The 56,284-nt window shown below is 63.1% G+C and carries 54 protein-coding genes (2 of these 54 cut by a window edge); 15 read left to right on the top strand and 39 right to left on the bottom strand.

Features of this window, described 5'->3' with window-relative positions; translation table 11 throughout:
* The 4 genes from ASE26_RS01595 to ASE26_RS01580 form a co-directional block, all read right to left on the bottom strand.
* Positions 1-468, bottom strand: the beginning of a protein-coding gene (locus ASE26_RS01595) for a ShlB/FhaC/HecB family hemolysin secretion/activation protein (protein WP_055931277.1). 1,116 nt of this gene lie to the left of the window's left edge; only the first 468 of its 1,584 coding nucleotides appear in the window; it begins with the start codon at positions 466-468; its stop codon lies beyond the left edge, outside the window.
* 132 nt (positions 469-600) lie between these two features.
* Positions 601-1,224 (bottom strand): hypothetical protein, encoded by a 624-nt coding sequence (locus ASE26_RS01590; protein ID WP_055931275.1) that lies wholly within the window; start codon positions 1,222-1,224, stop codon positions 601-603.
* Positions 1,225-1,352: 128 nt separating this feature from the next.
* Positions 1,353-3,608 carry a CHASE2 domain-containing protein gene (locus ASE26_RS01585; protein ID WP_200953806.1) on the bottom strand — a complete coding sequence of 752 codons (2,256 nt, stop codon included), beginning with the start codon at positions 3,606-3,608 and terminating at the stop codon, positions 1,353-1,355.
* Positions 3,608-5,212 carry an HD family phosphohydrolase gene (locus tag ASE26_RS01580; RefSeq protein ID WP_055931270.1) on the bottom strand — a complete coding sequence of 535 codons (1,605 nt, stop codon included), beginning with the start codon at positions 5,210-5,212 and terminating at the stop codon, positions 3,608-3,610. Before ASE26_RS01580 ends, ASE26_RS01585 begins: the two co-directional genes overlap by 1 nt.
* A 134-nt stretch (positions 5,213-5,346) precedes the next feature.
* Here ASE26_RS01580 and ASE26_RS01575 point away from each other — a divergent pair, with 134 nt between their 5' ends.
* From ASE26_RS01575 to ASE26_RS01565, 3 genes are read left to right on the top strand one after another with little or no spacing between them, the layout of a single operon-like run.
* Entirely contained in the window at positions 5,347-6,192 is an 846-nt protein-coding gene (locus ASE26_RS01575) for an MBL fold metallo-hydrolase (protein ID WP_055931267.1), read from the top strand.
* A gap of 7 nt (positions 6,193-6,199) precedes the next feature.
* Entirely contained in the window at positions 6,200-8,557 is a 2,358-nt protein-coding gene (locus ASE26_RS01570) for a GspE/PulE family protein (protein WP_055931264.1), read from the top strand.
* The gene (locus tag ASE26_RS01565; protein WP_055931261.1) at positions 8,554-8,946 is read left to right on the top strand and encodes a VOC family protein; all 393 of its coding nucleotides are present in this window, start codon (positions 8,554-8,556) and stop codon (positions 8,944-8,946) included. The genes ASE26_RS01570 and ASE26_RS01565 overlap by 4 nt, the downstream gene beginning before the upstream one ends.
* Here the strand turns inward: ASE26_RS01565 and ASE26_RS29640 are convergent.
* The 9 genes from ASE26_RS29640 to rpsF all read right to left on the bottom strand — a co-directional run bounded on the left by ASE26_RS29640 (position 8,943) and on the right by rpsF (position 15,233).
* Positions 8,943-9,905 (bottom strand): GNAT family N-acetyltransferase, encoded by a 963-nt coding sequence (locus tag ASE26_RS29640; RefSeq protein WP_082507314.1) that lies wholly within the window; start codon positions 9,903-9,905, stop codon positions 8,943-8,945. The two genes, ASE26_RS01565 and ASE26_RS29640, sit on opposite strands and share 4 nt — an antisense overlap.
* Complete coding sequence (locus ASE26_RS01550; protein ID WP_055931257.1) at positions 9,893-10,453, bottom strand: helix-turn-helix domain-containing protein; 561 nt, start codon at positions 10,451-10,453, stop codon at positions 9,893-9,895. The genes ASE26_RS29640 and ASE26_RS01550 overlap by 13 nt, the downstream gene beginning before the upstream one ends.
* Positions 10,454-10,524: 71 nt before the next feature.
* A complete protein-coding gene (locus ASE26_RS01545) occupies positions 10,525-11,535 on the bottom strand; it encodes an inorganic phosphate transporter (RefSeq protein ID WP_055931254.1) in 1,011 nt (336 codons plus the stop codon).
* A 16-nt stretch (positions 11,536-11,551) separates the two neighbouring features.
* Positions 11,552-12,178 carry a DUF47 domain-containing protein gene (locus ASE26_RS01540; RefSeq protein ID WP_055931252.1) on the bottom strand — a complete coding sequence of 209 codons (627 nt, stop codon included), beginning with the start codon at positions 12,176-12,178 and terminating at the stop codon, positions 11,552-11,554.
* Between the two features lie 66 nt (positions 12,179-12,244).
* Positions 12,245-13,636 (bottom strand): replicative DNA helicase, encoded by a 1,392-nt coding sequence (locus ASE26_RS01535; protein WP_055931884.1) that lies wholly within the window; start codon positions 13,634-13,636, stop codon positions 12,245-12,247.
* A gap of 96 nt (positions 13,637-13,732) precedes the next feature.
* Positions 13,733-14,185: a 50S ribosomal protein L9 gene (gene rplI, locus ASE26_RS01530; RefSeq protein ID WP_055931250.1), complete on the bottom strand. Its 453-nt coding sequence runs from the start codon at positions 14,183-14,185 to the stop codon at positions 13,733-13,735.
* A 34-nt stretch (positions 14,186-14,219) separates the two neighbouring features.
* A complete protein-coding gene (rpsR, locus tag ASE26_RS01525; RefSeq protein ID WP_028104935.1) occupies positions 14,220-14,510 on the bottom strand; it encodes a 30S ribosomal protein S18 in 291 nt (96 codons plus the stop codon).
* Positions 14,511-14,525: 15 nt separating this feature from the next.
* Entirely contained in the window at positions 14,526-14,834 is a 309-nt protein-coding gene (priB, locus tag ASE26_RS01520; RefSeq protein WP_055931247.1) for a primosomal replication protein N, read from the bottom strand.
* An 18-nt stretch (positions 14,835-14,852) separates the two neighbouring features.
* Positions 14,853-15,233, bottom strand: coding sequence for a 30S ribosomal protein S6 (gene rpsF, locus ASE26_RS01515; protein ID WP_028104933.1), 381 nt, complete (start codon positions 15,231-15,233; stop codon positions 14,853-14,855).
* 155 nt (positions 15,234-15,388) lie between these two features.
* Between rpsF and ASE26_RS30390 the strand changes: the two genes are divergently transcribed.
* Entirely contained in the window at positions 15,389-16,537 is a 1,149-nt protein-coding gene (locus tag ASE26_RS30390) for a DUF4351 domain-containing protein (protein WP_057245488.1), read from the top strand.
* Here the strand turns inward: ASE26_RS30390 and ASE26_RS01505 are convergent.
* Complete coding sequence (locus tag ASE26_RS01505; RefSeq protein WP_057245487.1) at positions 16,526-16,987, bottom strand: hypothetical protein; 462 nt, start codon at positions 16,985-16,987, stop codon at positions 16,526-16,528. The genes ASE26_RS30390 and ASE26_RS01505 overlap by 12 nt on opposite strands.
* Before the next feature lie 131 nt (positions 16,988-17,118).
* Here ASE26_RS01505 and lexA point away from each other — a divergent pair, with 131 nt between their 5' ends.
* From lexA to ASE26_RS01490, 3 genes are all read left to right on the top strand, one after another.
* Entirely contained in the window at positions 17,119-17,808 is a 690-nt protein-coding gene (lexA, locus tag ASE26_RS01500) for a transcriptional repressor LexA (protein ID WP_055931238.1), read from the top strand.
* 246 nt (positions 17,809-18,054) lie between these two features.
* A complete protein-coding gene (locus ASE26_RS01495) occupies positions 18,055-19,083 on the top strand; it encodes an alpha/beta fold hydrolase (RefSeq protein WP_055931235.1) in 1,029 nt (342 codons plus the stop codon).
* 105 nt (positions 19,084-19,188) lie between these two features.
* Positions 19,189-20,652 carry a hypothetical protein gene (locus ASE26_RS01490; RefSeq protein WP_057245486.1) on the top strand — a complete coding sequence of 488 codons (1,464 nt, stop codon included), beginning with the start codon at positions 19,189-19,191 and terminating at the stop codon, positions 20,650-20,652.
* Here ASE26_RS01490 and ASE26_RS01485 read toward each other — a convergent pair.
* Complete coding sequence (locus tag ASE26_RS01485; RefSeq protein WP_057245485.1) at positions 20,646-21,287, bottom strand: TetR/AcrR family transcriptional regulator; 642 nt, start codon at positions 21,285-21,287, stop codon at positions 20,646-20,648. The two genes, ASE26_RS01490 and ASE26_RS01485, sit on opposite strands and share 7 nt — an antisense overlap.
* 92 nt (positions 21,288-21,379) lie before the next feature.
* Between ASE26_RS01485 and ASE26_RS01480 the strand changes: the two genes are divergently transcribed.
* Complete coding sequence (locus ASE26_RS01480) at positions 21,380-22,129, top strand: CPBP family intramembrane glutamic endopeptidase (RefSeq protein WP_057245484.1); 750 nt, start codon at positions 21,380-21,382, stop codon at positions 22,127-22,129.
* Here the strand turns inward: ASE26_RS01480 and ASE26_RS01475 are convergent.
* The 18 genes from ASE26_RS01475 to ASE26_RS01395 all read right to left on the bottom strand — a co-directional run bounded on the left by ASE26_RS01475 (position 22,070) and on the right by ASE26_RS01395 (position 42,834).
* A complete protein-coding gene (locus ASE26_RS01475; protein ID WP_057245483.1) occupies positions 22,070-23,299 on the bottom strand; it encodes a cystathionine gamma-synthase family protein in 1,230 nt (409 codons plus the stop codon). The genes ASE26_RS01480 and ASE26_RS01475 overlap by 60 nt on opposite strands.
* Positions 23,299-24,822 (bottom strand): amidophosphoribosyltransferase, encoded by a 1,524-nt coding sequence (purF, locus tag ASE26_RS01470; protein WP_055931217.1) that lies wholly within the window; start codon positions 24,820-24,822, stop codon positions 23,299-23,301. The genes ASE26_RS01475 and purF overlap by 1 nt, the downstream gene beginning before the upstream one ends.
* Before the next feature lie 39 nt (positions 24,823-24,861).
* Entirely contained in the window at positions 24,862-25,350 is a 489-nt protein-coding gene (locus ASE26_RS01465) for a CvpA family protein (protein WP_055931214.1), read from the bottom strand.
* 24 nt (positions 25,351-25,374) lie between these two features.
* Positions 25,375-26,307 (bottom strand): SPOR domain-containing protein, encoded by a 933-nt coding sequence (locus ASE26_RS01460; RefSeq protein WP_057245482.1) that lies wholly within the window; start codon positions 26,305-26,307, stop codon positions 25,375-25,377.
* Positions 26,308-26,318: 11 nt separating this feature from the next.
* Complete coding sequence (gene folC, locus ASE26_RS01455) at positions 26,319-27,608, bottom strand: bifunctional tetrahydrofolate synthase/dihydrofolate synthase (protein ID WP_057245481.1); 1,290 nt, start codon at positions 27,606-27,608, stop codon at positions 26,319-26,321.
* A 67-nt stretch (positions 27,609-27,675) separates the two neighbouring features.
* Positions 27,676-28,548, bottom strand: coding sequence for an acetyl-CoA carboxylase, carboxyltransferase subunit beta (accD, locus tag ASE26_RS01450; protein WP_028104921.1), 873 nt, complete (start codon positions 28,546-28,548; stop codon positions 27,676-27,678).
* Positions 28,549-28,637: 89 nt separating this feature from the next.
* Positions 28,638-29,441: a tryptophan synthase subunit alpha gene (gene trpA, locus ASE26_RS01445; protein WP_055931205.1), complete on the bottom strand. Its 804-nt coding sequence runs from the start codon at positions 29,439-29,441 to the stop codon at positions 28,638-28,640.
* A 13-nt stretch (positions 29,442-29,454) separates the two neighbouring features.
* The gene (trpB, locus tag ASE26_RS01440) at positions 29,455-30,696 is read right to left on the bottom strand and encodes a tryptophan synthase subunit beta (RefSeq protein ID WP_057245480.1); all 1,242 of its coding nucleotides are present in this window, start codon (positions 30,694-30,696) and stop codon (positions 29,455-29,457) included.
* Complete coding sequence (locus ASE26_RS01435; protein ID WP_055931199.1) at positions 30,680-31,372, bottom strand: phosphoribosylanthranilate isomerase; 693 nt, start codon at positions 31,370-31,372, stop codon at positions 30,680-30,682. Before ASE26_RS01435 ends, trpB begins: the two co-directional genes overlap by 17 nt.
* Positions 31,373-31,383: 11 nt before the next feature.
* Entirely contained in the window at positions 31,384-32,187 is an 804-nt protein-coding gene (truA, locus tag ASE26_RS01430) for a tRNA pseudouridine(38-40) synthase TruA (RefSeq protein WP_055931197.1), read from the bottom strand.
* A 58-nt stretch (positions 32,188-32,245) separates the two neighbouring features.
* On the bottom strand, positions 32,246-35,161 hold the full coding sequence (locus ASE26_RS01425; protein WP_082591273.1) for a FimV/HubP family polar landmark protein: 2,916 nt from the start codon (positions 35,159-35,161) through the stop codon (positions 32,246-32,248).
* A 249-nt stretch (positions 35,162-35,410) separates the two neighbouring features.
* Positions 35,411-36,538 (bottom strand): aspartate-semialdehyde dehydrogenase, encoded by a 1,128-nt coding sequence (gene asd / locus ASE26_RS01420; RefSeq protein WP_082591272.1) that lies wholly within the window; start codon positions 36,536-36,538, stop codon positions 35,411-35,413.
* Positions 36,539-36,564: 26 nt separating this feature from the next.
* Positions 36,565-37,632: a 3-isopropylmalate dehydrogenase gene (leuB, locus tag ASE26_RS01415; RefSeq protein ID WP_057245477.1), complete on the bottom strand. Its 1,068-nt coding sequence runs from the start codon at positions 37,630-37,632 to the stop codon at positions 36,565-36,567.
* A 14-nt stretch (positions 37,633-37,646) separates the two neighbouring features.
* Positions 37,647-38,294: a 3-isopropylmalate dehydratase small subunit gene (gene leuD, locus ASE26_RS01410; RefSeq protein WP_055931184.1), complete on the bottom strand. Its 648-nt coding sequence runs from the start codon at positions 38,292-38,294 to the stop codon at positions 37,647-37,649.
* A 57-nt stretch (positions 38,295-38,351) separates the two neighbouring features.
* Positions 38,352-38,471, bottom strand: a complete 120-nt coding sequence (locus tag ASE26_RS29630) for an entericidin A/B family lipoprotein (RefSeq protein ID WP_082507346.1) — start codon at positions 38,469-38,471, stop codon at positions 38,352-38,354.
* A 22-nt stretch (positions 38,472-38,493) separates the two neighbouring features.
* Entirely contained in the window at positions 38,494-39,897 is a 1,404-nt protein-coding gene (gene leuC / locus ASE26_RS01405; RefSeq protein ID WP_057245559.1) for a 3-isopropylmalate dehydratase large subunit, read from the bottom strand.
* 223 nt (positions 39,898-40,120) lie between these two features.
* The gene (locus ASE26_RS01400) at positions 40,121-41,989 is read right to left on the bottom strand and encodes a chemotaxis protein CheA (RefSeq protein ID WP_055931181.1); all 1,869 of its coding nucleotides are present in this window, start codon (positions 41,987-41,989) and stop codon (positions 40,121-40,123) included.
* Entirely contained in the window at positions 41,989-42,834 is an 846-nt protein-coding gene (locus ASE26_RS01395) for a protein phosphatase CheZ (RefSeq protein WP_057245476.1), read from the bottom strand. The genes ASE26_RS01400 and ASE26_RS01395 overlap by 1 nt, the downstream gene beginning before the upstream one ends.
* Positions 42,835-43,176: 342 nt before the next feature.
* On the opposite strand from ASE26_RS01395, the gene ASE26_RS01390 reads away from it, so the two are divergent.
* From ASE26_RS01390 to ASE26_RS01365, 6 genes are all read left to right on the top strand, one after another.
* Positions 43,177-43,644 (top strand): universal stress protein, encoded by a 468-nt coding sequence (locus ASE26_RS01390; protein WP_055931170.1) that lies wholly within the window; start codon positions 43,177-43,179, stop codon positions 43,642-43,644.
* A gap of 77 nt (positions 43,645-43,721) precedes the next feature.
* Positions 43,722-44,366, top strand: a complete 645-nt coding sequence (locus tag ASE26_RS01385) for a response regulator transcription factor (RefSeq protein WP_055931169.1) — start codon at positions 43,722-43,724, stop codon at positions 44,364-44,366.
* 136 nt (positions 44,367-44,502) lie between these two features.
* Positions 44,503-45,315: a Crp/Fnr family transcriptional regulator gene (locus ASE26_RS01380; protein ID WP_055931166.1), complete on the top strand. Its 813-nt coding sequence runs from the start codon at positions 44,503-44,505 to the stop codon at positions 45,313-45,315.
* A gap of 128 nt (positions 45,316-45,443) precedes the next feature.
* Positions 45,444-45,641: a hemin uptake protein HemP gene (gene hemP, locus ASE26_RS31130; protein ID WP_055931162.1), complete on the top strand. Its 198-nt coding sequence runs from the start codon at positions 45,444-45,446 to the stop codon at positions 45,639-45,641.
* Between the two features lie 71 nt (positions 45,642-45,712).
* Entirely contained in the window at positions 45,713-46,042 is a 330-nt protein-coding gene (locus ASE26_RS01370) for a hypothetical protein (protein WP_055931159.1), read from the top strand.
* Between the two features lie 8 nt (positions 46,043-46,050).
* Entirely contained in the window at positions 46,051-47,289 is a 1,239-nt protein-coding gene (locus ASE26_RS01365) for a DUF2325 domain-containing protein (RefSeq protein WP_057245475.1), read from the top strand.
* 109 nt (positions 47,290-47,398) lie between these two features.
* Here ASE26_RS01365 and ASE26_RS01360 read toward each other — a convergent pair whose 3' ends face one another.
* The 6 genes from ASE26_RS01360 to ASE26_RS01335 all read right to left on the bottom strand — a co-directional run bounded on the left by ASE26_RS01360 (position 47,399) and on the right by ASE26_RS01335 (position 54,988).
* Positions 47,399-50,167, bottom strand: coding sequence for a TonB-dependent receptor (locus ASE26_RS01360; protein WP_055931150.1), 2,769 nt, complete (start codon positions 50,165-50,167; stop codon positions 47,399-47,401).
* A gap of 401 nt (positions 50,168-50,568) precedes the next feature.
* Positions 50,569-51,936 carry a sulfite reductase subunit alpha gene (locus tag ASE26_RS01355; RefSeq protein WP_055931147.1) on the bottom strand — a complete coding sequence of 456 codons (1,368 nt, stop codon included), beginning with the start codon at positions 51,934-51,936 and terminating at the stop codon, positions 50,569-50,571.
* Positions 51,933-52,973 (bottom strand): FAD:protein FMN transferase, encoded by a 1,041-nt coding sequence (locus tag ASE26_RS01350; protein ID WP_055931146.1) that lies wholly within the window; start codon positions 52,971-52,973, stop codon positions 51,933-51,935. Before ASE26_RS01350 ends, ASE26_RS01355 begins: the two co-directional genes overlap by 4 nt.
* Positions 52,974-52,977: 4 nt before the next feature.
* Positions 52,978-53,805, bottom strand: a complete 828-nt coding sequence (locus ASE26_RS01345; RefSeq protein WP_055931142.1) for a DUF4198 domain-containing protein — start codon at positions 53,803-53,805, stop codon at positions 52,978-52,980.
* Positions 53,806-53,814: 9 nt separating this feature from the next.
* Complete coding sequence (locus ASE26_RS01340) at positions 53,815-54,330, bottom strand: DUF2271 domain-containing protein (RefSeq protein WP_055931139.1); 516 nt, start codon at positions 54,328-54,330, stop codon at positions 53,815-53,817.
* A gap of 10 nt (positions 54,331-54,340) precedes the next feature.
* Positions 54,341-54,988, bottom strand: coding sequence for a PepSY-associated TM helix domain-containing protein (locus tag ASE26_RS01335; RefSeq protein WP_055931136.1), 648 nt, complete (start codon positions 54,986-54,988; stop codon positions 54,341-54,343).
* A gap of 170 nt (positions 54,989-55,158) precedes the next feature.
* On the opposite strand from ASE26_RS01335, the gene ASE26_RS01330 reads away from it, so the two are divergent.
* Positions 55,159-56,284, top strand: the 5' end (the start) of a protein-coding gene (locus ASE26_RS01330; protein ID WP_057245474.1) for a catecholate siderophore receptor Fiu. 1,166 nt of this gene lie beyond the right edge of the window; 1,126 of the gene's 2,292 nt are visible here — the first part of the coding sequence; its start codon is at positions 55,159-55,161; the stop codon falls past the right edge of the window.

Raw genomic sequence — 56,284 nt, 5'->3', positions numbered from 1 at the left:
ATGCTCATTGGCCAGCTTGAGCGCTGCCGAAATTTCTTCCAGGTTCGGCACTTCGCCGGCGCGCAGCGGCGGCAGCGCACGCCGCACATTGGCCTCGTCCACATGGCGCTGGCCGCGCACCAGGACCTGCCCGATACGGGTCTGCACCACCTCCAGCCGCACCGCCCCGCGCGCCAGTTCCTGTTCCGGCAGCGTGACCGCAACCAGGCGGTAGCCGGCTGCCTGGTAGGCCGCCGTCAGCGCCTCCAGCGCCTGCTGTACGTCGCCGAAGTCGCGCCCTGGGCCCGTGTATGGCGCCAGCACCCGCGCCACCTGGTCCGGCGGCAGCAAGGTGTTGCCCCGCACATCGTAGCGCTCGATGTCGAAACGTACGATGCCAGGATCGGGGCCGGGATCGCTGGCGGCATGGGCCGTAGCGGCCAATGTGACGGCAACAAGAAACGCAAGGCGCTGTTGAATTTTTTTCATATCAGGGGAAGGGAATGAACAACAGCCCCGGCCCAGCGCGCAGGCGCAAAGGTCGAGGCTTGCAAATGCCAAGGAAGTTCGGGAGACGCGGGAATGTGGTGTTTTGCCTGCAGTGGAGCGATGTCGGCCCGTTCACCATGCATAGCCATAACGCAGCGTCACGCGGCTTCGCGCATCGTCCGGCATGATGTCCGAACGTACCACGCGGCCAAGGTCAAGCTGCATGCTGGAATTCCTGTCGATCTTCATGCGTACGCCGATACCGGCGCTGCCCACGTTACGGCTGCGTAACTGGCCATTTGTGGCACGGTTGTAGCGCAGGGCATTGCGGTCGTAATACAGCAACGCACGGCAATGGCGGCCGGCCCCCAGGCAGATATCCGGGGAATACAGCTCGACGTTGCTGCCCAGGCCGCCGTCCCGCAGCGCATCGCGGTGGGCCATCAGGCGCAAGGCCGTCGACGCGGCGGGCGCCAGGCTGTCCTGCAGCGACACTTCGCCTGGGGTGTAATGGGTATTGACGCTGGCGCGCACCATCCAATCGCGCGGCAGGGTCTGTGTCAGCGTGGCCGCCAGGCGCGTGGTCGGGGTGGTGCCGGGCAGGCCGGGCAGGTTCGACTGCGGATAAGCGGTGGCGGAAAAATCAAAGGCAGGCGCATTTCGGTCGCGGTCGCGGTCACGGTCGTGGCTGGGCGGCGCGGCAAGCGCTCCGGTGCAGGCTGCAAGGGCCAGGATCGGCACAAGGCTAGGCTTCATGATCGTTCTCCCGGGCATGCGATTGCCTGGCAAAGGAGCAATTCTTGTTACCTTCAGTTTAGGCCATAAAAGCCCCAACCACAGCTTCATTCTACGCCTGCGCGCGGGCGCGCACCGTTGAGTGTTGCTTATTTGCTGTCGAAATTTGTGACCCCGTCCCAGCCTGGTCCGGGCGGCTGTTCCCGGTAGCGGGCGATGCGTTCCAGGTACAGCGCATACAGCATGTTTTGCGGCGATGCGGCAGCCAGTGGCGCCAGCAATGCCTCGGCCGCCAGCCATTGCTGCGCGCGCAGCAGGGCCAGCGCCTGCTGCCATTGCTGCAGTGCAGCCTGGCCCGCCGCATCGAGCTCGCCTTGCAGGCCCAGCGGCTCGAAGATGGCCACCGGCTCCAGCTTGCCCTTGACCCGTACCAGGTCCAGTTCGCGCCAGGCAAATTCAGGCGCCGCCGCCCGCGTCGCAGCGCCCGCCACGATGCCCGCCCCGTACACCTTGGTGATGCCCTCCAGCCGCGAAGCCAGGTTCACCGCGTCGCCCATCACCGTATAGGCGCGGCGGATGCGCGAACCCATGTCGCCCACGTGCATCGGGCCGCTATTGATGCCGATGCCGATGCGCAGCGCAGGCCAGCCGCGCTGCTCGAATTCCAGGCTCAGGCGCGCCGCCGTGGCTTGCATCGCCAACGCCGTCGCCACTGCCCGCCCGGCATGGTCGCTGCAGGCCAGCGGCGCACCCCAGAACGCCATCACGGCATCGCCGATGTATTTGTCCAGGGTGCCGCGGTGGCGGTCCCGGATTTCTTCCGACATGGCAGTCAGGTAGCGGTTGATGTACTCGCGCAGCTCCTGCGGCGACAGGCCCTCGGCAATGGTGGTGAAGCCGCGCACGTCGACGAACATCACGCTCAGCTCGCGGCTCGCGCCCTCCATGCTGTATTGGGACGGGTCTTCCGCCATCTCCGCCACCAGCTCCGGCGCCACGTATTCGCCGAAGCGCGACACCAGGGCGCGCCCGCGCCGCACTTCGAAGAAATAACCCCAGGCCAGGTTCAGCACGAACAGCGCCATTGCCAGCAGCAGCAAGGTGGCCAGGTTCAGCACCGCGTCATAGCGGCGGTACAACAGGAAGTTCAGGGCCACCGTACCGGCCAGCGCCGCCAGCGACAGCAGGATGCCCCAGGCCGGCGCCAGTACCGGCAACGCCAGCGCCAGCACGCCGCCCAGCACCAGCGCCTGCAGCACTTCGATCTGCGTGGCCACGTCGGGCCGCTGCTTGAAGCTGTCGTCCAGAATCGACTTGACCAGGTTGGCGTGGATTTCCACCCCCGGGTATTCGGCGTTGACCGGGGTCGCGCGCAAATCGTTCAAGCCAGGGGCGCTGGTGCCGACCAGCACGATGGTGCCGGCCAGCAGTTCCGGTTTGGCGCGCCCTGCCAGCACGTCGGCCGCCGCCACATAGCGGAAAGCGCCGCCGGCCGGGCCGCCGCGTCCGCGGAACTGCACGGTATTGGTCAAGCCTTCACCGACCGGGATGCGCAGCTTCCCTTCGCTATGGAACAGGGCAATCGCATCCAGCCCGCCGCCCTGGCGCTCGGCCGCGCTCAAGGTATCGACACTACCCTGCCACAACGGCGCAATGGCGCGCCCACCCAGTGCTGCCGACACCGTGGCCAGCGCCAGCGTCGGGTAGTAACCGTCGCCGATGCGCTGCAGCAGGGCCGAGGAACGCACCAGGCCATCGCTGTCGACCAGCGCGGTAAAGATGCCGGCGCCTGCCGCTGCCGCTTGCAAGGGCGCGATATTGGCTTCATAGCCTTGCGCCGTGTAGGCGTCCAGCGTGCGCCCGTTCAGGCTCTCAACCGTGAACGCAGGCGCCGGCAGCACGCCCTTGCGCTGGCTGCCCGACAGGCTGTAACCCAGCACCACCGGCTGGCCGCGCATGGCAGCGGCCAGCCGGCCGTCGTAATCGAGCTGCGGCTGCAGCCCGGCCAGCGCGCGCGCCAGTCCCGGCACCTGGCGCAATTCGCCCTGCGCCAATTGTTCCAGTACGCCGTAGCCGGAGCTGGTGTCGGGCTCGGGGAAGGAGATGTCGAAGCCCACCGCCGCCACCTGGTAAGGACCGGTCAGTTGTTCGACCAGGCGCGCCACCTTGTCGCGGCTCCAGGGAAAGCGCCCCACTTCGGCCAGGCTGCGCTCGTCGATGTCGACGATGACGATGCGCGGATCGAGCTCTGGCACTTCGAGCCGCATGCGCAGGCCGGCGAAAAAGCTGTCCATGCGCGCCAGCGATTCCGACGGCAGCAACTGCACCAGCTGCAGCAGCGCCAGGGCCGTGAGCGCAAGCCCCAGCAGCCAGCGCGCACCGTAGCGTCGCAGCAGGCGGCGCATCACGGCGTGTATCCGGGGATGCGCGACTCGTCGACCGCGTCGACCTGGCGCGGGTCCATGTATTGCCGTGCGAATTCCAGGTAGACCTTGCGGCGGATGAAGATATCGAACAGGTCGGGATCGATATGCCCGTTCAGGCTGAACTTGCCCAGGATGTCGAGCGATTCGGACAGCATCTTGCCCTTCTTGTATGGCCGGTCGCGCGCAGTCAGGGCCTCGAAGATGTCGGCGATCGCCATCACGCGCGCCGGCACCGACATCTGTTCGCGCACCAGCCCGCGCGGATAGCCCTTGCCGTCCATCCGCTCGTGGTGCCCGCCGGCGTATTCCGGCACGTGCTGCAGGTGCTGCGGCCAGGGCAGCGATTCGAGCATGCGCACCGTGACCACGATATGGTTGTTGATCACTTTGCGCTCGGCCTCGGTCAGGGTGCCGAAACGGATGGTCAGGTTTTCCACCTCTTCCTCGCTGAGCAGGGCTTGCTCCTGACCGTCCGGGCCGCGCCAGCGCCGCCGGGCGATCCGGCTGACGCGCTGCTGCGCTTCGGGCGCCATGCCCTCGCCGCCGATATTGGCCTGGCGCAGGAACTCACGCTCGGCGCGCAACTGCTCCTGCTCCGCCGCCAGCGCCGCCTGCAGCGCCGGGCCGTCGCCGCCATCGAGCTCGGCGCGCAAGGCGCGCAATTCGGCGTCGCGCAGCAGCACCTCATAGCGCGTGTCGAGCAAGCCGATACGGTCGTAGATGGTCTGCAGCTTGGTCGCCTTGTCCACGACGTGCACCGGCGTGGTGATCTTGCCGCAATCGTGCAGCAGCCCGGCCAGCCATAGCTGCTTGCGCTCGCCTTCCGACAGGCGGAAAGCGGCCAGAGGCCCGCTCTCGGCAGCATGCGCAGCATCGGCCAGCATCATGGTCAATACCGGCACCAGCTGGCAGTGGCGGCCGGTATACGGAGACTTTTCGTCGATGCCGATGTTGATCAGGTTGACCAGCGCTTCCAGCAGTTGCTCGAGCTGGGCCACCAGTTGCTGCTTGGTCAGCGCCACCGCCGCCTGCGCTGCCAGCGCCTCGATGAAGCGCTGGTCGGTGGCGCTGAACACGCCGTCCGCATTGCCCGCGTTGACCAGCTGCAGCACGCCCAATAGCTGTCCTTCGTGGTCGCGCAGGGGCACCGTCAGGATCGAGCGCGTGCGGTAGCCAAAGCGCTGGTCGAACTGGCGCATGCCGGAGAAATTGAATTCGCCGGCCTGGTAGACATCGTCGATGTTTACCGCGCGGCCCTGGTTGGCCGCGTAGGCGGCTACCGAATCGAGCTTGGGCATGCCGGCCCCGTCCACCAGCGGCACCGGCGCTATGTCGATGGCGCCGCCGCTGCCGCCGCCCAGGTGCAGGCCCAGCGTATCGTTGACGGCGATATGGAACAAGAGCTTGGTGCGCCCGGCATCCGGGCGGTACAGGGTGCCGCCATCGGCATGGGTCAAGTGCTTGGCCGCCAGCAGGATGCGCTCGAGCAGTACCCCGGTATCCTGCCCGTCGCCCAGGGCGACGCTCAGTTCGGTGAGCTGTTCCAGCCGCGCCGCAAGCTGGGTCGGGGTCAAGTCTTCCATGCTTGAAGTGTATCCCTGCCGCGCCGGCGCACACAAGAATCTGCCTGTAACGGGCAAAAAAACGCTATGATCACTCTTGCCAATTCGACTAGCTTTTTAACAGGCAATCAAGTCAACAACACCAGGGGCCTTCGATGAAATTCAAGTTCTGGGGGGTGCGCGGTTCCATTCCCTCCCCCGGGCCGCGAACCGTGCGCTACGGCGGCAATACCACTTGCATTGAAGTACGCAGCGACGACGGCACCTTGATCGTGCTCGATGCCGGCACCGGCCTGTTCCCGCTGGCGCAAGCCCTGCTGGCCGCCCCCCAGCGTCCGATCGAAGCCAACCTGTTCATCAGCCACAGCCACTGGGACCATATCCACGGCCTGCCCTTTTTCTCGCCCTTGTTCGTGAAAGGCAGCCGCTTGCGCATTCACGGCGCCGGCGACCCCGCCATCGGCAAGGGCATCGAGCACGTGATGGGAGTGCAGCTCCAATTCAGCTATTTCCCGGTCGGCGAAGCGCAGATGGATGCCACCATCGAGTACCGCACGCTGGCGCCGGACGAAGCGGTGGAAGTCGGCGATGCCCGCGTGCGCCACGTGCTGATGAACCACCCGGTCACCGACCTCGGCTACCGCATCGACTGCAACGGCAAATCGCTGTTCTTCACCGGCGACCATGAACCGCCCGCCGACGCCGGGCACGCAGCCGCCATCGACGCCCTGGTGCAAGGCGTCGATGTCCTGGTCGCGGATTGTTCCTACACGCGCGACGAATACCCGGCCAAGGTGGGCTGGGGCCACGGCAGCTTCGACAGCGCGCTGGCGCTGGCGCTGCGCTGCGGCGCCGGCAGCCTGTATTGCACCCATCACGAACCGACCCGCAGCGACGACGAGCTGGAAGCGGTGTTCGCCGAAGTCATGGCGCGCCACGCCGGCCAGCTGGGCGGCCTGCAAGTATTCCTCGCCTACGAGGGACTGGAAGTCAACCTATGAGCAAAGCATGAGCGAATACGATCAACAGCCCGCCTCCGGCGCCGAGACGGAGCGCCGCCTGGCCTTCTTCCGCAAGCTGCAGGCCGTCACCACCAAAATCCACGCCACCAGCAACCTGGACGAGATCATGCTCGACCTGGGCATGGAGTTCTGCGACCTGTTCGAATGCGACCGCTTCACGCTGTATGCCATGGACCACGAGAAGAACTACATCGTGTCGAAGGTGAAAACCGGCATGACCAGCTTCCGCGACCTGAAGCTGGCGCTCAATCCCTCCAGCATTGCCGGCTATGTGGCCTTGTCGCGCCAGACCCTGAACATCCGCGACGTCTACGACGCCGACGAACTGCGCAGCATCTCGCCCGAGCTGCATTTCCAGCAGGGCGTGGACCAGCGCACCGGCTACCGTACGCGCCAGATGCTGGTGGCGCCGCTGGTGTCGCTGGCGCACGACAGCCTGCTGGGCGTGGTCCAGTTCATCAACACGCGCGACGGCGCGCCGTTCTCCTCGATCGCGCTGGAAGGCGTGCGCCAGTTGGGCGACACCCTGGCCGTGGCCTTCAGCCAGCGCCTGAAAGCGACACCGCTGCCGCGTACCCGCTACGATGCGCTGGTGGCCGACAGCGTGCTGTCGCCGCAGGAGCTGGAGCAGGCCCTGCGCAGCGCACGCGAAAAAGAAACCGATGTCGAAGCCGTGCTGGTGCAGGACTTCCACGTCAAGCCCGCCGTGCTCGGCGCCGCCCTGGCCAAGTACTACACCATCCCCTACGAGCCGGCGCGTCCCGACCGCGTGCGCCCGGCCGACCTGCTGAAGAAACTGCCGCTGCAGTACCTCGAAGAATCGGGCTGGGTGCCGCTGGAGGAAAACCGCGACGGCCTGCTGGTGCTGACCATCGATCCCGACCGCATTACGCAGTCGCACATCGTCAACCAGGTCTTCCCGCGCCTGCACGTCAACTATCGCGTCACCACGCGCGCCGAATTTGCCCAGACCCTGGCGCAGTTCTTCGGCGCCGGCGGCTCGGCCAGCGTGGATGAACTGCTGTCGGGCATGGGCAACGATGGCGAAGACGAAGGCGATGCGCCGCAGGAAGTGTCGGAGGCGGTGGAGAACGAGCTGGTCAAGCTGCTCAACAAGATCATCATCGATGCCCACCGCCAGGGCGTCTCGGACATCCACATCGAACCCTTGCCGGGCAAGGGCAAGACCGGCATCCGCTTCCGCAAGGACGGCGTGCTGGTGCCGTATATCGAGGTGCCCGCCTCTTTCCGCGCCGCGATGGTGGCGCGCATCAAGATCATGTGCGACCTCGATATTTCCGAGCGCCGCAAGCCGCAGGACGGCAAGATCAAATTCAAGAAATACGGGCCGCTCGACATTGAACTGCGCGTGGCCACCATCCCTTCCGCCGGCGGCGTGGAGGACGTGGTGATGCGCATCCTGGCGGCCGGCGAACCGATCCCCCTCGAGAAGCTGGGCGTGCTGCCGGCCAACCTGGACCGCTTGCGCGCCACGGTGGAAAAGCCGTATGGCCTGTTCTTCGTCTGCGGCCCGACCGGCTCGGGCAAGACCACCACGCTGCACTCGGTATTGAATTACCTGAACACGCCGGAAACCAAGATCTGGACCGCCGAAGATCCGGTGGAGATCACGCAGAAAGGTTTGCGCCAGGTGCAGGTCAACCGCAAGGCCGGGCTGGAATTCGCCACCGTGATGCGGGCTTTCCTGCGCGCCGACCCCGACATCATCATGGTCGGCGAGATGCGCGACAAGGAAACCGTAAGCATGGGCATCGAAGCTTCGCTGACCGGCCACCTGGTGTTCTCCACCCTGCACACCAACAGCGCACCGGAGTCGGTGGTGCGCCTGCTGGACATGGGCATGGACCCGTTCAATTTTGCCGATGCCCTGCTCGGCATCCTGGCGCAGCGCCTGGCCAAGCGCCTGTGCGTCAACTGCAAGCAGTCCTGCCATCCCGGCGAAGCGGAACTGGACCTGCTGCTGTCGGAATATTGCGAAGAGCTGCAAAACACCAGCGCCTTCCAGGGCAACGCCCTGTCCGCGCGCCAGCAGGTGCTGGCCGGCTGGCGCGAGCGCTACGCCGACGCCGAAGGGCGCTTCACGCTGTACCGGCCAGTCGGCTGCGAGCAGTGCAACAAGGGCTACCGCGGCCGCGTCGGCCTGCACGAACTGATGATCGGCACCGACCGCGTCAAGAAGCTGCTGCAGGAACATGCGCGGGTGGCGCAGTTGCTGGCCGCCGCGCTGGAGGATGGCATGCTGACGCTTAAAATGGACGGGATCGAAAAGATCCTGCTCGGGATTACCGATATCAAGGCCGTGCGCCAGGTGTGCATCAAATGATTTCCCATACTTTCCTGGGCGTCGCCGACTTCGACGCAGCCTTCCGTTTTCATGGCGCCGTGATGGCGGCGCTGGGCAACAGCCTGCGTTTTCGCGACGAGACACGGCCCTGGGCCGGCTGGCAGCCTGCCGCAGGCGGCCGCCCGCTGTTCCTGATCGGCAGCCCTTACGACGGCGCCCCCGCCGCGATCGGCAATGGCCAGATGGTGGCCTTGCTGGCGCCCTCGCGCGCCGCGGTCGATGCGGCCTACGCCGCCGCACTGGCAAACGGCGGTGCGTGCGAAGGTCCGCCCAGCCTGCGCCCGCACTACCACGCCAACTACTACGGCGCCTACTTCCGCGATCCCGACGGGAACAAGCTGGGCGTGGTCTGCCACGATCCGGCTTAAAGGGCTTTCTCGAAGCAGGCCGCGGCGGGATTGCCGGCGTAGCGTCCGAAATTCTCCGTGCGCCGGTAGCCGTGCGCCAGGTAAAACCGCACGGCGCGCGTGTTCACCAGCCGCGTTTCCAGCCGCAGCGCGCGATAGCCGATCAGGCGCGCTTCCGCTTCCAGCCACGCCAGTACGGCACTGCCGATGCCCTTGCTGCCGGGCCGCGCATACATGCGCTTGATCTCCGCCACGTTGTCGTCCAGCGGCCGCAACGCACCGCAGCCGACTGCCCGGCCTTGCGCGTCGCGCGCCAGCGCGAAGCGGCCGGCCGCGCCGCGTGCGTCTTGCGCGCTGAACCGGGTGCGGCCGCTGTCGCCGGTCAGCGCCCGCAGCGTGCCGTCCAGCTCCGCCATCAGCGCGACTGATTCCGGGGCGCCCGGATCGGCCGCCGCCACGCGCGGCAGCAGCTTGTACATGAAGGTTGCTGCGCCCAGGCGGCCATCGGGCATGGTGGCGAACTGGGGGATCTCGCCGCAGCGTTGGTAGCCCAGCTTCAGGTACATGCCTTCGGCCGGTTCGCCGCTGCAGGTATCGAGGACCAGCAGCGTGCGGCCCTGTTCGCGCGCGACCGCTTCGGCGTGCAGGACCAGTGCCTGCGCCAGGCCTTGGCGCCGTGCACGCGGGTGCACCAGCATCTTCGACAGTTCGGCGCGATGGCGGCCATTCGGCATGCCGGCCAATACCAGCTGCAGCGTCCCGTCGATCCGGCCGTCATCGCCGCGCACGATGAACAGGCGGCGCTCGCCGCGCTCTGTCGCGCTGTGCAGGCCCTGCCAGAACGCGCGCGTCTCTTCATGCGGGCATGGCAGCTCGAAGCCGACACTGGCGCCGGCCAGCACGCAGGCCCGCAGTACTTCCGCCAGTTGGTCGGCGTGCGCCAGCAGGCCGGCGCCATCCAGTTCTTCTATGGTTCGCATATCGCAATCAGGTAATGGGCCGATTCGGGGCCGGGACAGGAAAAGCGCGTCGCGCCGTACAGGTGAAAGCGCAGGCAATCGCCCGGCTGCAGCCGGTGCGTGCTGCCGTCGATGGTGTAATCGAGCGCGCCGGACAGCATCCACATATGCTGCTCCAGGCCGCGCACCGGCGGTTGCGCGTAATCGATCACTGCGCCGGGCGGCAGCCGCCCCTCGATCATCTCCGCCTTGAAGCCGCGCGCCGGCGGCGATACCATGCGGCGCACGAAGCCGGTGGCAGGATCGTGCCATTGCGCCTGTTCCTGGCGCCGGATCAATTGCACCGGCGCCAGCTCGACTTCCGCGATCAGGCGCGACATCGGCATGCCATATACGGCGCACAGCTTGCCCAGCATTTCCGCCGTCGGGCTGGTTTCGCCGCGCTCCAGGCGCGACAAGGTGGCGCGGCTGATGCCGCTGTGCGTGGCCAGTTCTTCCAGCGACAGCGCACGCTCTTCGCGCAAACCGGCCAGGCGCCGCACCAGGCGGTCTTCAAATGAATTTCCCATAACTGGGAATATATCCCAATTCTGAGACACTGTCGACAAAATAAAGGGGCGCCGCAGCGCCCCTTCCGGAATTACATGATGTGCTTACCGACCCACCAGGCCACCGCCGCAACAAACGCGGAAGCCGGAATGGTGAAGATCCACGCCCACACGATATTGCCCGCCACGCCCCAGCGCACGGCCGACATCTTCTGCGCCGAGCCGACGCCGACGATCGCGCCGGTGATGGTGTGGGTGGTGGAGACAGGCACGCCCCAGAAGGACGCCATCAGCAGGGTGATCGCACCGCCGGTTTCGGCGCAGAAGCCGCCCACCGGTTTCAGCTTGGTGATCTTCTGGCCCATGGTCTTGACGATACGCCAGCCGCCGAACAGGGTGCCGAACGAGATCGCGCCGTAGCAGGACACGATGACCCACACCGGCGGCGCCGTGTCGCCGGCAGCCACGTGGCCGGAAGCGATCAGCAGCATCCAGATGATGCCCATGGTTTTCTGCGCGTCGTTGCCGCCGTGACCCAGCGAATAGCCGGCCGCGGACACCAGCTGCAGGCGGCGGAACCAGCCGTCAACCTTGCGCGGCGTCGACTTCACGAAGACCCACGACACGATCAGCATGATCAGCGAACCAAGCACAAAGCCCAGCAGCGGCGCCACGACGATGAACACCACCGTCTTGATCAAGCCGCCGGAGATCAGCGCGCCGGTGCCGGACTTGGCCACCGCCGCACCCACCAGGCCGCCGATCAGCGCGTGCGAGGACGAAGACGGAATGCCGTAGTACCAGGTGATCACGTTCCAGACAATCGCCCCGATCAGCGCCCCGAAGATCACATAGTGGTCGATCACCGTGGGTTCGATCGTACCCTTGCCGATGGTGGTGGCCACTTTCAGGCCGACCACGAAGATCGCGACGAAGTTGAAGAAGGCAGCCATCATCACGGCGGTCTGCGGTTTCAGCACACCGGTGGATACCACCGTGGCGATCGCATTGGCGGCATCGTGGAAGCCGTTCATGAAGTCGAACACCAGTGCGAGGAAGACCAGTGCCCCCAGCGCCCAGATGCTAATTTCGAGGTTGCTCATGAAATGATCTTTTTAATTATGCGTTTTCGACGATGATGCCTTCGATGATGTTGGCAACATCTTCGCAGCGGTCGGTGACGGTTTCCAGGATCTCGTAGATCGCCTTCATCTTGATCAGGTTGCGCACATCCGGTTCATCGCGGAACAGCTTGGACATGGCAGCGCGCATCACGTGGTCGGCATCCGATTCCAGGCGGTCGATTTCTTCGCAGATGCTGACGATCTTGGAGGCGTTGTCCATGTTCGACAGCAGGGCCACGGCATCCTTCACCTTCTCGCAGCAAGCCAGCACCAGTTCGGCCAGGCGCTTGGCTTCCGGGGTCACGGAATGCAGGTCGTACAGCGATACGGTCTGGGCGGCGTCTTCCATCAGGTCCAGGATGTCGTCCATGCGGGTGATCAGCTTGTGGATGTCATCGCGGTCGAGCGGGGTGATGAAGGTTTTGTGCAGCAGGTCTACCGCCTGGTAGGTGATCTTGTCAGCCTGTTTTTCAATGCTTTCGATGGCGTGGACACGGTTTTCCAGGTCGTCGAAGTTGGCCATCAGGCCCAGCATTTCTTTGGCGCCCTTGACGCAAAGTTCGGCATGCTGGTTAAACATGTCAAAGAATTTGCCCTCCGAGGGCATCAAGCGTCCAAACATTTTTGTTCTCCGTTGGTTGATTCGTTGGTACTGCAGCATGGCCACCCAGCGTGGCCCGCCTGGTAATCAGTCGCCTTGGTAGATCGACAGGTTACCGGTGTAATTGCCAAACTTGGTGTACGCACCGATCCAGGTCAGGCGGATCGCCCCGATTGGACCGTTACGCTGCTTGCCGATAATGATTTCGGCGGTGCCTTTATCCGGCGAGTCCGGGTTATAGACTTCGTCGCGATACAGGAAAATGATCACGTCGGCGTCCTGCTCGATAGCGCCGGATTCGCGCAGGTCGGACATGACGGGACGTTTATTGGGACGTTGTTCCAGCGATCGGTTCAGCTGGGAGAGCGCAATGACGGGGCAATGCAGCTCTTTGGCCAGGCCCTTCAGGGAGCGCGAGATCTCGGAGATCTCGGCCGAGCGGTTGTCGCCCGGCTGGCTGCCCTGCATCAGCTGCAGGTAGTCGACCACGATCAGGCCCAGCTTGCCGCATTGGCGGGCCAGGCGGCGCGCACGGGCGCGCATCTCGATCGGGTTCAGTGCCGGGGTCTCGTCGATATAGACCTGGGCGTCATTCATCTTCTGGATGGCGTGCGTCAGGCGCGGCCAATCCTCGTCGATCAGCTTGCCGGTACGCAGGCGGTGCTGGTCCAGCATGCCTACCGAACCGAGCATACGCATGGCCAGCTGCACGCCGCCCATCTCCATCGAGAACACGGCGACCGGCAGGCCGGCCTCCACCGCCACGTTTTCGGCGATGTTCATCGAGAAAGCGGTCTTGCCCATGGATGGACGCCCCGCCACGACCACCATGTCGCCCGGCTGCAGGCCGGAAGTCATCCTGTCCAGGTCGGTCCAGCCGGTCGGCACGCCGGTGATTTCGGAGCCGCTATCGCGCGAATACAGTTCATCGATGCGCTCCACCACCTGGGTCAGCAGGGGCTGCACCGGCAGCCAGCCGGCGGCGCCGCGCGAGCCGGCTTCGGCGATGGCAAAGATCTTCGATTCCGCCTCGTCCAGGATCTGCTTCACTTCCTTGCCTTGCGGGCTGAAGGCATTGCCCGACACTTCGTCGGCTACCGTGATCAGCTTGCGCAGCACGCCGCGGTCGCGCACGATTTCGGCATAGCGGCGGATATTCGCGGCCGAGGGCGTGTTTTGCGCCATGGCGTTCAGGTAGGCCATGCCGCCCACCTCTTCCGCCTTGCCCAGCATGCTGAGCGCTTCGAACACGGTTACCACGTCAGCCGGCTTGCCCGAGTTAATCAGGCGCACCATCTGCTCGAAGATGATGCGGTGGTCGTAGCGGTAGAAGTCTTCCGCATTCATGAAGTCCGCAATACGGTCCCACGCCGCGTTGTCGCGCAACAAACCACCGATGACAGATTGCTCTGCCTCGATCGAGTGCGGCGGGATGCGGAGGGAATCGACTTGTGGGTCGGACTGGGGTGCGGCGTTCATGGCGCGCATTATACCTGCTTCGGCAACGCCGTAAGAATCCCTGGAAATAAAAAAAGCCGGGCGAACCCGGCTTTTTTGCTGTATTTACGACGCTGATTAAGCAGCTTCGCCAACAACAGCTACGGTCACTTCCGCCACGACGTCGGTGTGCAGGGCCACGGCCACTGGGAACTCGCCGGTGGTCTTCAGAGGACCGGTTGGCAGGCGCACAGCGGACTTTTCCACTGCGAAGCCAGCTTTGGTCAGGGCTTCAGCGATGTCGAAGTTGGTCACGGAACCGAACAGACGGCCGTCAACGCCGGCTTTCTGCGATACGGTCACGGTCATGCCGTTCAGCTTTTCGCCTTGGGCTTGGGCAGCAGCCAGCTTGGCGGCAGCAGCTTTTTCCAGTTCAGCGCGCTTGGCTTCGAATTCAGCAACAGCAGCAGCGGTAGCGCGGCGTGCCAGTTTCTGAGGGATCAGGAAGTTACGGGCGTAGCCGTCTTTCACTTTCACCACGTCGCCCAGGTTGCCGACGTTAACAACTTTTTCCAAAAGGATGATTTGCATATTATTTCTCCAGGATCTCTGATCTGATCGCTAATTAAGCGTGGTGCAGATCGGTGTACGGCAGCAGGGCCAGGTAGCGGGCGCGCTTGATCGCGGTGTCAACTTGACGCTGGTAGTGCGCCTTGGTGCCGGTCAGGCGTGCTGGCATGATCTTGCCGTTTTCCTGGACGAAATCTTTCAGGGTGTCTACGTCTTTGTAGTCCACTTGCTCAACGTGAGCTGCGGTGAAGCGGCAGAACTTCTTGCGCTTGAACAGTGGATTTTGTTGCTTGCGCTTTTCTTTCAGCTTGAGCTTGTTTTTGTCGAACTTTTTACCGAATGCCATTTTAGGCTCCTGTATTTAAATGTGCGCTGCTTGGGCAGCACGAAAATCAATGATGTGAAACACCAGGGTTCTGCTATTGCGGTTCTTCTTGGCCAGGAAACCGGTGAACTCGTACAAGCCTCCAAGGGGCGCCTGACTGAAGCGTTTTGACAACTCGCCTGCCGCAACGGCAGGGATCTCAAACTCGCTCAGTCGGGCAATGCCTGCCTCTGTCTGCTGCGAACTGTGCTGCAAGCTTGCATTCACAATCGGCAGGCCGGCCGGGGTGTAACGAATTTCATCCCGTTCGGCAATCAGGGCGGTAACCCGGAGCTGGTTGTACAGACCGTCTCCTGTCAGGAATTAGGCCGCTGCAGGAGCTGCTGGGGCTTCGGCGCGATGGCTCTTGGCCGCGTCTTCACGCTGGACCGACTTCATCATTGGGGAAGGAGCGGTTTCCGCTTTCTTCATCTTGACGGTCAGGTGACGCAGCACGGCATCATTGAATTTGAATGCGGTTTCCAGCTCAACCAGGGTCTCGTTGTCGCACTCGATGTTCAGGCAGATGTAGTGTGCCTTGGCCAGTTTCTGGATCGAGTAAGCCATTTGACGGCGGCCCCAATCTTCAACACGGTGCACGTTACCGCCGCGCGAGGTCACGCTGGCTTTGTAACGTTCGATCATCGCGGGCACTTGCTCGCTCTGGTCCGGATGGACGATAAATACGATTTCGTAGTGACGCATTAATAACTCCCTTAAGGACTGTGAATATAGCCCACCCCGGCGTCAAGACGGGTGTGGGAAGAGGTAAGCCCGCAAGCATAGCAGACTTTGCCGGCCGGCTCAAGCTTTACTGATGGCGCGCAAGGCCCCTTTCCCCCGGGCTGGCATGCTGGGCCATGGACCGCCCCGACCTCGCATGGAAGCTGATCGCCAGCCGTTATCCGGCCGATTTCCTGCGGCTGTTCTTTCCTGATGTCGCCGCGAGCATCGATTGGGGCCACGGTTATCGCCTTCCCGACCACGAACTGGCGCCAGCCAGCGATAGCGCGGCAGCGGCCCCGCGCCATCCCGATGTGATCATTCTTACCACAAATCGGGATGGACGCGACCTTTGCCTCCATATCGAAATCCAATGCTGCCGCCAAGCAGGATTCGACCGGCGCATGGCGGAATACCACACTGCCTTACGTGCGCGTTTTGGGCTGCCGGTCATCAGCTTGGCCTTGCTCGCCGACCCCGGCCTCCACTGGCGCCCCGAACGGTTCGACAGCAACGAGGCCGGGAGCGGATTTTCCGTTCAGTTCCGCGTCGCCAAGTTGATGGATTTCCGCGACCGGCTCGAAGAACTTGCGGCCACCGACAACCCGGCAGGATTCACCGCCCTTGTCCACTTAAAGCTGCGCCAGACGCGCCACAATCCAGCGCGACGCGAGCCAACCAAAGAATTACTGGTGGGACTGATGCACGAAAAAGTATGGCTCGTCGATGAACTTTTCGTGTTGCAGGCAGTCTTAGACTACATGATCCCGTTACCGTCGAAGTGGCAAAGGAGATTACCCATGGATATCGACGATCTGCTCAGGCTGCAGCCCACGCTGCCCAAGAACAGCCTGAATTACATGCTAGCCGAAAACATCCGCAAGACGCTTGCCAGGGAGGGCGACAGGGTGCGCAAATCAGCTGCGGCGGAAGGCCATGCCGAGGGTCACGCAGAAGGTCTGGCTGAAGGTATGGCTGAAGGTAAGGCTGAAGGTAAGGCTGAAGGTATGGCTGAAGGTAAGGCTGAAGGTAAGGCTGAAGGTAAGGCTGAAGGTAAGGCTGAAGGTAAGGCTGAAGGTATGGCCGAAGGCGAACAGCTCGGATTGAGACGCGGCAAGGTAGAGTTGCTGGCGGCGCAACTTGCCAGCCGTTTCACGCCGCTGCCTTCATCCGTACTCTCCCGCCTGCGCCAGGCGAGCCCGGAACAGTTGGACGCCCTTGGGCTGGCCGTGTTCGAGGCCGAATCCCTTGCCGAAGCGCTGGCCAAAGCCAGGCTAAGCCCCTGACGCGTCGCCAGGCGCCGCGATCACGGCCCGCCGCGCATTGGTCGATTGCAGGATTCCGACCAGGAATCCAAGCCCCGCAGCGAACCAGACTGCGGAAGCCATGGCATCGAATGTCCATACGCGTTCAGGAAATCTGTACAAATAAGGCAACACCAGCAAGCCACGCAGCAGGCAAACAGCAGCCACCGTCCCTTGCACCATCTGCGCAAAAGGCAGCCAGCGCAGCAGGCCGGCCCCCGCCAACGCATACAAGGCGCAAACCAGCATCAGCACGCCAATTGCCATCGCACCAGTCGGTGCCAGCAACCCGCCGGCTTGTGCCGAAGCCACTACCTTGGGCGGCGCCTGCAGGAACGCATACCATTCGGGGCCGAGCAAAGGGGCCACGAAATGGATCAGGGCACCGAACAAAGAAATCCCCGCCGCCAGCAAGAAAGCAAATCGTCCCATCCCTGCCCTCCAATGGTTGTCGAATCGACATTAAGCCGAATATTTTCTGCCGATGCAACAAATTTGCTTGCAATTCGATCCACACTGTACAAAAATACAGACTGTCTATATTCACAGTTCACCATAGCGCCATGATCAAGCTCACAGCACGACAAGAACAGATTCTCAACCTGATCAAGGATGCGATCGACAACACCGGCTTCCCGCCCACTCGCGCCGAGATCGCGGCGGAACTTGGCTTCAAATCCGCCAACGCCGCGGAAGAACACTTGAAAGCCCTGCAGCGCAAGGGGGCTATTGAAATCACCGCCGGCACCTCGCGCGGCATCCGCCTGACCGGCAACTTCGGCGGCGCCTCGACCGGCACCGCCGCCCCACGCCAGTCAGCGCGCGCCAAAATCGAATTTGACGACATGCCAGCCGTACCGGCCGGCATGCTGGTCTCCCTGCCGCTGATCGGCCGCGTGGCCGCCGGCTCGCCTATCCTGGCGCAGGAAAACCTGGAAACCACCTACAACGTCGACCCCAAGCTGTTCTCGGCGAAGCCGGACTTCTTGCTGAAGGTGCGCGGCGAATCGATGCGCGACATCGGCATCATGGACGGCGATCTGCTGGCGGTGAAAAAGACTGACACTGCCCGCAATGGCCAGGTCGTCGTGGCCCGCATCGGCAACGATGTCACGGTCAAGACCTACCGCAAGACCGGCAGCAAGATCGAACTGCTGCCTGAAAATCCGGACTTCAAGATCATCACAGTCAGTCCGGAAGACGACTTCGCGCTGGAAGGCCTGGCCGTCGGCCTGATGCGGACCTGGCACTGATGCCATCCTTCAAGGCGCGGCTGATACCCCAAGTAGCAGCACTGCCATAGGCCCGATGCCGCCATGGCTGTTCTGCGCAACCAACCGCATTCGCGCCCTGCCCGGCTGGCGCCATCCTTACGGCATGCCCGGCGCCGTGACGTTTTAAGCCAGCCTGCTCCCCGATTCCTGCAGCCTGTCGCACTCGGCTGCCACGGCATGGCCCGCCCGAGTTATCCTTCTTGTATCGAAAAAAGAGGAGATAACATGCACTTCCGCCGTATCAGCTCGATCGTGTGCGCCTTCGCATTGTCGGCTTCCACCGCATACGCCGCCGCCCCGCAACAACAATTCGCCAATATGGGCGACCTGCAGCTTGAAAACAAGGCCACCATCAGCGACTGTTCGATCGGCTACCGCACCTTCGGCACCCTGAATGCCGACAAATCCAACGTCATCCTGTTCACAACCTGGCACACCGGCACCAGCCGCGATGCGGCCGGCATGCTGCAAAGCGGCGCCCTGTTCGATCCCGCACCGTGGTACGTGATCGTGGTCGATGCCCTGGGTAACGGCGTGTCTTGCTCACCATCCAACAGCAAGGCGCAGCCCGGCCCCTCCTTCCCGCAATTCACGGTACGTGACATGGTCGCCAGCCAGTACAAGCTGCTGACCGAAAAGCTGGGCATCAAGCACGTGCACGCAGTGATGGGCTATTCGATGGGCGGCATGCAGGCTTTCCAGTGGGCCGCCAGCTACCCTGGCTTCATGGACGTTGCGATCCCGATCGCAGGCACCCCGCGCCTGACATCTTCCGACATGCTGTTCCTGCGCATCGTGGAGAAATCGGTTCTCGACGAGCCGGCATATGCCGGCGGCCGCTACGCCAGGAACCCGCCGCTGCCGATGTATAACCTGCTGTTCGCGATGAACTTCGACAGCCCGGCACATCGCAGCGCGCGCACCGCGCCGAAGGACTTCGAAAGATTCTTCCGCGAGAGCCAGGCCTCCGAGCCTGACAGCACGGACGCCAACAACTCCCTGTGGCAGATCCGCGCCGTACTGGGCCACGATATCTCCCAGGGCGGCAAGCTGGAAGAAGCGGCGCCACGCATCAAGGCGCGGCTGGTCCCGATCAACGCCGCGCAAGACCACCTGGTGAACCCTGGCCCTGCGATTGCTTTCGCCAAGTTGCGCAAGGAAGAAGCCACCGTGCTGGACACCGACTGCGGCCACGCGGCACTGCGCTGCGCCATGCCAGCCATGAAGGCGGTTGTGGAAAAAGCGCTACGCTAGCCCTGCCGCCTGTCCCGCCAATCCTGCATTTCGTCGCAGCCACGCTCCCCGGGTGGCTGCGCTGACTTACAGTCATCAAAAACACACCACCACCGGGGAGATTTCATGTTCAAGCCTTTGTGCATCGCAGCCGCGATGCTGGCAGCGCGATCCGCGTTCGCCTTCGACAACCAGACCAACCACTACCGCCTGAGCATCGACAAGGATGCCCAGCGCGCCCACGTCGAAGCCGACGTCTGGGTCGAGGGCCGTGAACTGGTGCTGTTCAATTGCATGCCGATCCCGCAACTGAAGAATGGCCAGGCCGACCTGATCGAAAAGCTGGCCGTGCGCGACATGGCCGGCAGCGCCGTCGCGCTCAACGATAAAGGCGAAGGCGAATACGAGGTCGATGGCGACCGCCGCCTGCGCTTGTCCTACGACATCCGGCTGGAACACGACAAATACCAGTGGCCGGGCGGGAACGAAGAAGTGTCCTATCACACCGACGAAGGGCTGATGTCGGTCGGCTACCCGCTGTTCATTGTGCCGGGCGTGAAAATGCACGGTGAAACCGAAGTCGCCTTCGACCTGCCAGCGGGCTGGAAAGCCAATACCCCGTGGCGCAGCGCCGGCAAGGCGGCTACCTTCGTCGTGGATTCGCGCCGCGAACTGGTAAACAACGCCTTCTTCTTCGGCACGGCGCGCTCGGAAACCTTCAAGGCCGGCGGCGTCGAAATGACGCTGGTGATGGGCAAGCAATACTGGAAGCGCCGCGACGCCTTCATCTCCATGATCGACAAACAGATGAACAGCTACCGGAAGCTGTACGGCCGCGGCCCGGTCGCAGACCGCTTCCTGATCGTGGTCAACCAGGGTGATAGCGGCGACGGCGGCGCTTTCGCCGGCTCCTTCAGCCAATACCTGAAAGACGATGGCAGCGAAGTGGCGCGCCCGATCTGGGGCAAGGTGATGGCGCACGAATTGGCCCACTTCTGGGACGGCCACTCGCTGGTGCCGAAAAACGAAAGCGAAGAGTGGTTCAAGGAAGGCGTAAACGACTACGTCACCGTGGTCACCATGGCGCGCAACAAGCTGATGGACCGCACTATGCTGATCCAGCAGCTGGAGAACCTGGCGCGCGGCCAGAACGTGGCGCGCAATGTGCAGGGGCTGACCGTCACGGTGCGCGAAGCGGTAAAGGACAAACACCGCAACTGGCTGCTGGTTTACGGCGGTGGCACCATTGCAGGCCTGGCGATGGACGTGGAACTGCGCAAGGCAAGCAAGGGGAAGGTCAGCCTGGACACGCTGCTGCACGAGATGTACAAGGAATTCGGCCAGAAGGGCAAGGTGTACGAGCAGGCCGACATCGTGCGCATCGGCAAGGTGATCGGCGGCGTCGATCTCGACCCGCTGTTGAACAACATCGTCGCCACCAGCAAGGCGCCCGACCTCGCGTCCCTGTTCAAGGACATCGGCCTGCGCCTCGAGCAGTTCGGCATGCTGGAAACCTACCTGCTGCGCGATCCGGCAGCTAGCGCCGAGCAGAAGGCCCGCTTCAGCGCCATCTTCGGCACGCCTTACTGAAGCGGCGTCGCCAGGTAAGCGTATGCACAGTGCGCCGCGCGCGCCGCCATCTCCTCATCGGTCATGGCGGCTGCGCCGTGCCAAAGCGACTCCTGGTCCAGGGTATAGCTCTGGATCGTACATGCCATTCCCGTGACGGCGAAATGCACAGCGCTGCGCTTTGGCGTATGTCGAACCTCGGTGCGGTGCCGCATCAGCAAATCGACCATCAGTTCCACGTTCATGCGCATGATCTCACGCGCATCCTGGACGAAACCGGTATCGGAATCGCTTTCCATGAAGCGCATCAGCGCCCGCAATAAGTGAGGATATGCGCGGTACTGCTCCAACAGCTGCGTAGCCATCTGCCCCAGGCTTTCCGCCAGGCTGGTACGCGAGATCTTTTGCGCAGCCTGGGCCTGGTTTGACTCGTTGCTGCTTCTCAGGACCTTGAGGAAGGCCGCTCGCAGCAGGGCTGATTTATCCGCAAATCGGCGATAGACGCTGGCCGGTGCCACTTGTGCCAGCTCGGCGATGCGCGGAATGAGCGCGGCATCCAGCCCCTCCTCTTCCAGTATCTGCAACGCCGCATTCAGCAGGCGCTCCTCCGTATCGCGGCTGCGCTGCTGGCGCGCCGGGGGCATTTGCTTGTCCATGCCGCAAAGTATAGACATTTTCGGCGAAAAATGTAAAAGTGAATTCGCATTCACATTCACATTCACATTCATATTTTTAGCAAGGAAATCCCATGTCCGTGCTGTCCACCATCTACTCCTTCGCAATCTGCATCCTCCTGCCGCTGGTCGAAGCCGCCTCATCGCGCCGGCTGAAGGCCGACAGCGATAGCGCAAGCCGGCGCGCAAGCTATCGCAAGGACCTCGCCATGCTTTGGCTGATGGCCGGTGCAGCAGCATGGCTCAGTGCCCCGGCCAGCCTGTTCGAGGCCCCGGGCAGCGTGGATGGCATGGCGTGGCTCACGACTGGTGGCGCCATTGCACGCTGGCTGGTGCTGGGCAGCGCACTGTTGCTGGCCGCCGTGATGACTGCGCAGGCCGTGTATTGCCTGTTCAATGCCCGGTTCCAGCGGCAATGCGAGGCCGCCGCACAGTCCTTGAAATTCATGCTGCCGGTCGGAACGCGCGAACGGCGCTGGTGGATCGTTCTCGCAGTGTCGGCGGGGGTCTGCGAAGAACTGGTGTACCGGGGCTTCCTGCTCACCTGCTTTGGAGAACTGGGGCTGGCTTGGGCATGGCTGCTCAGTTCTGCTGCTTTCGGGCTGGCGCATGCCTACCAGGGCGCCATTGCGGCCCTGCGCGCGGCTGTCGTCGGTGGGATATTGGGTTTGGTGGCGATCGCCAACGGCCATCTGGCGCTGGCGATCGTATTGCACATTATGCTGGACTTGCTACCGCTGGCCTACTACCGGCCGGCCGCGGAATCAGTCGAGGGCGCTGCGGAAGTCAGCGATCAGGTCGTCGGTGTCTTCGATGCCGACTGACACGCGGATCAGGGAATCGGCAATGCCCATGGAGGCGCGGCGCTCCGGGCCCATCTCGTAGAAGATGGTGTGCGAGACCGGAATGACCAGGGTGCGGGTGTCGCCCAGGTTGGAAGTCGGGATCGCCAGCTTCAATTTGTTCAGGTAATCGAAGCAGTCGATGCCGTCTTTCAGCTCGAAACTCAGCAGCGAACCAAAGTCTTTGAACAGCTCCGCTGCAATGCCATGCTGCGGATGCGATTTCAGGCCCGGGTAATACACGGCCGCCACGCGCTGGTCGGCTTCCAGCATCGCGGCCAGCGCACGCGCGTTGGCCGAAGTGCGGTCCATGCGCAGCGCCAGCGTCTCGGCGCCGACCGCAATATGGTGCGCCGCTTCCGGCGCCAGCGAGGCGCCGAAATCACGCAGCGCCTTGGCGCGGATCTGCACCAGGCCCCACTGCACTGAAGGGTTCTTCTTGTAGTTTTCGAAGATGTTCGGGAACCGGGTCCAGTCGTAAGCGCCCGTGTCGGTCAACGCGCCCCCAAGCGCGTTGCCATGGCCGCCAATCGACTTGGTCAGCGCGTTCACTACCAGGCCTGCGCCCACGTCCTTGGGACGGAACAGGTATGGCGACGTCATCGTGTTGTCGACGACGTACAGGATGCCGCGCTGCGCGCACAGCTCGCCGATGCGTTTCAGGTCGGCGATCTGGGTGCGCGGGTTGGCAATGGTCTCCACGAACACCATGCGCGTTTCAGGCTTGAGCGCGGCAGCCACATTGGCCACGTCGGTGGCGTCGACGAAGTCCACGCCCACGCCCTGCCCCGCCACGGTTTGCCACAGCGAGTTGGTATTCCCGAACAGGAACGACGACGACACGACATGGTCGCCGGCACGCAGCAGCGCCTGGAACACGGCGCCGATGGCGCCCATGCCCGTGGCAAAGCAGATCGTGCCCACGCCCTGCTCCATCTTGCTGACCTTATCCTCCAGCGCGGCAACCGTCGGGTTGCCCTGGCGCCCGTAGCGGAAGCCCGGCTCCTTGCCCTGGAAGACCGACGCCAGCTGGCGCGCGTCGGCATAGCCGAAGGTCACCGAAGTGTGGATCGGCTTGTGCAGCGAGCCGTGTTCGATGCCTTTCTGGCGGTCGTTGTGCAGGATGGTGGTCGTGAAGCCGTAGTTCTTCATCAGGATTCCGATGCAGTGTTCAGGTTCAGCTGCGTGCGGGCCGCATCTTCAGCAACCTTGGCCTTGGTCGGGTTGTGGCGCGCCTGTTCGATGCGGTCCAGGTACTCGGCCGACACGTCGCCGGTGATGTACTTGCCGTCGAAGCAGGACGCCTCGAATTCAGTCAGCGCAGGATTGACGTCGGCGATGGATTTCTTCAGGTCTTCCAGGTCCTGGTAGACCAGCGCGTCGGCGGTGATCTCTTCGCAAATTTCCTGCACCGTGCGGCCGTGGGCGATCAGCTCGTCGCGGGTCGGCATGTCGATGCCGTACACGTTCGGGTACAGCACCGGCGGCGCGGCGGAGGCGAAGATCACTTTCTTGGCGCCGGCTTCGCGCGCCATCTGCACGATTTCGCGCGAAGTGGTGCCGCGCACGATGGAGTCGTCCACCAGCAGCACGACCTTGTCCTTGAATTCGTCGCCGATGGCGTTCAGCTTCTGGCGTACGGACTTCTTGCGCATCGCCTGGCCCGGCATGATGAAGGTGCGGCCGATGTAGCGGTTCTTGATGAAGCCTTCGCGGTAATCCACGCCCAGGCGCATCGCCAGCTGGATGGCGGCCGGACGCGAGGAGTCGGGGATCGGCATGACGACGTCGATGCCTTCGGCCAGGCCTTCGCGCTTGATCTTGTCGGCCAGGTATTCGCCCATTTTCAGGCGGGTGTTGTAGACGGAGGCGCCGTCGATCACGGAGTCGGGACGCGCCAGGTAGACGTATTCGAACACGCATGGGTTCAGCTTCGGTGCCGCGGCGCAGATCTGCGCGTGCAGGTTGTTGTCCATGTCGATGAAGATCGCCTCGCCCGGCAGCACGTCGCGCACGAAGCGGAAGCCCATGCCTTCCAATGCCACGGATTCGGAGGCAATCATGTATTCGGTGCCTTCCGGCCCTTCATTGATGCCCAGGCACAGCGGGCGGATACCGTTCGGGTCGCGGAACGCCAGCATGCCGCTGCCGGCGATCTGCGCCACCGCCGCATAGCCGCCGCGCACGCGCTTGATCAGCACAGTCACCGCCTGGAAGATATTCGCAGGGGTCAGGGTAACGCCGGTCGATGCCTTCTGGATTTCGTGCGCCAGCACGTTCAGCAACACTTCCGAATCGGAGTCGGTGTTGATGTGGCGGCGGTCGATCTTGAACATCTCGTCCTTGAGCTGTTCCCAGTTGGTCAGGTTGCCGTTGTGCGCCAGGGTGATGCCGAATGGTGCGTTGACGTAGAACGGCTGCGCTTCTTCTTCGCTGGAAGAACCGGCGGTCGGGTAGCGGCAGTGGCCGATACCGGAGGTGCCGTTCAGCGAACGCATGTTACGGGTGCGGAACACGTCGCGCACCAGGCCATTGGCCTTGTGCATGGAGAACGTGTTGCTTTGGTTGGTTGCGATACCTGCCGCATCCTGGCCGCGGTGCTGCAACAGCAGCAGCGCGTCATACAGCATCTGGTTGACTGGTTGGTGGGATACGACGCCGACGATGCCACACATGGTGTGCTCCTAAACTTGGTGCTGCGGATTTAAAGAATTCTAAAAATGGACATGCTCCGCCATCGCGGCGGGCAGGAATGGTTTCACGGTACGCACGCCGGATTCCGCCATGGGACTCAACAGCGCGTTCTTCCAGAATTCCTGCTTGGGCATCGTGGTCATCCCACACAATATGACGCCAACCAGCACAATCACAATGCCGCGGCCGAACCCGAACAGGGCTCCCAGGCCGCGATCGGCGAACGACAGGCCGCCCGCCTCGATCAGCGCATTGATTGCCATGGTCAGCAAGGCCATGAGGATGAGCACTCCGACAAACAGTGCAATGAAGGCAACGATCAGGCGCACTACGGCGCCCGGCAGGGCTTCCGGCAGCATGTCAGCCAGCCACGGGCCGTAAGCATTGGCGACCACGAAGGCGACGATCCAGCCGGCCAGCGACAATACCTCTTTGATCAGGCCGCGCATGGTACTAATGACGATGGATGCGATCAGCACGAAAATAACCAGGTAATCGAAAATCGTCACGTCAGCGCAGCCTCAAATCGTCAGTCAGGCCGGGGTAAGGCTGCCGCTCAGGCCCAGTTTGCCCAGTTTGGCTTTGACCTTTTCGGCTTCTTCCTTGTTCGGGAACGGGCCGACCCGCACGCTGGTCAATTCACCGTTTGCGGTATTGACCTTTTGCGCATAAGACTTGATGCCGGCCTCGCCCAGCTTGCGCTGCAGCTCGTCCACTTTATCCTTTGCGGCGAAGGCGCCAACCTTGATCACGTACTTGGTTAAGGGCGCTGCTTCGGCTGGCTTGCCCTCCAGGATAGCCATGGCGCGCGCATCGTCTGAATGGGCAGGCTTGGCTTCCGCTTTAGGCTCCGGTTTCTTTGGCTCCGGCTTCGGTTCGGGGTGCTTCACCTCGGCCTTGGCGACTTTGGGCTCGGCCGCTTTTGGCGGCTTCGCAGGTTCGGTCACGGCCGGCCTGGCAGGCACGTTGACAAATTCCTCGCCCTTATCCAGGGACGAACCGGCTGCGGCGACCGGGCCAACGGTGCGCGAGCTCGGTGCGGCAGCAGACGGCTTGGTGGTGGCTGGAGCCGGCGCGGGCGGCTGCGCGATGGCAGGCGCCGGTGCGACGGCAGGGCCGCCATTCAGCGGCTCGCCCGGCTTGTCCTTGGACGGCATATTGATCGCGATATCGGAGACCGACGATTTAGGCTCGGAATCGAGCAGCATCGGCAGGCCGATGGCAACGGCCAGCGCCAGCGCGATCGCGCCTACCAGGCGGCGGCGCGCGCGTTTCTTCTCGGGCAGTACAGGATCTTGGGTATTTTTGCTGCTGTTGCGGCGCGGCGCGGCGTCGGCGCCAGCGCTGGATGCGCGCTTGGAACGGGCCTTTTCGTCGAGAGCCCTGTCGTCCTGTGCGCGGTAGTAGCCGCTGTCTTCACCAGCAACATCTTGCTTGTTTTTGCCAAATTTCGATAACAAGCCCATGCGGAATTTTCTCAGTGGAGTGAGGATTTTTTCGCCGCCATGACGCCGGCGACAGTCAGGAATGATCCAAAGACCACAATTCTATCATTCTCGCCCGCCCTGCCCATCGCATTTGCGAATGCTTGACCTGGGTCATCGAAAATATTAGCGCTTCTTTCGCCCATTTTCGGTTCAATTGACTGCACCTTGGCGGCCAGTTCGGAAGCGGTGGCCGCGCGCGGCGATGGCAAATTGGTAAGGCACCAATGGTCGACGCATGGCGCCATGGCCGTGATCACGCCATCGATATCCTTGTCATGCATGGAACCGAACACCGCGAAGGTGTAAGGGCTGAAACCCATATTGCCGACGTTTTGCGCCAGCGCCGCCGCAGCGTGCGGGTTGTGCGCCACGTCATAGATCACGGTCGGGCGGCCGGGCAGGACCTGGAAGCGGCCCGGCAGCTCCACCATTACCAGGCCGGTACGCACTTCCTGGGCGCCGACCGGCAGTTCCATCTTCAGCGCTTCCAGCGCTGCCAGTGCCGCGCAGGCGTTCAGCAGCTGGTTGGCGCCGCGCAGGCCGGGATAAGCCAGGGAATTGCGGCGCTGTGAACGGCCGCCGTAGTTCCACTGTTGCTTGTCGCCGGCGTAATTGAAGTCGCGGCCCATCAGCCACAGGTCGGCGCCGATTTCCATGGCGTGATCGATCAGGGACTGCGGCGCTACCGGGTCGCTGCAGATGGCAACTTTGCCAGTGCGGAAAATGCCGGCCTTCTCAAAGCCGATCTGTTCGCGCGTGCCGCCGAGGTAATCGACATGGTCGATATCGACACTGGTCACGATCGAGACGTCGGCGTCGATCACGTTGACCGCGTCCAGGCGGCCGCCCAGGCCCACCTCCAGGATGACCACGTCCAGCGTCGCTTGCGACATCAGGTGCATGATGGCCAGCGTGGTGAACTCGAAATAGGTCAGCGAGATATCGCCGCGCGCCCGCTCCACGAAATTGAAACTCTCCACCAGCTGCTCGTCGCTGGCCATGTCGCCATTCAATCGCGCACGCTCATTGAAGTGCAGGAAGTGCGGCTTGATATAGAGGCCGACCCGGTAGCCGCCCTGCAGCAGGATCGATTCCAGCATGGCGCAGGTCGAGCCCTTGCCGTTGGTGCCGGCCACCATGATGACCGGGCATTTGAAAGCCAGCGCCATGCGTTGCTTGACAGCGCGCACGCGGTCCAGGCCCATGTTGATAACGGTTTCGGCGTGGCGCGACTCGATCAGCGCAAGCCATTCAGGGAGGGTATTCGGGAGATTGGACATTGTCGCCAGGGAGGGATTTTTGGGCGCGCAGCGCAGGAGGCTGCGCGCGCCGGGTGAAACTTGAAACTTAGGCCAGCACTTCCACGGCCTGGTTCTGCATCAGTGCCAGCAGGCGGGCGATTTCTTCGCGCATCTGGCGGCGGTCCACGATCATGTCGATCGCGCCCTTGGTCAGCAGGAACTCGGAACGCTGGAAGCCTTCCGGCAGCTTTTCACGCACGGTGTTTTCGATCACGCGCGGACCGGCGAAGCCGATCAGTGCCTTCGGTTCGGCCATCACCACGTCGCCCATGAAGGCGAACGATGCGGACACGCCACCCATGGTGGGGTCGGTCAGCACGGAGATGAATGGCAGCTTCTTCTCGGCCAGCTTGGTCAGCATGGCAGTGGTTTTCGCCATCTGCATCAGCGACAGCAGGCCTTCCTGCATACGTGCGCCGCCAGTCGCGGTCACGCAGATGAACGGCACCTTCTGCTCCAGTGCGACCTGGGCCGCGCGGGCGAAGCGTTCGCCAACCACGGAACCCATGGAGCCGCCCATGAATTCGAATTCGAAGCATGCCACGACAACCGGCAGGCTCATGATCGAGCCGCCCATCGCAATCAGGGCGTCGGTTTCGCCGGTGGCTTCCATCGCCTGCTTCAGGCGATCCGGGTATTTCTTGCTGTCTTTGAACTTCAGCGTGTCGACCGGCAGGGTTTCCTGGCCGATTTCGTAACGGCCGCCGGCGTCCAGCAGTGCATCCAGGCGCTCACGGGCGCGGATACGCATGTGATGGTCGCACTTGGGGCAGACATGCAGGTTCGATTCGAGGTCGGTACGGTACAGCACAGCCTCGCAGGATGGGCACTTGACCCACAGGCCTTCAGGCATTGTCTTGCGAGCGGCAGCGTCCGAGCGCTGGATGCGCGGTGGCAGCAATTTTTCCAACCAGCTCATATATTTCTCCTCTTGCACTAACTTAGGCCGGAAGTGTAGCCGGTTCTGCCTGTCCTGTCGAACAAAACAGGCAGAACATTGCTCTCAATTCAACGCTTTTCGTCGAGTGCCTGGCGAATGCCGGAAACGAACGATCGTACTGATTTTGCAGCATTTTCCGGGCCTGCCGCCTCGATTTCCTGGATGATGCGGCTGCCGATCACCACCGCATCGGCCACACTGGCCACCGCACGCGCGGTTTCGCCGTCGCGGATGCCAAAACCGACGCCCAGCGGGAGCTGGATGTGCTTGCGGATCATTTCCAGGCGGCGCGCCACGTCCTCGGTGTCGATATGCCCGGCGCCGGTCACGCCTTTCAGCGACACATAGTACGTGAAACCGCTGCCGACACGCGCTACTTGCTGCACGCGCTGCTCGGTCGAGGTGGGCGCCAGCAGGAAAATCAGGTCCTGCCCTGCCGCGCGCATCCTGGCGGCGAATTCCTCGCACTCTTCCGGCGGATAGTCGACCACGATGGCGCCATCGGCACCGGCGGCGCGGCTGGCGTCGATGTAGGCGTCGGGCCCGAGGCGCTCGATCGGGTTGGCGTAGCCCATCAGCACGACCGGGGTGGTCGTGTTGGTTTTGCGGAATTCACGCACAAAGTCGAAGCAGTCGCGGATGCCGACACCGTTGGCGAGTGCCCGCTCGCAGGCGCGCTGGATGACCGGGCCTTCGGCCATCGGGTCGGAGAACGGGATGCCCAGTTCGAGGATGTCGGCGCCGCCGTCCACCAGGGCGTGCATCAGTTCCACGGTCTTGCCGGGATGCGGGTCGCCAGCGGTGATGAAGGTGACCAGGGCTTTCTTGTTTTGCGCTTTCAGGGCGGCGAAGGTTTGTTCGATACGAGTCATGTTTTTTCCGGTTTTAGAACTGCAACCCGGCGCGCTGCGCAACGGTATGCATATCCTTGTCGCCGCGGCCCGACAGGTTGGCCAGGATGATCTTGTCCTTCGGCAGGGTCGCCGCCAGCTTGGCCGCATACGCCAGCGCATGCGACGACTCCAGCGCCGGAATGATGCCCTCGATATGGCAGCAATCATGGAAAGCCTGCAGCGCCTCGTCGTCGGTGATCGACACGTATTGCGCGCGTCCCGAATCCTTCAGGTAGGAGTGCTCGGGTCCGACACCCGGATAGTCCAGGCCGGCCGACACCGAATGCGTCTCGATAATCTGCCCGCCCTCGTCCTGCAGCAAATAGGTACGATTGCCGTGCAACACGCCCGGATAGCCGGCCGTCAGCGAAGCAGCGTGCTTGCCGGACTCCAGCCCTTCGCCTGCCGCCTCCACGCCCACCAGCGCCGTTCCAGCCTGGTCGATGTAGGGATAGAAAATGCCCATCGCATTCGAGCCGCCGCCGATGCAGGCCACGACGTAGTCAGGCTGGCGGCCGGTCATCTCGGGCATCTGCTGCAGGCATTCCTCGCCGATCACGGACTGGAAGTCGCGCACCATCATCGGATACGGGTGCGGGCCCGCCACAGTGCCGATGATGTAAAAGGTGTTCTCGATATTGGTCACCCAGTCGCGCATCGCTTCGTTCAGCGCATCCTTCAGGGTCTTGGAGCCGGACTCCACCGGCACCACGGTCGCACCCAGCAGCTTCATGCGATAGACGTTCTGCGCCTGGCGCTTGACGTCCTCGCTGCCCATGTACACCACGCACTCCAGGCCGAAGCGCGCGCAGATGGTGGCGGTGGCGACACCGTGCTGCCCGGCGCCGGTTTCGGCGATGATGCGCGGCTTGCCCATGCGCTTGGCCAGCAAGGCCTGGCCGATCACGTTATTGATCTTGTGCGCGCCGGTGTGGTTCAGGTCTTCGCGCTTGAAGAAAATCTGCGCCCCGCCCATCTGCGCCGACCAGCGCTTGGCGTGGTACACGGGCGACGGACGGCCGACGAAATGCTTCAGCTCATAGCGGAATTCTTCGAGGAACAGCTCGTCCTTGCTGTAGCGCTCATAGGCTTGGCGCAGTTCGGCCAGCGCGTAGCTCAGGGTTTCGGCAACGAAGGAGCCGCCGTAGGGGCCGAAATGGCCGGTGGCGTCAGGCAGGTGGTAGGATGAGGCGTGAAACAGGTGCGCTGGAGGCGCGTCAAGCGGGGTTTTCATGGTGCAGGTCTTTCTCAATAGTGGCATCTGCTGCCCGCACGCCGCGAATGAACTCCGCGATCAGGCGAGCATCTTTGATGCCCTTGGCGCGCTCGACGCCACTTGAGACGTCAACCGCGTAAGGGCGAACGCTGGCCACTGCGCCAGTCACATTTTGCACGCTCAAGCCACCACTCAAAACGGCCCGATGCGCGAGATCTTTTGGGATTAGGGACCAATCGAAAACCTTTCCTGCGCCGCCATATGCATCCACGAAGGTGTCGAGCAGGAGGCCCGAGAACAAGCCACTGGATGCGCGGCAAAGTCGCTCATATTCTAGCAGCTCAGCGCCGCTTGTGTCGGGTTTGACGCGGAATACCCGCACGAAGGCACGCCCGGCAGCGCGCGCCGCCTCGGCACATTGCCCTGCCGTTTCATCGCCATGGAATTGCAGCAGCGATACTGGCGCCACCGCCACGGCTGCCGCCACCTGCTGCGCCGTGTGGTTCACGAACAGGCCGACCGGCGTTACGAACGGCGGCAGCAGTGCAATCAGCTCGGCCGCCCGCGCCGGCGCCACGTAGCGCGGGCTCTTTTCGTAGAATACAAAACCCACCGCATCGGCGCCCGCAGCCACGGCGGCCTGGACGTCTTCTTCGCGGGTCAGGCCGCAGATCTTGATGCGGGTGCGTGGCATTGCAGGTTTCCTCAGAAGGCTGGCAGGATGCTGGGCTCTTCTTGCGGCAAGCCCCATTTTGCGTCGTATTCGATTTTGGACAGGTACAGCCCGTCCGGCATGAAGGTTGGCGCCGCCTTGGTGCGGTCCTTCCCTGCCAGCAGCTCGCCCAGCCAATCCGTGTTCTCGCGGCCCTGGCCCACATACACCAGCGCGCCGACCAGGTTGCGTACCATATGGTGCAGGAATGCGTTGGCACGCAGCGTGAACAGGATCATGTCGCCGTGGCGCTCGATCTCGATCATCTGCATCTCCTTGACCGGCGTCCTGGCCTGGCACATGGCAGCGCGGAAGGCAGTGAAGTCGTGGGTGCCGATCAGCGGCTTGACCGCTGCGCGCATGCGCTCCACGTCCAGCTTCCAGTGCGTAAAGCCGGCGCGGCCTGCCAGCAGCGGCGAGCGTATCTGCTGGTTGTACAGCAGGTAATGGTAGGTGCGGGAACGGGCGCTGAAACGGGAATGGAATTCCTGCTCCGGCGTCGGCGCCTGCGGCAGGTAGCGCGCCCAGCGCACGCCGATCGATTCTGGCAGGAAGGCATTGATGCCGCGTACCCAGGCGTGTTCGGCGCGATCGAGCCCGGTGTCGAAGTGCACCACCTGGTTCAGCGCGTGCACGCCGGCGTCGGTGCGGCCGGCGCAAGTGGTGCCCAGCTTGACGCAGGCGAAGCGCTCGATGGCTTCCTCCAGCTTGTTCTGCACGGTCTGGCCGTGCGGCTGGACCTGGTAGCCAAGCCAGCCGGCGCCGTTGTACTGAAGCCCTAATGCAATGCGTTTCAAAATAAAAAATGCCCGGTCAGATTGATCTGTGACCGGGCATTATACGGTGAAACAGGGTTTAGCCGAGTTGCGAGCGCATGGTGCTGGCGCGTGCAACCTGGTCGTCGCTGCCGCCGCGGATCACTTCATCCAGCAGCTCGCGAGCGCCTTCCTTGTCGCCGATTTCCTGGTAAGCCACTGCCAGGTCCAGCTTGGTGTCCATCTCCATGTGGAGGGCGGACATCTCGTCTTCGTTCTTCGGTGCTTCGGCCACCTGGCCGGCGCCGCCGAGGTCGAGGTCGATGCCGGACAGGTCGAAGTCGGCTGCTGCCGGAGCGGCAGCGGCCGCAGGTGCCGCTTCAAGCGGCAAGTCCAGCGCGAAATCGGCAGCCGACAGCTGAGCTTCTTCAACCGGCGCAGCAACCGCCGCGCTCGCGCCAGGCAGCGAGAAGTCCATGCTGCTCAGGTCTGCCAGCGGGTCGGCCGCGACTGCTGCCGGCTTGGATTCGCTTGGCAGGTCCAGGTTGAAGTCCATGCCGATATCGGACATGGCGTCAGGCACCGGCGCCGCTTCCACCGTTTCAATCTTGGCGGCTGGGGTATCCAGGCCCAGGTCGAAGGACAGGTCCTGCACTTCTTCCGCAGCAGGAACCGGCGCCGGGGCCGCTTCAGCGACCACCGGAGCCGCAACTGCCGGCTCGTCAAAGCTCAGGCCGCCGAGGTCGAAGTCCAGGGTATTGCTGTCGGCAGCTTTCGGGCTTGGCCTGGTTTCTTCAGCAAAGGACGGCAGCGCGCCTGCGTCGCGGTCCAGGTCGAAATCCATCACGCTGGCAGCAGCAGTTGGCGCGGCATCCTGGCTCAGGTCCAGGTCCAGGCCATCAGCATTGGCTGGTGCAGCAGCGGGCTCGGCAAACATCGCAGCGAAATCGTTGAGCTCATTCGACTCGCTGGCTACGAAAGGGGCTGCGCCAGCGGCAGCTGCAGCACCAACCATGCCGCCGGCGGCTTTGGCTTGTGCGGCACTGACGTACAGCGGATTGTCAGCGTCGATGCTGACGCCCATCGCTGCGGCTTGCGCCCACTCGTCGCCCTGGCCCTTGGTCATCGAATACAGCTCGCTGGCCTGGGTTTCGAAGGAACGTGCATCCTTGCGGCCGGCATAGATTTCCAGCAGCTTCAGGCGCACCGGGTGGCGTTCCGGATGGACGCGCAGTGCTTCCTTCAGGATTTCCTCGGCCTGGGCATCGCGGCCGTAAGCAATGTACACATCGGCTTCCGCCACCGGATCGACTTCATTGGTGTCGAGCTGGCTGGCCGAAGGGGCGAAGTTGGAGTTGAACACGCTGTTGCTGGTGTCCACGCTCTGGCCGCCGGTTTCGGCGAACAGGGAATGCGCGGTGGTACCCGGATCGCCCATCACGCTGGCCGCTTCCGTATTCATCATCGACATCTCTTCGGCAGCCTTGCGGCGGCGTACCACCATCAGCGCAGCCAGGCCGAGCAGCGCAGCAACGCCAGCGCCGATCAGCTTGATGTTTTCCATGATCATGTCGACCAGGCCCGGCTCGACTTTCGCAGGCGGCGTCACGACGGTGCGCTTTGGCTTGCTTGGCTTTTCCGGTGCAGCTTCCACCGGTGCAGCCGCTTCCGGCGCCGGCGCGGCGGCAACCGGGGCGGCAGCGGCAGGCGCCGCGGCCGGCGCTGGCGCCGGCGCCGGGGCCGGCTCGGACAGCTTGACGACCGGGCTGGCGGCAGGCGCCGCAGCAGCCGGCGCCGGCGCTGGAGCAGGCGCGCTGGCTTTCGCCTGTGCGCTGGCGCCAGCCTTGTTCTTCACCTCCATCAACTTCTCGAGGCTGTTGACGTTCTTTTCCAGCTCCTTCACACGGGCGCTGGCGTCGGCCATCTGGCGGTCCTTGGCGATCTTGTCTTCCACCACGCCGGTCTTGCCCGGCTTGCTGGAAGCTTCGCCTGCCTTGGACAGTTTCAGCTGGTCTTTCGACTCGCTGACGGCTGTCGGGCGTTCCTTGACCTGGGCAGTGATCTTGCCGGTCTGGCTTTGCTGGGATTCCGCTTCCTTGGACGGGGTAGCCGCAGCAACCTGGCCCGCCAGCTTGGAGCGGTAGGCGTTGAAGTCGGCGGCATGGGCCACCACCACGCCATGGGCTTCACCCTGGCTGGTCCCCTTGACGGAGCCCGCGTCCGGCACGGACAGGATGGTGCCGGACTTCAGGCGATTCATGTTGGAGCCGTTGAACGCGTCCGGATTGGCGCGGTACAGGGCCACCAGCATCATGTCCAGCGACACGTCGGCTGGCTTCAGGCGGCCGGCGATCTTGCCCAGCGTATCGCCCTTCTTGACGGCATAGCTGTCGGCGCCTTCTTGCGCTGCTGCGGCGGCGCGCGGTGCAGCTGGCGCCGCCGGTGCACGCGACGATGCAGCCGGCGCCGACGGTGCCGTGCCAGGTGCAGCCGCCGATGCTGCGGCCGCAGGGGCGGCAGCAGGAGTCGACGTTGCAGCGGGACGCGTATTGCGCGACGCCGCAACCTGTGCGGAGTTGGTGGTACGCAGGTCGGCCGGGTCCAGCAGGAAGGTGTACTCGCGTACCAGGCGACCATTGGTCCAGGTCAATTCCAGCAGCATGTCAACGAAAGGCTCGTTGATTGGCTGGGACGAAGTAATACGGATAAATTGGCGCGAGCCACGGGCTTCGACCTCGAAACGCAGGCTGAGCAATGCCGAATTGAAGTCGATATTGGCGGCGCGGAAGGCATCCGGCGAGGCCAGCTTGGCCACCAGTTCGGACGCTTCTTCAGCGGTGACGGCCGTCAATTCGATTTCGGCGCGCAGCGGCTGCCCCAGCGAGGAGAGCACAGTGAGCTTGCCAAGGCCTGCTGCGTTGACGGAAATAGGTGCGAGCACGGCACCGCTGAGCATAGCAGCGGTCAGTGTTTTCAACGCGAACGAAGCGACCTTGGAAGGTTTTTGTACAGGCATAGTGAGGACGGAAAATGGTTAACGTGGAAACAAAGTTACTTTTCCAGAGGTCTCAACATAACATCATGCTTTAAAGCATGCAAGCATTCTCCCACTATTCTCCCTGTTAAGGAACTATTCTGTTTCGTTCATGACGAAAATATTTCTTCTCCCGAAGAAAAAAGCCGGAATTTCCTTTGAAATCCGGCTTTTAGAAAATACTTCTTATCTTGTTTATTATTCAGTAGTTATTAGCTGATTAATAACAGATTATTTATCCAATACGATGCGCAGCATGCGGCGCAGCGGCTCGGCAGCGCCCCACAGCAGCTGGTCGCCTACAGTGAAGGCCGACAGGTAGTCGCCGCCCATCGACATCTTGCGCACGCGGCCGACCGGGATCGCCAGGCTGCCGGTGACGGCGGCCGGGGTCAGTTCCTTGACCGACGCTTCGCGCGTGTTCGGTACCAACTTCACCCACTGGTTGTCCTTGGCGATGATGTCGTTGATCTCGTCCAGCGGCACATCCTGGCGCAGCTTGATGGTCAGCGCCTGGCTGTGGCAGCGCATCGCGCCGATACGCACGCACAGGCCGTCGACCGGGATGGCGGAAGCGGCGAAGCCTTCGCCGCGGCCCAGGATCTTGTTGGTCTCGGCACCGCCCTTCCACTCTTCCTTCGACTGGCCGTTGCCCAGGTCCTTGTCGATCCACGGAATCAGGTTGCCGCCCAGCGGTACGCCGAACTGCCTGGTTTCTTCCGGCGACAGGCCGTGCTGGGTAGCCAGCACCTGCTTGTCGATTTCCAGAATGGCCGATGCCGGGTTGTCCAGCAGGTGCTTGACGGAGGCGTTGATGGTGCCGTACTGGGTCAGCAGCTCGCGCATATGCTGCGCGCCGCCGCCCGATGCCGCCTGGTAGGTCATGGAAGTCATCCACTCCACCAGGTCCTGCTTGAACAGGCCGCCCAGGCCCATCAGCATGCAGGACACGGTGCAGTTACCGCCGATGAAGTTCTTCACGCCCTTGGCCATGGCGTCCTTGATCACGTTCAGGTTGACCGGATCGAGCACGATCACGGCATCCTTGTCCATGCGCAGGGTCGACGCGGCGTCGATCCAGTAGCCGTTCCAGCCGGCTGCGCGCAGCTTCGCGAATACCTCGGTGGTGTAGTCGCCGCCCTGGCAGGAGATGATGATCTCGCAGCGTTTCAGTTCGTCGATGTTGGTGGCGTCTTTCAGGGTAGTCTCGTTCTTCGCCATCTTCGGCGCAGCGCCGCCGGTGTTCGAAGTGGAGAAGAACACCGGCTCGATATGGGCGAAGTCGCCCTCTTCCTGCATGCGCTGCATCAGGACCGAACCGACCATACCGCGCCAACCAACCAGACCTACGAGTTTCATTTTGCTTTCCTTTGGATGTGAAATCTTTAAAGTGCTGCGACCACTGCATCGCCCATCTGCGAAGTGCCCACCTTGGTGGTCCCAGCTTCGTAGATGTCCGGCGTGCGCAGGCCCTGTGCCAGGACCTTCTTGACAGCGGTTTCGATGCGGTCAGCCTGCTCTGCGCGGCCCAGCGAATAACGCAGCATCATGGCAGCCGACAGGATCGTGGCCAGCGGGTTGGCAATGCCCTTGCCCGCGATATCGGGAGCCGAGCCGTGCGACGGTTCGTACAGGCCCTTGTTGTTGGCATCCAGCGAAGCCGAAGGCAGCATGCCGATCGAGCCGGTCAGCATGGCTGCGGCGTCCGACAGGATATCGCCGAACATATTGCCGGTGACGATGACGTCGAACTTCTTCGGCGCGCGCACCAGTTGCATGGCGGCGTTGTCGACGTACATATGGTCCAGCGCCACGTCCGGATATTCCTTGTGCACGTCGGTGACGATGTCTTTCCAGAACTGGAAAGTCTCCAGCACATTGGCCTTGTCGACGGAAGTCAGGCGCTTGCCGCGCTTTTGCGCCGCCTGGAACGCCACGTGGGCGATGCGGCGGATTTCGCCTTCCGCATAGCGCATGGTGTCGAAGCCTTCGCGCTGGCCCTTGAACGGACCATCCGGGCATTCGCGCAGGCCGCGCGGCTGGCCGAAATAGATGTCGCCGGTCAGCTCGCGCACGATCAGGATGTCCAGCCCCGACACCACTTCCGGCTTCAGCGTGGAAGCGCCGGCCAGCTCAGGGTACAGGATGGCCGGGCGCAGGTTGCCGAACAGGCCCAGGTTCTTGCGCAGGCCGAGGATGGCCTGCTCCGGGCGCAGCGGACGGTCCAGCGTGTCGTACTTCCAGTCGCCCACGGCGCCGAACAGCACGGCGTCGGCCGCCTTGGCCAGCGCCAGGGTTTCTTCCGGTAGCGGGTGGCCCTTGGCCTCGTAGCCGGCGCCGCCGACCGGCGCAGTTTCCATCTCAAATTTTTCGTCGAGCGCATGCAGGACCTTGACGGCCTGGCTGACGATTTCCGGGCCGATGCCATCGCCCGGCAGGATTGCGATTTTCATGTTGATCTTATCTGTTAAATGACGTTGGCCAGCCAGGGCTGGCTTGCCAGGCGGCGTTCTTCGAACGCGTGGATCTCGTCGGCATGGCGCAGGGTCAGGCCGATGTCGTCGAGACCATGCATCAGGCAGTATTTGCGGAAGGCGTCGATCTCGAATGGGTAGGAGACGGAACCGTCGCTGGTGCTGACGCGCTGCTGCTCAAGGTCCACCACCAGGCGGTAACCCGGGAAGGCCTTGACTTCATTGAACAGATGATCGATCTGCGCTTCGCCAAGGACGACCGGCAGCAGGCCGTTCTTGAAGCAGTTGTTGAAGAAGATGTCTGCAAAACTCGGCGCGAGGATGGCGCGGAAGCCGTATTGGTCGAGCGCCCATGGCGCGTGTTCGCGCGACGAGCCGCAGCCGAAATTCTTGCGAGCCAGGAGAATCGAAGCTCCCTGGTAGCGTTGCTGGTTCAGCACGAAGTCCGGGTTGAGCGGACGCTTGCTGTTGTCCACGCCCGGTTCGCCGTGGTCAAGATAGCGCCACTCGTCGAACAGGTTGGGACCAAAGCCGGTGCGATGGATCGACTTCAGGAATTGCTTCGGGATGATCGCGTCGGTATCGACGTTGGCGCGGTCAAGGGGTGCTACCAAACCTTCATAGACGGTAAATTTTTCCATGATTCTCTGCGTTGGCGACGGCAGGCAATGCGCGGGGCATCGGCTGCCGTCCAGCTTTTATTTGCCGGCGCTTTCTACAACCTGCCCGGCCCTTTGCACATCCTTGCCGATGCCGGCAACGGTGTTGCAGCCGGTCAGGATGATGGCGGAGATAGCGATAGCGAATAGTTTTTTCATTTTGGACTCTTGCTGGTTGTTGTTAGCGGATGGATCGGACATCCACGAAATGGCCGGCGATACCGGCTGCCGCCGCCATGGCAGGCGATACCAGGTGGGTACGCCCGCCCTGGCCTTGGCGACCTTCGAAATTACGATTGGAGGTGGAAGCGCAGCGCTCGCCCGGATCGAGCCGGTCGGCGTTCATGGCCAGGCACATCGAACAGCCCGGCTCGCGCCATTCAAAGCCGGCGGCCTTGAAGATCGCGTCCAGCCCCTCGCGCTCGGCCTGCTCCTTCACCAGGCCGGAGCCCGGCACCACCATTGCCAGCTTCACGTTCGAAGCGCGCTGCTTGCCGCGCACCACGGCGGCGGCGGCGCGCAAGTCTTCGATGCGCGAGTTGGTGCAGGAGCCGATAAAGACCTTGTCGATGCGGATGTCTTCGATGCGGGTATTCGGCGTCAGGTTCATGTACACCAGGGCTTTTTCCATGGCGTCGCGCTTGACCGGGTCTTTCTCCTGGTCCGGATCGGGCACGCGGCCGTCGATCGAGGTCACCTGCTCTGGCGAAGTGCCCCAGGTCACCTGCGGCTGGATCTGCGCCGCGTCCAGCGTGACGACGAAGTCGAATTTGGCGCCCGGGTCGGAATGCAGGGTGCGCCAGTACGCCACCGCCTGCTCCCACTGCGGGCCTGCCGGCGAATACGGACGGCCCTTGACGTAGTTGATGGTAGTGTCGTCCACCGCGACCATGCCGGCGCGCGCGCCCGCTTCGATCGCCATATTACAGACCGTCATGCGGCCCTCCATCGACAGCGAACGGATCGCCGAGCCGGCGAATTCGATCGCGTAGCCGGTGCCGCCCGCGGTGCCGATCCTGCCGATCACGGCCAGCACGATGTCCTTGGCGGTCACCCCGGCCGGCAGCACGCCGTCCACCTGCACCAGCATGGCCTTGGATTTCTTTGCCAGCAGGGTCTGCGTCGCCAGCACGTGCTCCACTTCGGACGTGCCGATGCCGTGCGCCAGCGCGCCGAATGCGCCGTGGGTCGAAGTATGCGAGTCGCCGCACACCACGGTCATGCCCGGCAGGGTCGCGCCCTGCTCCGGGCCGATCACGTGCACGATGCCCTGGCGCTTGTCGTTCATATGGAAGTAGGTCATGCCGACCGACTTGGTGTTCTTGTCCAGGGTTTCCACCTGCAGGCGCGAGGTGGGATCCTCGATGCCGTGCGAACGGTCCGTGGTCGGAACGTTATGGTCGGCCACCGCCAGGTTGGCCGACAGGCGCCATGGCTGGCGCCCGGCGCTGCGCAGGCCGTCGAATGCCTGCGGGCTGGTGACTTCGTGTACCAGGTGGCGGTCGATGTACAGCAGGGCCGTGCCATCTTCCTCAGTGCGTACTACGTGGGATTCCCAGAGTTTGTCGTAAAGCGTTTTCATGATGCTGCCTGATAAGGTGATCCGTTTGATTATGCCATATTTTGTGCAATGCAAAACCCAGCTGTTTTCCGCCTCGTGAGCAATTTCGCGTAGTTTTTGGCGTATGGCGCCATCCCCAACGACCATACCAGAAAAGGTCCTTTTTCGTCGTTGGGGCGTAAAAAAGCCTGCAGCCCCTTTGTGGGAGGCTGCAGGCTGGTGTTTTCTGTATTTTTTGGAGGAGGCTTTACGCCGCCATCCTTACACTTCCCCTGCAGCCGTCCATCAGGAACGATAGGCCAACTACTAGGACCAGGTCGCCCTCGGCGGAACGTGCGGTGCCGGTAATGCCGTCCACCGACAAGGCGGTCATCGGTTTGATGACCAGGTCGGCGGTGCCATCCACGGCCGACACGGCCAGGATGTAAGGCTGCGGCGAGTTCACCACGATGCCCACGCGTTCCGAGCATGGCTCGTAGCCCAGCGCATCGGCCAGCGAACGTACCGGCAGCGGACGACCCTGGTCTTTCAGGACCGGCGCGCCGCCCACTTCCATGAAGGTTTCCGGCAGTTCGACCACGCGCTCGACCACCGCCATCGGCAGCGCCAGCAGCGCACCCGAGGTGGAGACCAGCATGGTCGGCACGATCGACAGCTCGATCGGCAGGCGGATGGCGAACTTGGTGCCCTTGCCCAGTGCCGATTCGATATGGATTGCGCCGCGGTTCTTTTCCACTGCGGTCTTCACCACGTCCATGCCGACGCCGCGGCCGGAGACCGAGGATGCCACTTCCTTGGTCGAGAAGCCCGGCAGGAATACCAGCTGGTAGCACTCGTCGTCGGTCAGGTTGGCGCTTGGCGAAATCAGGCCTTTCTCGCCGGCCTTGCGCTTCAGCGCTGCCGGGTCCATGCCCTTGCCGTCGTCCTGCAGCACGATCATGACCGAGTTGGCTTCCTGCCACGCCTTCAGGGAAATATAGGCTTTAGGCGGCTTGCCGATGGCCATGCGGGCCTCCGGCCCTTCCACGCCATGGTCCAGCGCATTGCGCAGCATGTGCACCAGCGGGTCGTACAGGCTGTCCACCACCACGCGGTCAACTTCGGTTTCCGCGCCTTCGATGGTCAGCTCGACTTCCTTGCCCAGGTCTTTCGCCAGTTCGCGCACCAGGCGCGGGAATTTCTGGAACAGGCGGCCGACCGGCTGCATGCGGGTCGCCAGGGTGGCGCGCTGCAGTTCGGTGGAATAGCGCGAAGCACGTTCCAGGGTTTCGGTCAGGGCCGACATCAGCGTCGCTGCCTGGCCTTCGAACTTGAATTGCTGCAGGCGCTCCAGCAGTACCGCGGCCTGGTTGGCAGCCTGCACGGATTCACCGGCCACTTCCAGCAGCGCGTCCAGCTTGACGGCATCGATACGGATCGATTCTTCCTTGGCCGGTGCGGAGACCGGCTTGGCTTCCGCGGCCGGGCGCTCTTTCGCCTCGGCGGCCGGTGCATGCACCGCCGCCGGAGTACCTTCGGCGGCAGCATGAGCCGCAGCCACGCCTTCGGCGCGCGCATCCACCGCGGGACGCACGTAAGTACCAGGCGGCACTACCGCTTCGTACATGCCTTCCCAGTCCAGGCCGTCGGCCGATGGCGCGGCGCCGGCAGCAGGTGGCGCTGCGGCGACCGGCGCCGCAGCCGGCGCTGGAGCGGCGGGCGCAGGCTTGGCCGCCGGCTTGCTGGAAGTCTTCTTGCCTTCGATGGCTTCCTTCAGGATCGCTTCCAGGTCGGCCGGCATCGGCGCCAGCGCGTCGGGCGCGGTACCGTTATTCAGTTCGGACAGCTGGTCGGCCACGAAGCCCGAGGCCTGCAGCGCCGCTTCAATCGACAGCGGGGTAACGGGCGCGGCGCCAGTGCGCAGGGCATCAAACAGGTTCTCGGTCAAATGGCATGCCGAGACCATGGCGCCCAGGTTCATGAAGCCGGCGCCACCCTTGATGGTGTGGAAGGAACGGAAAACCGCGTTCAGCGTTTCCTTGTTGTCGGGGTCACGTTCGAGGCGCAACAGGTGCTCTTCGACGTTGACGGCCAGGTCCATGGCCTCGACAACGAACTCCTTGAGCATATCATCCATTAGAACCCCAGGTCGGCAAGCAGGTCATCGACGCTGTCCTGATTCAGGGCTTCCGATGGAACGGATGGACCCGACATCAGCGACACCTCTTTCTGCGCAATCTTCTCGCGCACCTCAGCCGGCGCATTGTCTTTCAACAGCTGCGCCAATTCGGTTTCGACCTTCTTGGTAATGGCAACGACCTTCTTGATCAGCTGGCCGGTGATGTCCTGGAAGTCCTGGGCCATCATGATTTCCAGCAGGCGGGCTTTTTCCGCCTCCGTTGCTTGCGCTACCTTGGTGGCAAAGGCGCGCGAATCGCCCGCCAGCGCCTTGAAGTCCTCAATGCTCAGCTTGCCCGCAAACAGGTCCGCCCAGCGCTCTTCCATATCCTTGGCTTGCCTGGACAGCACCTCCTGTGCCGGCATGCCGTCGTCCAGGGTATTCAGCACCTTGTTGGCAGCCTGCTCGGTCAGCGAAGCGACGTATTCGAGGCGGTCTTGCGCGTCCACGATCTGGGTCGACGCTTCGGTCAGGGCCTTGTCGTAACCGAGTTCGCGCAGCGAATCGTGCAGCAGGCGCACGATGCCGCCCAGGCGCTCGAACATGCCTTCCGCATGCTCGCCGCCTTCTGCCGGCGCTTCGCCCGCTGCGGCAGGCGCTGGTGCCGGCGCCAGCGCTGCGGCCGGTGCCGGCGCTTTGCCCGAGGCGGCTACGGATTCAAACAGGCTTTCCAGGTCATCCGAATCGCCCGAATCGGATGCCGCAGCCGCCGGAGCAGCAGCTGGAGCCGGTGCAGGCGCATTCGCCCGTTGCGCAGATACTTCTTCAAATAATGCATCGAAATCATCAGCGGCGTCGGTCATAATTCCTGCTTCTCCATAATTTTCAAAGTTCCCGCTGCCGAAAAAAGTGTCACATTTGACGCTCGGCAATAAACAAGGCACTCACGCGAGTGTAACAGGGGCAGCCCACTCAATTCAATCTCTTAGGTGAAGCCAAATCGCGCTCCAAGTGTACTGTTGTATTTGCGGAGTGTGTGAAATTCCCGCCGCAAGCCCATGAAATAACGGGAATTTGCGCCATCTGCGATGTCCCCCTGACAGTTTCTTGATAATTATCAACTCTTTACAGCAGAACAATACTGATAAACGGGGCTACAATGAAGGCAGGAACTGGCTCTTTTAACGCTTAAAGGAGGCTGAGATATGTACCGGAAAATCCTGATAACGACGGACGGCTCGGCCGTTTCCAGCAAGACCGCCTGTGCCGGGGTCGAATTCGCCCAGCAGCTCGGCGCGGAAGTGCTGGCATTGTTCGTGGCGCCGGAATACCAGTACCCGATTTATGTGGAGATCATTCCGCCCAGCTACCCCAGCGAGGAGGAGTACCGGGCGGCAATGCAGCGCGCCGGCAATGAACATGTTCAGTCTATCCTTGAGTCCTGCGCCAGGAAGGGCGTACGGGCGGAGGGCATGACCGCCTTTGCCGAAAGCGCTGCAGTGAAGATCGTCGACGTCGCCAACCAGTGCGGCTGCGACCTGATCTTCATCGGCTCGCATGGCCGCAGCGGCTGGGGCCACCTGCTGCTGGGCAGCGTGACCAACAAAGTGCTGTCGCATACCAAGATCCCGGTGCTGGTGCACCGGCTGATCAAAGACCCGCGTCCGGCCTGAACGGCCTGGCGTTACGACGCGCTCCGGCCTGCCGGGCCGGAGCGCGAAGACAAATATTGCTAACTTTTTGAGGAACTATGATTCGAATTGTCATTGCCGACGACCACACCATCATGCGCGAAGGGCTCAAGCGCATTCTTGACGGGGCTCCCGACATCGACATCGTAGGCGAAGCCATCGACGGTTTCGAAGTCCTCAACCACATTCGCCAGGGCGGCTTCGACCTGTTGCTGCTCGACCTGTCCATGCCCGGGCGCAGCGGCGTCGACCTGATCCGCCAGATCCGCAGCGAATCGCCCAAGCTGGCCATCCTGATCCTCACCATGCATGAGGAGGAGCAGTACGCAGTGCGCGCCATCCGCGCCGGCGCCCAAGGCTACCTGACCAAGGAAAGCGCCGGTACCCAGCTGGTCGGCGCCATCCGCAAGGTCGCCTCCGGCCGTCCCTATATTTCCACTGAAGTGGCCGAGCAATTGGCGCTGAATATCATGCAGCCAGCCGAAACGCTGTTGCACAAACAGCTTTCCGACCGCGAATTCGAAGTGTTTACGCTGCTGGTGTCGGGAAAATCCATCACCGAAATCGCCAACGGGCTGCATTTGAGCGTGAAAACCGTCAGCACCCACAAGACCCGCATCATGCAAAAAATGGGCATGGCATCCCTCTCGGAAATGGTCCAGTACGCAGTAGCGCACAAGCTGCTGACGCCGTTCAAAGCATGATTGACAAGGTTGACTTTAGGATAATTCCTACATTACCCCTCTGCCCTCCTACGGGTATATTCAGCAACGACTGATATTTTTCCCACATTCACGTTGGCATACTGAAACCATTCCGTTTGGGAACCAGGAGATCAGCATGCTCTCAACGCAACCCGTGTCCCATGAGGCCGGCCGGCAGCGGCAAGGCCGTTTGTGGTCCAACCTGAAAGAAGTGTGCGAGCTGCTGCACTTGCCGCCGGTATCGCTCAATTCCGAAGAGCTGCTGTTCCAGCATGTGCAGTTCAAGACCGGCCAGCGCGTGCATACGATTGGCCAGCCGTTCGACATGCTGTACGTGGTCAACTCCGGTTTCATGAAAACGGTGCTGATTGACGAATTCGGCAACGAACAGGTGCTGGCCTTCCCGATGAAGGGCGACCTGATGGGCGTGGATGGCATCCATAGCAAGACCTACTCCTCGGAGGCGGTGGCGCTGTCGGACTGCGACCTGATCCTGCTGCCGTTCAAGAGGCTGGCCACGCTGGGCCGCACCCACGTGGAGCTGGAGAACCTGATGTACGGCGTGATGAGCCGCGAGCTGGTGCGCGAACAGGCCATGATCGGCATGCTCGGCGCCCTGAGCGCGGAGGCGCGGGTGGCGCGCTTCCTGGTCACGCTGTCGGAAAAGTTTTCGCAGATGGGGTATTCGAGCAAGCTGTTCAACTTGCGCATGACGCGCCACGAGATCGGCAGCTACCTCGGATTAACGCTGGAAACGGTCAGCCGCACGCTGTCAGCCTTCAATGAGATCGGGCTGATCAGCGTGGACCAGCGCACCATCGGCATCAAGGACGTCGACGCCCTGAAATCCCTGCGTCGCCTGCCGCCCTCGCGCACGCGCAGCAAGCTGCCGTCGCGCGCCAAAGCCGCCGCCGGCGAAACTGCCGTGCCGCTGCTGGCGACTTTGTAAAGAGTACTACTCACCCAGCTTTGGCCCGCTTCGGCGGGCCTCTTTTTTTCTCAATAATTTATTTGACAAGCATTGAGGACCTGCGCATAATGCAAATGCGAATCATTCTTATCTGAGGAAAAACAACAATGCAAACTTCTGCCACGATCGACGCCCCCAAACCCAAGGCTGCTGCCGTTCCCGCCGTGCAGCAGCCGCCCCAGCCCCTGCGCCGCTTTACCACCGCCGGCCTGATGGAAGACCAGCGCGAAATCGAAATTGAACATGCCGGCCGCATTTACCGCCTTCGCATCACGCAGTTGAACAAGCTGATCCTGACTGCCTGAGGCTTACCCTCCCCAATCGCCAGCCAGCCGTCACACCGGCAGCCAGCCACCCCTGAACTTTTGGAGTGAATATGGCTATCGACCGCAACGACCCGATCTTCACGCACAGCGCCGCTGCCCACCAGCCGGAACTGATGCTGTCCGCCGTGCTGCACCTGATGTCGCATTACACCGCCAATGCCGCCGACAATGGCGGCTGCGTCAAGCTGGCATCGGTCATCGAGCGCCACCTGAAAGCGCTGTCGGCGCTGCCTGAGCTGTCGCCGGTGCTGCGCGCCACCTGCCAGCAGCTGTGCGAACAGTGGGCTGTCGTGGTCGAACAAGCCCGTCCTCCGCAGGAACGCGCCAGTTTCCTGGCGCGCCTGATCGGCCGCCCCCGCCCTGCCGCGCTACCCGCCTGAGGCCGGCCATGTGCGACAAGCACGATACCCTGGCCGCCAAGCCGGCAGCCGCCGAACCGGCGCGCCGCCGCCGCATCTGGGACCTGCCCCACACCTGCCATTGCCCGCTGGTTGGCGTCGGCCTGCCGCTCGGCGTGCTGCGCAAGATCGTCGCCAAGGCCGTGGGCGGCAAAGTGCTGGCCGACGACTACGAAGTGCACGTCGGCGCCGTCAGCGAATGCGGCAGCCGCAACCGTCTGTCGGAAGCCGTGCAGAAAGAACTGGAACGCCGCTACGCGGTAGTGATCCAGCGCTACCGCCCCGCCCGCGACGCCAAGGCGCTGGAAGCGCTATGGGAAGCCGCCGTCGCCAGCGGCGACGTACCAGGCCCGTTCTGGGCCGGCCTGAGCCACCCGCACTGCACGCTTGAACTACAGGAGCGCATGTGCCGCGACCTGCACATGATCCAGCACCAGGCCGGCGCCGCCACGCGCGCCGACATCAGCCGCCTGCAAGCGCTCGAGCAAACCAACGCCGCGCTGGAGCGTGAACTGGCGCGCCTGCAGCAACGCAGCGCCGCCTGGCAGGCCGAACGCCACGCCGAACAGGAAGCCCATGGCGCCGCCCTGATGCAGCTGCGTGCGCAACTGGTGGGACGCGACAGCGTGCTGGCCTCGCTGCGCCAGCAACTGGAAGAACTGCACGCCACCATTCCCGGCCTCGCCACGCGCGAGCGCCTGGCGCGCCAGCTGGCCGACACCGAACAGCGGGTACACGAAGTACGCAGCGAAGCCGCCGCCGCCCGCGCCGAAGCCGCCGCGCTGGAACGCCAATTAAATGACGCACGCGCTGCGCTGGCCGCAGCTACTGCGCAACCATCGCCCGCCATTGCGGCAGCCGCCACCGCCGCAACGGGCGGGCCGGCTGCCAGGGCGGGCACCACGACGCAACGTGTAACCCTGCACGGCCTGCTGGCCGAGCGCGTGCTATGCGTCGGCGGCCGCGCCGGCAACGTCGCCGGCTACCGCAGCGTGATCGAAGATGCCGGCGCCGAATTCCTGCACCACGACGGCGGCCTGGAAGACAATGTCGCCCGCCTGGAAACCAGCATGGCGGCAGCCGACCTGGTGATCTGCCAGACCGCCTGCATCAGTCACAGCGCCTACTGGCGCGTCAAAGACTTCTGCAAGCGCCACCAGAAGCGCTGCATCTTCGTCGACAACCCCAGCGTCACCACCCTCCAGCGCGAAATTCTGGGTCAGGTCTGACAATCGATCGTTTTCGCTGCGCGAAAACATCCGCTTGACAGACCGACCCCGATAAAAAAACGCCCCGGCGCTAGCGCGCTCGGGGCGTTTCATTTCGACCCTGGGGCGATTAGAAGGAGTAATTGCCGTTCAGGTAGAAGGTGCGGCCCATTGGGTCTGCGTAGCGTGGGTCGAAGCCAACCTGGTGGCCCGACGAGTTACGCAGCGACAGCGGTGGGTTGCGGTCGGCCAGGTTCTTGATACCGGCGCGCAGGCTCAGCTGCTTGTTGACAGCCCACTTGCCTTGCCAGTCGAAGGTCAGGTGCGACGGCACGTGGATGCGCACATCTTCGGTGGCGTTGGTGCCCAGGTTCCACACGGTGGCCTTGGCATCGGTGTAGCCGTTGCGGTAGTTGGCGGTGATCGAATTGCTGAACGCGCCGGTTTCCAGGGTGTTGGTCCAACGTACAACGTGGCGGAACGACACGGCATTGTTGATGCCGAAGAAGTTCATGCTGTTGGTCCACTGGTCGCTGGTGCCTGGCTTGGTGTAGTCAGACTTGATCAGGTAGGTGCCAGCCAGGGTCGACGAGAAGCGGCCGAAGCTGAAGTTGTGGCGACCGGTCATGTCCCAGTCGATACCCTGGTTGTGGGTCTGGCCGATGTTGATCGACAGGCGCTGGAAGGCGTAGAAGGTCTTGCCGCTTGCAGGTTCGGTAAAGGTGGTGAACAGCTGCGGGTAGTCGTTGCCGTTGTGGTCAAACGCCAGCTGCTCGGAAACCGACGAAACGGCATCGCGAATCTTCACGTCCCACAGGTCGGCGCCAGCGGAGAACCAGTTAGCTGGCTCGACGCGGAAACCGATGGTGAACTGCTTCGACTTCTCAGGCTTCAGGTTCACGTTGCCACCCGACATAACCGGATATTGCTCCAGCGCGCCTGGTTTGCACAGGCCGCTGTTGCCTTGTACGTTCGGGCATGCATACTTGGAAGCGGTCACGCCTGCCGGCACCAGCGGCTGGCCGATGTTCAGCATGTCAGGCGCCTTGAAACCGGTACCGTAGGAAGCACGGACCACGGTGATGGAGTTCGGCTGCCAACGGGTGCTCACCTTGTAGGTAACCGCCGATTCCTTCTTGCCCATTTCGGTGCCGGTTACGCCATTGTCGATCGCGGTGTATGCGTCGTAACGCACAGCGCCGGTCACTTCAAAGGACTTCACCACTGGCACCAGCAACTCGGTGAACAGGCCGTAGGTCTTACGAGTCATGTCGTAAGTCGCTGGGCTGCTCAGGTTGTAGATCAGGCCGTTCTTGGCTGCATCGGTCGGGGTCTGCTCGTAGTGGTAGCGACGGACGTCACCACCCAGTGCGATCGAGCTGGAGCCGCCGCCCAGGCCCAGGTCGAACAGCTCGCGCGATGCACGGGCATCGATGCCGGTCATGGTGGTCGATGCGTTGCGGATAGCGCCACGGAAGGTCGAACCATCGATCAGCGCGCGGGTAGCGTCGCTTACCGGGCCCAGTGCTGCGAACGGATCGAAGGAACCGTTGGCAATCATGCTGCGGAACTCTTTGTTCAGCTGGTAGCCGCCAACGTAGCGCTCTTCGTACTTGTTGCGCGACCAGGTCAGGCCGCTGTTGAAGTTCCATGCGCCAATGTCGCCTTCCAGGCCGGTCACGAAGTGCTGGGTGTCGGTCACGGTCTGGCTGTCGCGGGTACCCCAGTCGAAGCTGCGGTAGTTCGCGTTCACCGGCGAGACGCCTGGCTTGGTCACAGCCAGGTTGGCTTGCTGGGCCGGGGTCAGGTAAGGCTGGACGTAGTTGGTGTAGAACGCCGAATTGACCGGCACTGCAACCGGCATCGCGTTCGGCGCGATACGTGCGGTCAGGTCGAAGCGGCCAATGACGGTTTCCGCGAACAGGTTGACGTTGTCGGTCAGCTTGAAGGTGGCGTTACCGAAGAAGGTGTCGCGCTTGCTTTGCGGGACGATTTCAACGGTCGAGCCGGAGTCGAAGCCGCAAGTCTGCTGGTTGGTCGGCACCACCACGTTCATTGGTGCGCACTTGCCGTTCTTCAGCAGGTATGGGTTGAAGGTGGTGTTGGTCTTGTCGTTGAAGTCAACGGTGACGTTGCCCGGCACAGCAGAAGTGCTGGTACGGTCCATGACGTAATTCTTGCCGTTGAAGCCGAACGGAATGAAGGAGGTCTTGGCGAAATCACGCTCGGTTGCGCGCAGCTGGGTGCGCTCGTCGTGGCGGTAGGTACCCATCAGGGCCAGGCGGCCATCCAGCAGGTCGCTGCTGCCGAAAGTGATGGCGGCATCAGTCTGGCGGCCGGAGCTGCTCTGGAACGGCTGGGAGAAGTTGGCTTCCAGGTTCACGCCATTGAAGTTCTTCTTCATGATGAAGTTGATCACGCCGGCGATCGCGTCGGAACCGTACAGTGCGGATGCGCCGTCGGTCAGGATCTCAACGCGCTCGATCGCGCTCATCGGGATGGCGTTCAGGTTGACGGTCGAGCCGTCATTCTGCGGGGCGATGCGGCGGCCGTTCAGCAGCACCAGGGTGTAGCTTTCACCGATGTCGTGGATGGAAGCGGAGACGCGGCCACCGGAGTTGGAGCCGGCAGCGGTTGCTTCAACGGTGAAGCCTTGCATTGCTGGCAGGGCCTGGATCAGTTCGGCAACGGTGTTGGCGCCGGTTTTCTTGATCGTTTCGGCGGACAGGCGCTGCACTGGCAGTGCGCCCTCAACGGCGATACGCTTGATCGCGGAACCGGTAATTTCAACGCGCTGCATTGGCGCTTCTTGCGCGGCTGCGTTGCCGGCAGCGATCAGGGCCAGGGCGGACATCGCCAGGCGCACGGAACGCGCACCGATCTTTTCTTGGAATGCCATTTCTTTACTCCTTCGGGTTTCTGAAAACGTTCGAATGAGCAAAGTTTCTTTTTTGCATTTTGCTCACCGACCGCGGATTATGGGGGGAGCAAACCGGCAATTTAATGCCCTGCAATTACATTTCTGAAAGTTACAGGGAAAATTTGCAAGATTGTGAAAGAATCGGAATTTAATTTGCCAAAAAACTGAGCATTTGTCGCTTTTGAGCAACAAGACAACAAACTTATTCAATGCATATCGATTTTTGGCAACCAGAACTTGCTACCCAAGCCAAAGGTATGCTTGTAATAAATTGTATTTACTCTTGATTCAATTGTATCGATACTTGACTACAGGAAAAAAATAAACGCCCCGGCGCTGCTGCGCACGGGGCGTTTATTTTTGCTTGAGTGAAATGTTATCTAATACACATCCCGTCGGTAGCGGCCCTCAGCTGATATTGCCGCCATCGCTTCTTGCGGCAGGATTTCGCGCAAGGCACGATCGACGCCGGCAGCCATGCCCTCCAGGCTGCCGCACACGTAAATGGCAGCGCCCTGTTCCAGCCAGGAGCGAACGGTGTCGGCATGGCGCAGCAGCAGGTCCTGCACGTATTGCTTGCCATCGGGCCCGCGCGACCAGGCCAGGTCCAGGCGCGGCAGCAGGCCCGCGCGCTGCCAGCCCTCCAGCTCGGCGCGGTAAAACGCGTCATGCTCCGGGTCGCGCTCGCCAAACAACAGCCAGTTGCGGGCCTGGCCCGCCGCAGCGCGTGCTTTCAGGTGGCCGCGCAGGCCGGCAATGCCGCTGCCGTTGCCGATCAGGATCAACGGGCGCCCGGCATTGTCTTCCAGCCGGAAGCGGCGGTGCTGGCGCAAGCGCAGCCGCACCATGGCGCCCTCCTCGGCCTGCTGCGTGAGCCAGCCCGAGGCCAGGCCGTGGCTGCCGTCGCCGTGACGGTGCAGGCGCACCAGCAGGTGCACCCGGCCATCTGCCGGGATGGAGGCGATCGAGTATTCGCGCGGGCGCTGCGGGTCGGCCGGCGCCGCCACCTGCACCAGGTCGCCCGATTGCCATGCCGGCAGCGCCGTGCCGGCCATCGGTTCCAGTTCGAGGTGATAGATCGGCGCGCCTGCGCTGCCGGGGTTGAGTTTGCACCGCTGCACCAGGCGCCATTCGCCAAATTCCGGCGCATCCCAGTCCGGCGCATCGCTGGTGCCGGCCAAGTGGCTCAGTTGCTGGCGCCAGGCGGCGATGGCCGGTGCCGCGCTGCGGTCCACTTCAACGCGCGGGAACAGCGCCTGCGCGCCGCGCGCTGCCAGCCAGGCATCGAGCGTGCGGCCAAAGCCGCAAAAGCTGCTGTAGGCGCTGTCGCCCAGCGCCAGCACGGCGTAGTGCAACTGGCCCAGCGCCAGGTCGCTACGCGCCATCAGGCGCTGTGCAAAGCGTGCTGCCGCATCGGGCGGATCGCCTTCGCCGTAAGTCGAAGTCAGGAACAGCACGCGTTCGGCCGCCTGCAGCGTGGCCGCATCGAGTTCGTCGAACTCGCACAAATGGTTCGCAATGCCGGCCACGCGCAGGGTTTCACTGGTCTGGCGCGCCAGCAGTTCGGCGTTGCCGGTCTGGCTGGCATAGGCCACCAGCCATGGCGAGTCCCCCGCCGCCGCACGTGCGGCCTGCGTCGCGGCACGGGCGCGCCTTGCGCGCAGCCATGGCAGCAGGCATACCAGGCCATAGCCGGCAATCATGGCCGCTGTCAGGCCGAGCCGGGTTGGGTCGTTCGTCAGGATCATTCTTCTTCAAGCATGTTCTGGAAGCGGCTGCTGAGGATTTCGCGCAGCCCGTCCCCTTCGCGCAGCAGGAAGCGCGCGGCCAGGCCCTTGCGCTCGGCCAGCGCCAGCCCCTGCCCGGGCCCCAGCACCGTCAGCGCCGTGGACCAGGCATCGGCTGCCATCGCGCTTTCGTGCACCACTGTAACCGACGCCAGTGCATTGGCGACCGGCATGCCGCTGCGGGGATCGATGGTATGCGGGCGCCGCGCGGCATCCTGCATGAAATATTTGCGGTAGTCGCCCGAAGTGGCAACGGCCAGTCCATGCAGCGCAACGGCGACTTCGCCCGCGCGGCCTGCGCCCGGCGCCTGCGGTTCCTCCAGCGCCACCCACCAGGGCTGGCCGTCGGGTTTGAAACCGGCGCCGCGCAGTTCCCCGCCGGCTTCAACCAGGTAGTGGCGGCAGCCCTGGCCTTCCAGGTAGTGTGCCAGCTTGTCCACGCTGAAGCCCTTGGCGACGGCAGACAAGTCGAGCTGCACGCCGCCGGGCTGGAAGGCACGCTTGCGCGGAACGTCCAGTTCCACCACGCGCCCCGCCATGCCGGCGCGCACCGTCGCCACGTCGCGCGCGCTGGGCGGCACGAAGCCGGCTTCATCATGCCGGCCGGTTGGACCGAAGCCCCACAGGTTGACCAGCACGCCGGCGCAGGGATCGCAGGCGCCGCCCGTTTCGCGCGCCACATCGAGCGCGTACTTCAGGACTTCAAAAAAATCGGCTGGCAAGGCATGCCAGGTACAGGCGCCGGCGCGGTTGAAGCGGCCCAGGTCCGAAGCCGGCTCCCAATGGCTCATCTGCGCCACCACTTGCTCCAGTTGCTCCTGCAAACCGGCCTGCAGGCCGGCAGCCCGCAGCGGCACGCCGCCAGCCATGGCGCCCGGTGCGAGCGCCACCCTCGCCGACCATGTCGTGCCCATGCTGGCGCCGCCGAAATCGACGATGCCAGCCCCCGCCGGCGCTGGCTCGGCGGAGATGGTCGGTGGCAGCAATACCCGGCGCACCTGCTTACTGCGGCAGTACTTCCACCGTCGCTGCGTACGTCACGCGGCGTGGCGGCATCTGGCGCGGGCCCGCTTGCTGGCCCGGCTGCGGCGCAGCAGCTGCAGGCCAGCTGCTGGAAACCAGGTACATGCCCGCTTCAGGGATCTTGAACGCGATCTCGCCCTTGGCATCGGTCGACAAGCGGATCTCGCCCAGCGTGCCGCGATAACGCACGCCGCCAGGAATCAGGCTGAAGGCCTGGTTGGCGGCCGGTTTGCCGTCCAACAGGAACTTCCACTTCGCTTCCTCGCCCGCGCGCATATCGTTCGGGTGCGTCACCGGCACCAGTTCCAGGCCGACTCCGGTCGGCTTGAACACGGCTTCATCGGTTTTGATGGCGCTGACGAAGGTCTCCAGGCGGCTGGCCGTGCGCGATACATTCAGCTCTTCCGCATTGGCCGGTACATTAGCCGCCATTTCCGCCTCGTTGCCGCGCCAGCGCTTTACCTCGCCATTGACCTTCCAGCTGGCCATGACAGACTGGCCTACCAGCGCGATCTTGTAGGTGCCAGGCTTGGCCATTTTCACGTCAAAGGTCGAACGCAGGCGGCCGGTCAGCGCGTTCTGCATGTCGACTTTGGCGCCATCCGGGCCGGTGATGGCAATGCCGTCCAGCTTCAGCGGCACGTGGTCGATATCGAACAGGCCTTCCGAAATGGCGGCGTCCACGGTCACCCACGGCTCCTTGCCATCGACCAGCGACGACGACGGCAGCAGCCATGCCTTGTGCGCCTGGGCGCTGAAGGCAGCGCCGGCCAATGCCAGCGCGATCAGGGTTTTGCTCAGCTTCATGGCGGGTCCTTAAGGTTTGACTTGCACGGTTACGTCGCCCAGTTCTTCCTTGCCCTTGGCGGAGAAGGACTGCGCCGATTTCGGCGGCCACGCCAGCGGCACTTTCACCAGCTCGCGCCCCCCCGCTTCGCGCGCAGCTTCGACCACCAGCTGGTAATTGCCGGCCGGGAGCTTGTTCAGCGCATCTTTCGCCACCGGGAAGCCCAGCGAGACTTCGCCTGGCGCGCGGGTGGCGCCGCTCACGCCGTCCATCGGCATTTCCACGTCGCGGCCGGCTTTGCGCCACCATTGGCGCATATCCTTCAGCCACTTGGTGCCGGCATTGTCCTTCTTCTTCACGTCATACAGCACCGCCAGGTTGGCAACCACCTTCTGGTCCGCATTCTCCAGCCAGGCCGCCACGTAAGGGCGGTGGTATTCGGCCACGTTCAGTTGCGGGATATCGAATTTCAGCGTCAGGTCGGCCGCCATCGCGGACGCGCTCACCAGCGGCAAGCCGACGGCGATGGAATAACGAAGTTTCATACAGAAGTCCTTAGTGAATGTAGAGCAAAGCGATAACACATGGAATGACAACGCCGAGGCCCACCATCGGCCAGGTAAACGGCCGCTTGGCCGCATGGAATTTCAGGATCAGCAAGCCGGTAATGCAGAACACCAGGCAGGCCGCGGCAAAAATATCGATGAACCAGTTCCAGGCCGTGCCGGTATTGCGGCCCTTGTGCACGTCGTTAAGCCAGGAAATCCAGCCGCGGTCGGTGTTCTCGAATTCCGCCGCGCCGTCTTCCAGGCCGATGCGCACCCAGGCATCACCGCCCGCCTTCGGCAGCGGCAGGTAGACCTCGTCGGCCGACCATTCGGCTTCGCGCCCGCCGGCTTTGAGCGACCAGGTCTCGCGCAGCCAGCGCTCGCCCGCTTCCGGCAGCGGCGCTTTTTCGCCATCGTGCTTTTCGGCGAAGGCATGCAGCTCGCCCAGCAGTGTTCCGGGCGCCGTGGCCTGCTTGCGCACCACGGTCGGCTTGGCTTCGATCTGGCTGGCGTGGTTCAGCGTGATGCCGGTAATCGCGAACAGGAACATGCCGAGCAGGCACATGGCCGAACTGACCCAATGCCATTCGTGCAGGAGCTTGAGCCAAACAGCGCGTTTGGCCTGGCGATTTGCCTCTATTTCTGGACTGCTCAAGTGCTGACTTTCCATAAGTGAATACCAGATAATAATGCACCAGACTTGCTAATGCAATTGAGAATCGTTATCATTTACATTGCTTTACATACCCGTAACAGCCAGCCACCTCCAGTTTGACGGATGCAGCCAGCCGGAAGACATCAACTGCATCAAATCTGGAGAGAATTTTGACCATCCGTAGCCGTAAGCACACGCTGGCCGCCCAGCCGCTGCTGAACCAATCCCTGCTCGCCATGGCCGCCATCGGCCTGCCATTTTCGGTTCAGGCCCAGGCACAAGAAAAGACCATGGCCGAAGTCAAGGTCGAAGCCGCCGCCGACGTCGCCTACAAGGCCGACCGCGCGTCTTCGCCGAAGCTGACCGCACCGCTGGTGGATACGCCGCAGACCATTTCCGTGATCAGGAAGGAGCTGATCCAGGAACAAGGCGCCTCCTCCATCGTCGAGGCCCTGCGCAATACCCCGGGCATCACCCTGCAGCTGGGCGAGAACGGCAACACCAGCGCCGGCGATACTTTCCAGATGCGCGGCTTCGCCGCCCAGGGCAACGTCTTCGTCGACGGCATCCGCGACCTCGGCGCGGTCACCCGCGAAGCGTTCAACGTTGAGCAAATCGAAGTGGCCAAGGGCCCGGCAGGCGCCGATATCGGCCGCGGTGGCGCCGGCGGCTACATCAACCTGGTCTCCAAGCTGCCCACCCGCGAAGACGCCACCGGCGCCACCCTCAGCTTCACCCAGGGCGGCGTCAAGCGCCTGAGCGCCGACGTATCGCGCGCCTTCGGCAGCAGTGGTGCCATGCGTTTGAACGCGCTGGTCTCGGACGGCAGCATGAAAGGCAGCCGCGCCCTGGACCGCGAGAGCAAAGCCATCGCGCCATCGGTCGCCTGGGGCCTCGGCACGCCTACCCGCGTCTACCTGTTCTCGCAGCACATCCGCCAGGACAACGTGCCTGACGGCGGCATCCCGAGCGTCGGCGTGGAAGGCTTCTGGAACGACCTCAAGACCACCAGCAACAATGCTGCGCTGCTGGCCGCGCCGCGCGTCGACCGCAACAACTGGTACGGCCTGAACGGCGACTACGAGAAAGTCGATGCCGACATGATCACCGCCAGGATCGAACACGAGCTGGCGCCGAAAACCACCCTGACCAATACCACCCGCTACGGCAAGTCGAAGATGGACCGCATCCTGAGCGGCATCAACGCGATCAGCGCCAAAGGCACGAACTACGCCGACTGGAGCATCGCGCGCACGCGCCAGAGCGTCCTGCAGGACAACAAGATTCTGGCCAACA

The organism is Duganella sp. Root198D2 (genome assembly GCF_001428585.1).
Lineage (GTDB): Bacteria > Pseudomonadota > Gammaproteobacteria > Burkholderiales > Burkholderiaceae_D > Rugamonas.
This window is presented reverse-complemented; position numbering and strand designations above follow the sequence as displayed.

Coding starts and splice junctions, on each gene's coding strand:
- ASE26_RS01580 (WP_055931270.1), bottom strand. CDS start 5,212: ATGGAAGACTTGACCCCGACCCAGCTTGCGGCGCGGCTGGAACAGCTC.
- ASE26_RS01390 (WP_055931170.1), top strand. CDS start 43,177: ATGTACCGGAAAATCCTGATAACGACGGACGGCTCGGCCGTTTCCAGC.
- ASE26_RS01485 (WP_057245485.1), bottom strand. CDS start 21,287: ATGGACAAGCAAATGCCCCCGGCGCGCCAGCAGCGCAGCCGCGATACG.
- rpsR (WP_028104935.1), bottom strand. CDS start 14,510: ATGGCATTCGGTAAAAAGTTCGACAAAAACAAGCTCAAGCTGAAAGAA.
- ASE26_RS01490 (WP_057245486.1), top strand. CDS start 19,189: ATGTTCAAGCCTTTGTGCATCGCAGCCGCGATGCTGGCAGCGCGATCC.
- ASE26_RS01425 (WP_082591273.1), bottom strand. CDS start 35,161: ATGCCTGTACAAAAACCTTCCAAGGTCGCTTCGTTCGCGTTGAAAACA.
- ASE26_RS01435 (WP_055931199.1), bottom strand. CDS start 31,372: ATGCCACGCACCCGCATCAAGATCTGCGGCCTGACCCGCGAAGAAGAC.
- ASE26_RS01380 (WP_055931166.1), top strand. CDS start 44,503: ATGCTCTCAACGCAACCCGTGTCCCATGAGGCCGGCCGGCAGCGGCAA.
- ASE26_RS01385 (WP_055931169.1), top strand. CDS start 43,722: ATGATTCGAATTGTCATTGCCGACGACCACACCATCATGCGCGAAGGG.
- ASE26_RS01400 (WP_055931181.1), bottom strand. CDS start 41,989: ATGGATGATATGCTCAAGGAGTTCGTTGTCGAGGCCATGGACCTGGCC.
- ASE26_RS01360 (WP_055931150.1), bottom strand. CDS start 50,167: ATGGCATTCCAAGAAAAGATCGGTGCGCGTTCCGTGCGCCTGGCGATG.
- trpB (WP_057245480.1), bottom strand. CDS start 30,696: ATGAAAACCCCGCTTGACGCGCCTCCAGCGCACCTGTTTCACGCCTCA.
- accD (WP_028104921.1), bottom strand. CDS start 28,548: ATGAGCTGGTTGGAAAAATTGCTGCCACCGCGCATCCAGCGCTCGGAC.
- trpA (WP_055931205.1), bottom strand. CDS start 29,441: ATGACTCGTATCGAACAAACCTTCGCCGCCCTGAAAGCGCAAAACAAG.
- ASE26_RS01395 (WP_057245476.1), bottom strand. CDS start 42,834: ATGACCGACGCCGCTGATGATTTCGATGCATTATTTGAAGAAGTATCT.
- ASE26_RS01535 (WP_055931884.1), bottom strand. CDS start 13,636: ATGAACGCCGCACCCCAGTCCGACCCACAAGTCGATTCCCTCCGCATC.
- leuD (WP_055931184.1), bottom strand. CDS start 38,294: ATGGAAAAATTTACCGTCTATGAAGGTTTGGTAGCACCCCTTGACCGC.
- ASE26_RS01505 (WP_057245487.1), bottom strand. CDS start 16,987: ATGGGACGATTTGCTTTCTTGCTGGCGGCGGGGATTTCTTTGTTCGGT.
- ASE26_RS01540 (WP_055931252.1), bottom strand. CDS start 12,178: ATGTTTGGACGCTTGATGCCCTCGGAGGGCAAATTCTTTGACATGTTT.
- ASE26_RS01345 (WP_055931142.1), bottom strand. CDS start 53,805: ATGAAGCTGAGCAAAACCCTGATCGCGCTGGCATTGGCCGGCGCTGCC.
- ASE26_RS01365 (WP_057245475.1), top strand. CDS start 46,051: ATGTGCGACAAGCACGATACCCTGGCCGCCAAGCCGGCAGCCGCCGAA.
- ASE26_RS01480 (WP_057245484.1), top strand. CDS start 21,380: ATGTCCGTGCTGTCCACCATCTACTCCTTCGCAATCTGCATCCTCCTG.
- ASE26_RS01545 (WP_055931254.1), bottom strand. CDS start 11,535: ATGAGCAACCTCGAAATTAGCATCTGGGCGCTGGGGGCACTGGTCTTC.
- ASE26_RS01370 (WP_055931159.1), top strand. CDS start 45,713: ATGGCTATCGACCGCAACGACCCGATCTTCACGCACAGCGCCGCTGCC.
- rpsF (WP_028104933.1), bottom strand. CDS start 15,233: ATGCGTCACTACGAAATCGTATTTATCGTCCATCCGGACCAGAGCGAG.
- ASE26_RS30390 (WP_057245488.1), top strand. CDS start 15,389: ATGGACCGCCCCGACCTCGCATGGAAGCTGATCGCCAGCCGTTATCCG.
- ASE26_RS01550 (WP_055931257.1), bottom strand. CDS start 10,453: ATGGGAAATTCATTTGAAGACCGCCTGGTGCGGCGCCTGGCCGGTTTG.
- ASE26_RS29640 (WP_082507314.1), bottom strand. CDS start 9,905: ATGCGAACCATAGAAGAACTGGATGGCGCCGGCCTGCTGGCGCACGCC.
- ASE26_RS01475 (WP_057245483.1), bottom strand. CDS start 23,299: ATGAAGAACTACGGCTTCACGACCACCATCCTGCACAACGACCGCCAG.
- ASE26_RS01585 (WP_200953806.1), bottom strand. CDS start 3,608: ATGCGCCGCCTGCTGCGACGCTACGGTGCGCGCTGGCTGCTGGGGCTT.
- lexA (WP_055931238.1), top strand. CDS start 17,119: ATGATCAAGCTCACAGCACGACAAGAACAGATTCTCAACCTGATCAAG.
- hemP (WP_055931162.1), top strand. CDS start 45,444: ATGCAAACTTCTGCCACGATCGACGCCCCCAAACCCAAGGCTGCTGCC.
- ASE26_RS01495 (WP_055931235.1), top strand. CDS start 18,055: ATGCACTTCCGCCGTATCAGCTCGATCGTGTGCGCCTTCGCATTGTCG.
- asd (WP_082591272.1), bottom strand. CDS start 36,538: ATGAAACTCGTAGGTCTGGTTGGTTGGCGCGGTATGGTCGGTTCGGTC.
- ASE26_RS01340 (WP_055931139.1), bottom strand. CDS start 54,330: ATGAAACTTCGTTATTCCATCGCCGTCGGCTTGCCGCTGGTGAGCGCG.
- rplI (WP_055931250.1), bottom strand. CDS start 14,185: ATGCAAATCATCCTTTTGGAAAAAGTTGTTAACGTCGGCAACCTGGGC.
- ASE26_RS01355 (WP_055931147.1), bottom strand. CDS start 51,936: ATGATCCTGACGAACGACCCAACCCGGCTCGGCCTGACAGCGGCCATG.
- ASE26_RS01460 (WP_057245482.1), bottom strand. CDS start 26,307: ATGGGCTTGTTATCGAAATTTGGCAAAAACAAGCAAGATGTTGCTGGT.
- ASE26_RS29630 (WP_082507346.1), bottom strand. CDS start 38,471: ATGAAAAAACTATTCGCTATCGCTATCTCCGCCATCATCCTGACCGGC.
- ASE26_RS01590 (WP_055931275.1), bottom strand. CDS start 1,224: ATGAAGCCTAGCCTTGTGCCGATCCTGGCCCTTGCAGCCTGCACCGGA.
- leuB (WP_057245477.1), bottom strand. CDS start 37,632: ATGAAAATCGCAATCCTGCCGGGCGATGGCATCGGCCCGGAAATCGTC.
- folC (WP_057245481.1), bottom strand. CDS start 27,608: ATGTCCAATCTCCCGAATACCCTCCCTGAATGGCTTGCGCTGATCGAG.
- ASE26_RS01565 (WP_055931261.1), top strand. CDS start 8,554: ATGATTTCCCATACTTTCCTGGGCGTCGCCGACTTCGACGCAGCCTTC.
- ASE26_RS01575 (WP_055931267.1), top strand. CDS start 5,347: ATGAAATTCAAGTTCTGGGGGGTGCGCGGTTCCATTCCCTCCCCCGGG.
- ASE26_RS01570 (WP_055931264.1), top strand. CDS start 6,200: ATGAGCGAATACGATCAACAGCCCGCCTCCGGCGCCGAGACGGAGCGC.
- purF (WP_055931217.1), bottom strand. CDS start 24,822: ATGTGTGGCATCGTCGGCGTCGTATCCCACCAACCAGTCAACCAGATG.